Source organism: Romboutsia hominis (assembly GCF_900002575.1).
Classification (GTDB): domain Bacteria; phylum Bacillota; class Clostridia; order Peptostreptococcales; family Peptostreptococcaceae; genus Romboutsia_C; species Romboutsia_C hominis.
Genome location: NZ_LN650648.1, coordinates 1,787,816 through 1,845,486 on the forward strand (window position 1 = coordinate 1,787,816; position 57,671 = coordinate 1,845,486).

At 26.5% G+C, this 57,671-nt stretch carries 51 protein-coding genes, 5 tRNA genes and 2 riboswitches (1 of these 58 cut by a window edge); of the genes, 6 read left to right on the forward strand and 50 right to left on the reverse strand.

The window, feature by feature from the left end; all coding sequences use genetic code 11:
* The 11 genes from FRIFI_RS08630 to FRIFI_RS08680 all read right to left on the reverse strand — a co-directional run.
* Nucleotides 1–149, reverse strand: the 5' portion of a protein-coding gene (locus FRIFI_RS08630; RefSeq protein WP_092925220.1) for a hypothetical protein. Its footprint begins 55 nt before the window's first position; the window shows 149 of its 204 coding nt (coding positions 1–149); its start codon is at nt 147–149; its stop codon lies off the left edge, out of view.
* 264 nt (nt 150–413) lie between these two features.
* Nucleotides 414–489: transfer RNA gene (locus tag FRIFI_RS08635), tRNA-Phe, on the reverse strand.
* A gap of 3 nt (nt 490–492) precedes the next feature.
* A tRNA-Ser gene (locus FRIFI_RS08640) sits at nt 493–581 on the reverse strand.
* 159 nt (nt 582–740) lie between these two features.
* Entirely contained in the window at nt 741–1,355 is a 615-nt protein-coding gene (locus FRIFI_RS08645; protein ID WP_092925218.1) for a methyltransferase, read from the reverse strand.
* Nucleotides 1,356–1,404: 49 nt separating this feature from the next.
* Complete coding sequence (locus FRIFI_RS08650) at nt 1,405–2,445, reverse strand: glycoside hydrolase family 113 (RefSeq protein WP_092925216.1); 1,041 nt, start codon at nt 2,443–2,445, stop codon at nt 1,405–1,407.
* Between the two features lie 71 nt (nt 2,446–2,516).
* Complete coding sequence (locus FRIFI_RS08655; protein ID WP_166505625.1) at nt 2,517–4,574, reverse strand: cellulose biosynthesis cyclic di-GMP-binding regulatory protein BcsB; 2,058 nt, start codon at nt 4,572–4,574, stop codon at nt 2,517–2,519.
* Between the two features lie 11 nt (nt 4,575–4,585).
* A complete protein-coding gene (locus FRIFI_RS08660; protein WP_166505626.1) occupies nt 4,586–5,836 on the reverse strand; it encodes a glycosyltransferase family 2 protein in 1,251 nt (416 codons plus the stop codon).
* Nucleotides 5,837–5,838: 2 nt separating this feature from the next.
* A complete protein-coding gene (locus FRIFI_RS08665; protein ID WP_166505627.1) occupies nt 5,839–7,455 on the reverse strand; it encodes a DUF2334 domain-containing protein in 1,617 nt (538 codons plus the stop codon).
* Nucleotides 7,445–8,293 (reverse strand): diguanylate cyclase domain-containing protein, encoded by an 849-nt coding sequence (locus tag FRIFI_RS08670; protein ID WP_092925208.1) that lies wholly within the window; start codon nt 8,291–8,293, stop codon nt 7,445–7,447. The genes FRIFI_RS08665 and FRIFI_RS08670 overlap by 11 nt, the downstream gene beginning before the upstream one ends.
* Nucleotides 8,294–8,332: 39 nt before the next feature.
* Complete coding sequence (wecB, locus tag FRIFI_RS08675) at nt 8,333–9,433, reverse strand: non-hydrolyzing UDP-N-acetylglucosamine 2-epimerase (protein ID WP_166505628.1); 1,101 nt, start codon at nt 9,431–9,433, stop codon at nt 8,333–8,335.
* Nucleotides 9,434–9,687: 254 nt separating this feature from the next.
* Complete coding sequence (locus tag FRIFI_RS08680; protein ID WP_166505629.1) at nt 9,688–10,308, reverse strand: DUF4397 domain-containing protein; 621 nt, start codon at nt 10,306–10,308, stop codon at nt 9,688–9,690.
* Between the two features lie 170 nt (nt 10,309–10,478).
* Between FRIFI_RS08680 and FRIFI_RS08685 the strand changes: the two genes are divergently transcribed.
* On the forward strand, nt 10,479–11,321 hold the full coding sequence (locus FRIFI_RS08685) for a carbon-nitrogen hydrolase family protein (protein WP_092925204.1): 843 nt from the start codon (nt 10,479–10,481) through the stop codon (nt 11,319–11,321).
* A gap of 40 nt (nt 11,322–11,361) precedes the next feature.
* On the opposite strand, the gene FRIFI_RS08690 is transcribed toward FRIFI_RS08685, so the two are convergent.
* The 7 genes from FRIFI_RS08690 to FRIFI_RS08720 form a co-directional block, all read right to left on the reverse strand.
* Nucleotides 11,362–11,868 carry a hypothetical protein gene (locus tag FRIFI_RS08690; RefSeq protein ID WP_166505630.1) on the reverse strand — a complete coding sequence of 169 codons (507 nt, stop codon included), beginning with the start codon at nt 11,866–11,868 and terminating at the stop codon, nt 11,362–11,364.
* A 218-nt stretch (nt 11,869–12,086) separates the two neighbouring features.
* On the reverse strand, nt 12,087–12,323 hold the full coding sequence (locus FRIFI_RS08695; RefSeq protein WP_166505631.1) for a YgjV family protein: 237 nt from the start codon (nt 12,321–12,323) through the stop codon (nt 12,087–12,089).
* A gap of 58 nt (nt 12,324–12,381) precedes the next feature.
* The gene (locus FRIFI_RS08700) at nt 12,382–12,840 is read right to left on the reverse strand and encodes a L,D-transpeptidase family protein (protein WP_092925198.1); all 459 of its coding nucleotides are present in this window, start codon (nt 12,838–12,840) and stop codon (nt 12,382–12,384) included.
* Between the two features lie 232 nt (nt 12,841–13,072).
* On the reverse strand, nt 13,073–13,216 hold the full coding sequence (locus tag FRIFI_RS08705; RefSeq protein WP_166505632.1) for a hypothetical protein: 144 nt from the start codon (nt 13,214–13,216) through the stop codon (nt 13,073–13,075).
* A gap of 57 nt (nt 13,217–13,273) precedes the next feature.
* Nucleotides 13,274–14,593 (reverse strand): Na+/H+ antiporter NhaC family protein, encoded by a 1,320-nt coding sequence (locus FRIFI_RS08710; RefSeq protein WP_166505633.1) that lies wholly within the window; start codon nt 14,591–14,593, stop codon nt 13,274–13,276.
* 120 nt (nt 14,594–14,713) lie between these two features.
* Nucleotides 14,714–14,812: riboswitch (SAM riboswitch) on the reverse strand.
* Nucleotides 14,813–14,992: 180 nt separating this feature from the next.
* Nucleotides 14,993–15,328, reverse strand: coding sequence for a hypothetical protein (locus FRIFI_RS08715; protein WP_092925194.1), 336 nt, complete (start codon nt 15,326–15,328; stop codon nt 14,993–14,995).
* Nucleotides 15,329–15,348: 20 nt separating this feature from the next.
* Nucleotides 15,349–15,717, reverse strand: coding sequence for a YtxH domain-containing protein (locus tag FRIFI_RS08720; RefSeq protein WP_240275736.1), 369 nt, complete (start codon nt 15,715–15,717; stop codon nt 15,349–15,351).
* 221 nt (nt 15,718–15,938) lie between these two features.
* Between FRIFI_RS08720 and FRIFI_RS08725 the strand changes: the two genes are divergently transcribed.
* Nucleotides 15,939–16,487: a DUF2238 domain-containing protein gene (locus FRIFI_RS08725; protein ID WP_166505634.1), complete on the forward strand. Its 549-nt coding sequence runs from the start codon at nt 15,939–15,941 to the stop codon at nt 16,485–16,487.
* Nucleotides 16,488–16,657: 170 nt separating this feature from the next.
* Here FRIFI_RS08725 and FRIFI_RS08730 read toward each other — a convergent pair whose 3' ends face one another.
* From FRIFI_RS08730 to nrdE, 5 genes are all read right to left on the reverse strand, one after another.
* The gene (locus FRIFI_RS08730) at nt 16,658–17,194 is read right to left on the reverse strand and encodes a deoxycytidylate deaminase (protein WP_092925188.1); all 537 of its coding nucleotides are present in this window, start codon (nt 17,192–17,194) and stop codon (nt 16,658–16,660) included.
* 372 nt (nt 17,195–17,566) lie between these two features.
* Nucleotides 17,567–17,938 carry a hypothetical protein gene (locus FRIFI_RS08735; RefSeq protein WP_092925186.1) on the reverse strand — a complete coding sequence of 124 codons (372 nt, stop codon included), beginning with the start codon at nt 17,936–17,938 and terminating at the stop codon, nt 17,567–17,569.
* A 161-nt stretch (nt 17,939–18,099) separates the two neighbouring features.
* Nucleotides 18,100–18,324 carry an alpha/beta-type small acid-soluble spore protein gene (locus FRIFI_RS08740; protein ID WP_092925184.1) on the reverse strand — a complete coding sequence of 75 codons (225 nt, stop codon included), beginning with the start codon at nt 18,322–18,324 and terminating at the stop codon, nt 18,100–18,102.
* 148 nt (nt 18,325–18,472) lie between these two features.
* The gene (nrdF, locus tag FRIFI_RS08745; protein ID WP_166505635.1) at nt 18,473–19,444 is read right to left on the reverse strand and encodes a class 1b ribonucleoside-diphosphate reductase subunit beta; all 972 of its coding nucleotides are present in this window, start codon (nt 19,442–19,444) and stop codon (nt 18,473–18,475) included.
* A gap of 11 nt (nt 19,445–19,455) precedes the next feature.
* Nucleotides 19,456–21,555 (reverse strand): class 1b ribonucleoside-diphosphate reductase subunit alpha, encoded by a 2,100-nt coding sequence (nrdE, locus tag FRIFI_RS08750; RefSeq protein WP_166505636.1) that lies wholly within the window; start codon nt 21,553–21,555, stop codon nt 19,456–19,458.
* Between the two features lie 377 nt (nt 21,556–21,932).
* Nucleotides 21,933–22,035: riboswitch (TPP riboswitch) on the forward strand.
* 110 nt (nt 22,036–22,145) lie between these two features.
* On the opposite strand from nrdE, the gene thiC reads away from it, so the two are divergent.
* Nucleotides 22,146–23,459, forward strand: coding sequence for a phosphomethylpyrimidine synthase ThiC (thiC, locus tag FRIFI_RS08755; RefSeq protein WP_092925177.1), 1,314 nt, complete (start codon nt 22,146–22,148; stop codon nt 23,457–23,459).
* Nucleotides 23,460–23,597: 138 nt separating this feature from the next.
* Nucleotides 23,598–24,554 (forward strand): calcium/sodium antiporter, encoded by a 957-nt coding sequence (locus FRIFI_RS08760; protein ID WP_092925175.1) that lies wholly within the window; start codon nt 23,598–23,600, stop codon nt 24,552–24,554.
* A 36-nt stretch (nt 24,555–24,590) separates the two neighbouring features.
* Here the strand turns inward: FRIFI_RS08760 and FRIFI_RS08765 are convergent, their stop codons facing one another.
* On the reverse strand, nt 24,591–25,760 hold the full coding sequence (locus FRIFI_RS08765; RefSeq protein ID WP_166505637.1) for an MFS transporter: 1,170 nt from the start codon (nt 25,758–25,760) through the stop codon (nt 24,591–24,593).
* A gap of 216 nt (nt 25,761–25,976) precedes the next feature.
* Here FRIFI_RS08765 and FRIFI_RS08770 point away from each other — a divergent pair, with 216 nt between their 5' ends.
* On the forward strand, nt 25,977–26,177 hold the full coding sequence (locus tag FRIFI_RS08770) for a cold-shock protein (protein WP_092925171.1): 201 nt from the start codon (nt 25,977–25,979) through the stop codon (nt 26,175–26,177).
* A 175-nt stretch (nt 26,178–26,352) separates the two neighbouring features.
* On the opposite strand, the gene FRIFI_RS08775 is transcribed toward FRIFI_RS08770, so the two are convergent.
* From FRIFI_RS08775 to FRIFI_RS08790, 4 genes are all read right to left on the reverse strand, one after another.
* Entirely contained in the window at nt 26,353–27,711 is a 1,359-nt protein-coding gene (locus tag FRIFI_RS08775; protein WP_240276257.1) for an MATE family efflux transporter, read from the reverse strand.
* Between the two features lie 181 nt (nt 27,712–27,892).
* Nucleotides 27,893–29,965: a DEAD/DEAH box helicase gene (locus FRIFI_RS08780; RefSeq protein ID WP_166505639.1), complete on the reverse strand. Its 2,073-nt coding sequence runs from the start codon at nt 29,963–29,965 to the stop codon at nt 27,893–27,895.
* Nucleotides 29,966–30,076: 111 nt separating this feature from the next.
* The gene (locus FRIFI_RS08785; RefSeq protein ID WP_166505640.1) at nt 30,077–30,862 is read right to left on the reverse strand and encodes a PIG-L family deacetylase; all 786 of its coding nucleotides are present in this window, start codon (nt 30,860–30,862) and stop codon (nt 30,077–30,079) included.
* Between the two features lie 282 nt (nt 30,863–31,144).
* A complete protein-coding gene (locus FRIFI_RS08790; protein ID WP_092925163.1) occupies nt 31,145–31,405 on the reverse strand; it encodes a hypothetical protein in 261 nt (86 codons plus the stop codon).
* 193 nt (nt 31,406–31,598) lie between these two features.
* Between FRIFI_RS08790 and FRIFI_RS08795 the strand changes: the two genes are divergently transcribed.
* Complete coding sequence (locus FRIFI_RS08795; RefSeq protein ID WP_166505641.1) at nt 31,599–32,465, forward strand: aldose 1-epimerase family protein; 867 nt, start codon at nt 31,599–31,601, stop codon at nt 32,463–32,465.
* Between the two features lie 26 nt (nt 32,466–32,491).
* On the opposite strand, the gene FRIFI_RS08800 is transcribed toward FRIFI_RS08795, so the two are convergent.
* The 22 genes from FRIFI_RS08800 to FRIFI_RS08905 form a co-directional block, all read right to left on the reverse strand.
* On the reverse strand, nt 32,492–32,854 hold the full coding sequence (locus tag FRIFI_RS08800; protein ID WP_092925159.1) for a hypothetical protein: 363 nt from the start codon (nt 32,852–32,854) through the stop codon (nt 32,492–32,494).
* Nucleotides 32,855–32,965: 111 nt separating this feature from the next.
* The gene (locus FRIFI_RS08805) at nt 32,966–34,336 is read right to left on the reverse strand and encodes a GTP pyrophosphokinase (protein ID WP_166505642.1); all 1,371 of its coding nucleotides are present in this window, start codon (nt 34,334–34,336) and stop codon (nt 32,966–32,968) included.
* Between the two features lie 142 nt (nt 34,337–34,478).
* Nucleotides 34,479–37,673, reverse strand: a complete 3,195-nt coding sequence (locus FRIFI_RS08810; RefSeq protein ID WP_330405510.1) for an AAA family ATPase — start codon at nt 37,671–37,673, stop codon at nt 34,479–34,481.
* 245 nt (nt 37,674–37,918) lie between these two features.
* Nucleotides 37,919–38,044, reverse strand: coding sequence for a hypothetical protein (locus FRIFI_RS15410; protein ID WP_330405511.1), 126 nt, complete (start codon nt 38,042–38,044; stop codon nt 37,919–37,921).
* Between the two features lie 131 nt (nt 38,045–38,175).
* Nucleotides 38,176–38,251, reverse strand: a tRNA-Lys gene (locus FRIFI_RS08815).
* Between the two features lie 81 nt (nt 38,252–38,332).
* Nucleotides 38,333–38,408, reverse strand: a tRNA-Val gene (locus tag FRIFI_RS08820).
* Between the two features lie 4 nt (nt 38,409–38,412).
* Nucleotides 38,413–38,488 (reverse strand) — tRNA-Lys (locus FRIFI_RS08825).
* 195 nt (nt 38,489–38,683) lie between these two features.
* Complete coding sequence (locus FRIFI_RS08830; RefSeq protein WP_166505643.1) at nt 38,684–39,496, reverse strand: metal ABC transporter permease; 813 nt, start codon at nt 39,494–39,496, stop codon at nt 38,684–38,686.
* An 82-nt stretch (nt 39,497–39,578) separates the two neighbouring features.
* A complete protein-coding gene (locus tag FRIFI_RS08835; protein ID WP_166505644.1) occupies nt 39,579–40,235 on the reverse strand; it encodes a metal ABC transporter ATP-binding protein in 657 nt (218 codons plus the stop codon).
* Nucleotides 40,236–40,243: 8 nt separating this feature from the next.
* Nucleotides 40,244–41,173, reverse strand: a complete 930-nt coding sequence (locus FRIFI_RS08840) for a metal ABC transporter solute-binding protein, Zn/Mn family (RefSeq protein ID WP_166505645.1) — start codon at nt 41,171–41,173, stop codon at nt 40,244–40,246.
* A gap of 398 nt (nt 41,174–41,571) precedes the next feature.
* On the reverse strand, nt 41,572–43,299 hold the full coding sequence (locus tag FRIFI_RS08845) for a glycoside hydrolase family 3 protein (RefSeq protein ID WP_092925146.1): 1,728 nt from the start codon (nt 43,297–43,299) through the stop codon (nt 41,572–41,574).
* Nucleotides 43,300–43,377: 78 nt separating this feature from the next.
* On the reverse strand, nt 43,378–45,681 hold the full coding sequence (locus FRIFI_RS08850; protein WP_166505646.1) for a glycoside hydrolase family 2 protein: 2,304 nt from the start codon (nt 45,679–45,681) through the stop codon (nt 43,378–43,380).
* A 259-nt stretch (nt 45,682–45,940) separates the two neighbouring features.
* Nucleotides 45,941–47,392, reverse strand: a complete 1,452-nt coding sequence (locus tag FRIFI_RS08855; RefSeq protein ID WP_092925142.1) for an MFS transporter — start codon at nt 47,390–47,392, stop codon at nt 45,941–45,943.
* 67 nt (nt 47,393–47,459) lie between these two features.
* A complete protein-coding gene (locus tag FRIFI_RS08860; protein ID WP_092925140.1) occupies nt 47,460–48,317 on the reverse strand; it encodes a sugar phosphate isomerase/epimerase family protein in 858 nt (285 codons plus the stop codon).
* A gap of 5 nt (nt 48,318–48,322) precedes the next feature.
* Nucleotides 48,323–49,321, reverse strand: a complete 999-nt coding sequence (locus FRIFI_RS08865; RefSeq protein ID WP_092925138.1) for a Gfo/Idh/MocA family protein — start codon at nt 49,319–49,321, stop codon at nt 48,323–48,325.
* Nucleotides 49,322–49,350: 29 nt separating this feature from the next.
* Nucleotides 49,351–51,408, reverse strand: coding sequence for a Gfo/Idh/MocA family protein (locus FRIFI_RS15415; protein ID WP_330405512.1), 2,058 nt, complete (start codon nt 51,406–51,408; stop codon nt 49,351–49,353).
* 22 nt (nt 51,409–51,430) lie between these two features.
* A complete protein-coding gene (gene uxaC / locus FRIFI_RS08880) occupies nt 51,431–52,831 on the reverse strand; it encodes a glucuronate isomerase (protein WP_166505647.1) in 1,401 nt (466 codons plus the stop codon).
* A 122-nt stretch (nt 52,832–52,953) separates the two neighbouring features.
* Nucleotides 52,954–54,000 (reverse strand): mannonate dehydratase, encoded by a 1,047-nt coding sequence (gene uxuA, locus FRIFI_RS08885; protein ID WP_166505648.1) that lies wholly within the window; start codon nt 53,998–54,000, stop codon nt 52,954–52,956.
* Nucleotides 54,001–54,015: 15 nt separating this feature from the next.
* Entirely contained in the window at nt 54,016–55,035 is a 1,020-nt protein-coding gene (locus tag FRIFI_RS08890) for a sugar kinase (protein ID WP_166505649.1), read from the reverse strand.
* Complete coding sequence (locus FRIFI_RS08895) at nt 55,019–55,630, reverse strand: bifunctional 4-hydroxy-2-oxoglutarate aldolase/2-dehydro-3-deoxy-phosphogluconate aldolase (RefSeq protein WP_242977241.1); 612 nt, start codon at nt 55,628–55,630, stop codon at nt 55,019–55,021. The genes FRIFI_RS08890 and FRIFI_RS08895 overlap by 17 nt, the downstream gene beginning before the upstream one ends.
* Nucleotides 55,631–55,639: 9 nt before the next feature.
* Nucleotides 55,640–56,491 carry an SDR family oxidoreductase gene (locus tag FRIFI_RS08900; RefSeq protein WP_166505650.1) on the reverse strand — a complete coding sequence of 284 codons (852 nt, stop codon included), beginning with the start codon at nt 56,489–56,491 and terminating at the stop codon, nt 55,640–55,642.
* 418 nt (nt 56,492–56,909) lie between these two features.
* A complete protein-coding gene (locus tag FRIFI_RS08905) occupies nt 56,910–57,596 on the reverse strand; it encodes a GntR family transcriptional regulator (protein ID WP_092925126.1) in 687 nt (228 codons plus the stop codon).
* Nucleotides 57,597–57,671 lie beyond the last annotated feature (75 nt).

Below are 57,671 nucleotides of genomic sequence, written 5' to 3' on the forward strand. Positions count from 1 at the left end.
TTTTGTTTATAATGTATTTTCTTACTAACTGATTCATTTTCATTTTCTATAGCATTTCTTATATCTGTATATGTTTGTGCATGATTAACTAAATCAGTTAACTGTGGATTTTCATCTAATATTCTTTTACTGTTATTTACTTTTCTCATATAAACATCCCTTTCTTTTCTTTTTATTAGATTTCCACCTATGTTTTTTTTAATGCATACTTTAAACCAATTGTGGCTTAGTAATAAATGTATTAAAAAACGCATAAATCCAAATTAATGGATTTATGCGTTTTAATTTCCAATAAAAATTTCATATATAATATCTAAAGTACATAGTCATTATTTTTAATTTAAGTATCTATCAGTAGATTTATAATTAATTTAAAATTTATAAAAAAAGCATCTATATTCTAGATGCCTTACTGGTGCCCAGAGGCGGAATCGAACCACCGACACGGGGATTTTCAGTCCCCTGCTCTACCGACTGAGCTATCTGGGCATATGGCGGAGAGGGTGGGATTCGAACCCACGGTGCCGTTAAGCATCACTGGTTTTCAAGACCAGCTCCTTAAACCACTCGGACACCTCTCCAATGATTTTTATCTCTTATATTTATTAATATATCATAAATTTTTACATTTTTCAATAATTTTTATATTTTTTCCTTTTATTTCAAAAACTATATAAAATAGAAATGAGCATTTCAAATACTTATTTCTATTTTATATAGTATCTTTTAATCTCATTATATTATGCATAATATGGTATATTATAAACTAAGAATCTTTCATTAACATCTTTCTTATATAACTTTTCTAACTGTATTTCTTCTTTTAGCATAAATGGTGTCTCATTTTCTATATAATATATATAATCATCACTAGGATAATACAATATTAACTCAATATACCTTTCACTTTTATATACTGAATCTAATATATTTTCTACTATCTTCCTAAATATCTGTACTGAAAATGGATTAAAAAAATAAAATCTATTATCTTTACTTTTTATTTCATAATCTTGTGCATAGCAACATTTAAATTCTATTTTTTCTTTACCTTTCTTATGTTCACTTACATACGCTTCTTTATTTTTAATACATTCTTTATAATACTTTTCCTCCATTTCTATTCCAACTACATTAGAATTAAATCTATAATTTATATAAAAGTTTAGCCTACCTTTCCCACATCCAAAATCAACTATAAAATCATCTTCATTTAAGCTGTATATTTTAAATAATTCGTCTAAACATTCATATGATGTAGCTTGATATGGATGATAATGCCTTACTTTTTCACTCCATAATTCTTCTCCTAAAGTATCTATATTTAATAATTTTTCATATTCTTTTTCTGTCATTTATTTCATTTCCTATCTAAATATATTTTTTATTGAAACTCTATTCAGATTAGTAATACCATTTAGATATAATTTCTATACTTTCCTTTGATGGATAAAAATTTTTATCTTTTCCCTTTTTTCCTACTGCAAATATAGAAAATCCTTTTATGTAGTCTTTATCTTCAAATACAATTTTATAAGCGTTAAAACATCTAGCTTGTTCTTTTCCATTTTCTACATTGGACACTTCACTATTCCATGGATGTGTTGCTGCATTATCTTTTTTAGGAAATCCTAATTCAGCAAAGTAGATAGGCTTATTATATTTTTCATAGAATCTATATATTTCTTCGACCACATTTTGATTTCTATTATATATAGTAGTAGAGTTTAAAGCATTTACTAATTCTTTTACTGTATTTTCTTTTTTATCACTAAGTTCAAAATAAGCTGCTATAGATATAAAATCTACTTTAGAAAATATTTTATTATTTAATTTTTTGTAATAATCCTCATTACTCTTTCTATCCCAACTAGCTGTATACCACCATGTAGTCTTATATGTTACTTCTCCCTTAAATCGCCCTTTAACAAAATTAACTATATCACACCAGTTATCTTCATACATCTCTAACTTTGAGAAATTTGATGCTATAATCATTATATCTACATCGTACTTATTTGCTATATCCTTAATTAAAATATTTAATATATTTTTCCAATCTTCAAAGAATTTTTCCTTATTTACGGGGTTATAATCAGTTTCATATTTACTTCCATTAGCTATCCACGGATATGCTTCTAATATAATATTTATACCTTTTGATTTCAGTATTTTTATTAATCTTATGGCTTTTTCTTTACTATAAGAATTTATTTTCATATTATTTGAGTCTAAATCTGGTATTTCTATAACTATAGGTACATTAACAGTATTCACTTTCAAATCATCTATATCCTTTAAAGCTTGTTCTATTTCATAATCAGTTGATAAGTTAACAGATTTTATCTTTTCTGTTATAGTATTATTTTTGTTAGTACTTTTAATAGCAAAAATAACGCTTAGTATTACTAATGAAGTAATTATTATTAATATTTTTTTTCTCATAGCTCTCCTATCTTTTTTAAATATAAAATACTAAGCATTAGTTATAAAGCTTAGTATTTTATATTTATATATTATTTTTTATATTTTAAAGCTAATAAAACTGTTGCTGATATAACCATTAAAAGTAATACTGATGCAACTATTATAAACTGTTTACTTTTATTATCTAGTTTATTTACTTCTTTAGTCTCTTTATTTTCATCTACATCATCTAACTTATAATTTAAATCTTTTATATTTCCTTCTCTATCAATTACTATAGTATCGCCTTTTAATGACTTTGTGAGATCTAAATCATTTAAATATCTAGTACTTAATGCTAAATCCTTCATTTCTGTTGATGCAATAACCATCATACCCTTATCTTTATTATATGGCGATTTTGTAAGTTGTATAGATGATAGTTGTTTTGAATAATCTCCTATGAATTTTATCTTTTCGTTGCTTTCAAATCCTAAATAATCTTTATTAAATTTTAAATTTAGATATTTATTAACATCTTTTATAGTTAAATTATTAGTTGGAGTTCCTATTATTATTAAATTACTTTTTTTATCATCTGATTTTAAATCACTTGATTTTATAAATCTTATATCTCCATTGTTATATTTAATACTATGACCTATATAGGATATTATACTACCTATTTGCGTTAATGCTGTTGAGTCTAATTTATCAGGTACTACAACTACTGTATCATTAACTTTATCATCCTTAACAAATGGATACGGATAATTTTTCATAGTTAAATTATTGGTATCATTGTAATCAAATTCTATATATGATTCATTTGATATATATGCAAATGGGTTATCAGTATCTCTAGTTACACAAGCTAAATCTAATAGTTCTAAATTAAATACAATTTTGATTTGATAATAATTTTGATTTAAAGTTTCTTTTGGAAGGTTAAGCTCTACGGTATCATTATTGGCATTTTCCTTTGTTAGTTTCTTGCTTCCTATAGGTATATTATTTACATATATAGTTACTAAAGATCTTTCAAAATCTAAATTCTCACCATATCTAATATTTAAATTTATTTTACTACCTTCTTTAACTTCTTTACTTTTAGGTATACTTATATCTATTATTGATTCTTGTGTAAATGGTCCTTTCAATGTAATATTATCATAACCTAAATCTTTAAAATTCAATCTATTTTTATTTTTATAATTATATATGTCATCTACATCCGTACCTTCATTTATAATTATGCTATCTTTGTTTAATTCATTTATTAAATCTTTACTATTTATAAGTTTGCTAGCTTTTTTAAGTAGTTCTTCATTATTGGATATTATGATAAGCATTTTTTTATTTTTATCAAATATTGAATTTGTATTTTTTATAATACAATTTTTATCCAAATCTTCTTTTTCTTTTGCAGTTAATAAATTAAGTATTTCACTTGAAGTATTACTTTTATTGCCTATATATATAACATTTTTATCCTTGTTTTTAAATTGAGAGTATAGATTTATATCAAAATTAACATTATCATTTATTATTTTTTCTCCAAAACCACTACTAAGTATCATAGCCGAAGTTAATTCTTCACTTGAATAATTATCTGGTATTAATATACTAGTTTCTAATTCATTTCTTCCATTTTCATTTATATAAGTATCTTTGTACTCGCTTATCAAATTAGATGTTGGCTTATAATTATAGGATACACTTATATTTGATTCCTTATGTACTACTAACCAGTTAGCTGTATTTGAGTCATCTCTACAAACCTTATCAGAAATAGTTTTATAAGCTTTTATCTCTACTTTATTATAACCTGTCTTTATTAAATCTTTTGGTATATCTATATTTATTTCTTTTTTATATTCCTTATTTCCATCTAATCGTTCTGAATGGATTGGCACATCATTTACAATTATTGTTATTGTAGAATAATTCACATCTAATAGTTCACTTTTTGTAAATACTAAGTTAATCTTAGTTTTTTCAACTAAAGCATTTTTAGGAACTTCAAAATATTTATTAGTACTACTTATAACCCCATTCATAGTTATTTCATTTTTAAATTTGTAATTTTTTACATTTTGCTGTGCAAAAACTATATCACAGCTTGTAAAACTAATAATTAATGATATCATTATTGCTATTAATCTCATTTTATTTTCTCCTAAAATCGTTCGGTTTTATACCACTTAACTTCTCTTTTGTGTATAGCGTCAGAAAAATACCCAACCATTCCTTTTATAGCAACAAATAGCCACATTTGAGAATATGTAAAATACATAAGCCCAACTAAAAATATATTGCTTAAATTACTCTCTCCCTTTTCCATACTAAGTGTTATAGATACCTGTATTACAAATAGTATATATGATAGTATCCATATAGTAAAAAAATCAAATGGGATATTTATAGTTACTATTTTAAATATTCCTAAAATAAATATTATATCTGATAATACAACAGATGTTAAAAATAGAAAATATACTGAAAAGAAGTATAGTATATCAAACAGCACTCTATTTTGTTTGCCCTTAAATAAATTAGTAATATACTTAACTAATACATATATATTTCCCTTTACCCATCTTGTTCGTTGCTTTATCCATACATTTACAGTTTCTGGTTCTTGCTCCCAGGTTACTGATTGAGGGACATATGTTATTCTTTGTCCCATTTTATAAATCCTAAAACTTATTTCTGTATCCTCTGCTATTGCCTTTGTGTCCCATCCTCCTAATTTTTCTATAGTACTTCTTCTAAGTACAAAATTAGTGCCTGGTATAGTACAAAGACCTAATAATTGTTTTCTACCTGCTTGAGCTATCCATTGAAAACTTAGAGTTTCTATATTTATAAACTTAGTTAATATGTTTTTATGCTTGTTTCTAGTTCTAAATTTTCCTATAACAGCCCCTAGTTTTTCATCTTTAACTATGGTCTGTATCAAATATCTTAGTGCAGTTTTTTCTGGTGTATTGTCAGCATCATATATTGCAATATATTCTCCCTTAGATATTTGATATCCTATATTTAGTGCATTTGATTTTCCTTTACCACCTGTTATATTATCCGTATTTATGATGGTAAAATTATAATTTCTATATCTATTTTTTATATTTTCTAATATTTCCTTGGAATTATCACTAGAATTATCATTTATAACGATAAGTTCCATTTTATCTATAGGATAATCTAGTAGTAATAAAGATTCTACAGTTTTACCAATTACCTTGCCTTCATTATGTGCTGGTACTAGTATTGATACAAAAGGGAACTCTTTTAATTTTTCATCTTTAAATTTAAGACTCTTTAAATAATATATATATCCACTTATAGCTAGTATTATATTTGTTAAGAGTATAGCCCATATAGATGATAAGGAAATTAAAAATATATAATCTACTAAACCTATCATAATTATCTCCTTGTAAACTTTCGTCTATTTATAATCTTAAATACTATAAAGATTAATATAAATATTAGCAATACTACAACAACAAACTTTACAACTATATCATTTAACTTATTTATAGACTTATTAAACACTAAATCATTGTGTTTTCTTATAGATTTATACTTATCATAACTTGTTATTATATTCTTGTTATTTGATTCTATTTTTATATCATCTATATTTATATAGTTGTTTTCTTTTTTTAAATCTAAAAAGCTTACATTTTTAGATTTAAGATATTCTATACACTCTTTTAAATAGTTTGTGTCTACATCAGTATGGAAAAAAAATCCTCCAGTATGACCTCTTACCATAGATAGTTTATAATAATTATATTTTATTTTATCTACCGCTAATTTGTCATCTTTAGCTATATATCCTAAATTTTCCGGTATTAGTGTATTAAAATTTTTACTATCTTTTATTATATATGGAAATGTACTCATATTAAAAATTTCACTATTATTTTGGTATCTCCCCATATATGTAGATATGTATTTTTTGATTTCTTTATACCCATCTTGAATCATAGCATATTTTTGTGCTTCAAATCCCAATGGGTATATATCATTTTCTATACATAATCTTAGTCCACTTAATAACCTATTTTTAATATATATATTTATATCTTCACTTTTACTATTTAATATCTCTTTATTAAAAAATTCATACTCATCTTCATCTGATTTTTCTTTTCTATTATGATAGTATCCATTTAATATAACACTACCACCTTTATCTTGCATATATTTTATAGTATTTATAAAATTTTCATCTAGAGTGATTAATTCTTTAATACTCTTATCTCGATAAGTAGGTGTTAAAGATATTATGAATGGTATATTTTCTTCATATAAATAATTAGCTAAATCCTCTAATTTTTTTGTGTCACTAAGAGGATTTACATCTTCTATTTTTACAAATATTTTACTTTCTTCAAAAGAAGTTCGTTCAAAGAAATCATTTAACGTATCTTCAAATATATAAGATTCATACATGTTCCAATCAGATATATAATACAAATTTTTATCTTGCAATATATATGGGTATGTGTTATATCCATCACTCATAGTAGCAATAATATTACTTTTACTACTTGCTTGTATTATGTTGTAATCACTTTCATTTTCTAATACTATATCGTCTCCTTTATAGTTTAATCTTGTTATATTATTATTTTTATATATGTACTTTATTGAATATTTATTATTATACTCTAGTAAATTTGCAATTTTATCCCCTATCCAGTATATACGTTTATTGTAATTATTAATATCTTCTAAAAATATTTTATTCTCTATATTATTGTTTATATTTATAACAAAGACATAGTCATAATTGTTTAAACATCCTTTTTTATAATCATTTATATTAATATTGTCCACTTTATTATTAAATACGTATAGTAGCTCATTAAGGTGATTTACTGTATTAACATTAGACTTAAATTTAGTTTTAGTTTCATAAACTATAAGAGATTTTTTATTGCTATTATTTTCACTATAAATTCCACTTGAACTTGCTAAAATTATACTAATTATAATAGTTATTTCTATTATAAATTTTTTTTTAAACATCATATTGTAATTCCTCTTGTACATATGTTTTATATTCAATAGGAGACTTTATATTTTTTTTATACTCTACTGCTGCTATTTTTGTGTCTATATTTATGTAATTTTTATTATTTTTCAAGCTTAGACTAAGTTCATCTATACCTGTTTTTATTCTTTCTTTTACTATATTAGCACCAAATTCATCTGTATTTGGCATTATTATAGCTATAGTATCATTTTCTATTGTGTATCTTTCATCTTCTATTCTTGTAGACTTTACAACTATATTGCTTATATCCTTCATTAGTTTGTTAGTTTTAACTTCCCCAAGTATGTTCTTTATTTCTTTATAGTATGGTAAGTTTATAAGCATTAAAGATAATTGAGTTTCATGCCTTTTAGCCTTACTCATCTCTCTTTCTAGATTCATATAAAATGCTTTTATATTAAATAATCCTGTATCCTCATGTATAGTAACCAAATTTTTATATTCATTTTCTAGCTTAAGATTTGATTGTTGAAGATTATTTATACTATTTGTAAACTTTCCTGTTGTATAAGATATTATTGGCATAAATATCATCCATATATAAGACATATATGTTATTTCTACATTTTTCGTTAGATTTATATAAAATATATATGCTGCATATATAAATATAGAAACTGATGTTGCTATAAGCCCTATAATTATTCCCCCTGTGTAAGTCATAATTATAGTAAAAAATGTTATACAAAACATTATAAAACTTAAATTTTGTGTTTGAAATTTAATATCAAATACAAATAACATGGTGATTATAAATAACTCTAATATTAGTCCTAAAAAATATCCATCTATCTTTTTGGAAATTCTATTCATATTTTCACTACTTTCTTTTATTCATTCTTCTGATTAAATTTAATTTTGATATATTTTTTCAATAATATCGACAATGTATTTGCTTGCAAGCCCATCTCCATAAGGATTTGAAGCCTTTGACATCTCATTATATAATTTTTTGTTAGTTAGTAATTCCTTTGTGTATTTATATATGTTCTCTTCATTTGTACCTACTAATTTTAAAATTTTAGCCTTAATCCCTTCTGGTCTTTCGGTAGTTTCTCTCAATACAAGAACTGGCTTCCCAAGAAATGGAGCTTCTTCTTGTATGCCTCCACTATCTGTTAGTATTAGATATGACTTATTTAATAAATTATGAAATTCAACTACACTTAAAGGTTCTATTACATGTACCTTTTTATTACCTTTGAATTCTTCTTTAACTAAATCTCTTATTTGAGGATTAAAATGTATTGGATACACTATTTCTACATCATCAAATTCCATAGATATTTTATTTACTGCTTTAAATATATTCTTCATATTGCTACCTAGATTTTCTCTTCTGTGGCATGTTAAAAGTATCATTCTGTTTTTTCCTATTTTGTCAGTTATTTCACTTTTGTATTCCTTATCTATAGTGGTTTTTAATGCATCTATTGCAGTATTTCCAGTTATATATATTTTTTCAGGATTTTTTCCTTCTTTTATCAAATTATCCTTTGATTTTTCTGTTGGTGCAAAGTGTATATCAGCTATAACAGATGTTAACTGTCTATTTAACTCTTCTGGAAAAGGAGAATATTTATTATAGGTTCTTAAACCTGCCTCTACATGACCTACTTTAACTTGATTATAAAAAGCAACTAAGGATGATATAAACGTTGTAGTTGTATCTCCATGTACAAGTATTATATCTGGCTTTACTTCTTTTATAACTTTATCTAACCCATTCATTATATTCGTGCTTATTTGAGACAAAGATTGATTTGACTTCATAATATTTAAATCATAATTAACCTTTATGTTAAATACGTCTAGTACTTGATCTAACATTTCTCTATGTTGTGCTGTTACACAAACTATAGACTCTATATTATCTCTAGACTCCAACTCTTTAACTAAAGGTGCCATTTTTATGGCTTCAGGCCTAGTCCCAAATACTGTCATTATTTTCATTTACTTCACCCCTGTATATTATTCCATAATAATTTTTATCTATATTATTATCTCTCAATATATTACATTAACTACAATATGATGTCAAAATTTATTGTTATTTATTATTTTTTGTAGATTATATTTTTATTTTGATATTATTTATTATATTTTTTATTACTAAATTTATTCTATCAATTATAAATTAAGCATACCATTAAACTGTTAATATGTTCAAAGGTATGCTTCTCTTATATTTTAGTATTTAATATAAATTAAGCTTCTTTACATAAATAAGTATTCCCATCAACTGATTGTATAACACCTAAACTACCTAATTGACCAATTGCATATATAGTATATATTCTATCTGGATTTAATTTAACCCTTAACGGAAAAACTACATCTTTACTTTCACTTACTACTAATTTTACATTATACGTTCCTGGGTTTACATCTACATAACTAGTTCCCTCTCTAAATCCGATATCTTCAAAGAATGTCTCTCCATTTACTAGTATATCTACTGCTGGTGCATTTGGTGATAAATGTATAACTCTAAATGTAGAATATTCGCTTGATGGTTGTTTTTCTGAATAGTCTTTTATAACTAATAAAGATAAATCCCCTATATTCCCTGTCACTGCTACGGTATACATTTGCCCTTCATCTACTTCAAGCATTTGATTTATAACTGGATTTTCAGTAGTTCCAGATAAGTATATACCTACTGTATGTTCTCCTTCTTCTAACTCTACATACTCTGTAAATTCCATAAAATCTAATCCGCTAAATACAAGTGCCCCATCAATATAAATGTCTACTTTACCGATTTGTGGAGCGGCCTGAAATACTCTAACTAAAGATTTTCCTTCTTTTATTTGTAAACAATCCATTTTAAATCCCCCTTGATGACAATGTTCATTCTTTATATAATATGTGTCCATTATTTTATTTGTTACTTTATAAGTTGATTTCATATATTTTCATTTTTTTAATGCAATGTTTGTATAGATAAACTACTATTAAAATATAAATATCTTATACTAGATTTAATTAAATTGAGGTGATTTTTATAAAAACTTTAGTTATACAAATAGATGTTAATTCTAATAAATTAAAGAATATATCCACTATAGAGAGATATATAAATTTAGCCATTAATAAATCTAAAATAGATTTAGTTATACTTCCAGAAATGTTTTGCTGTCCTTATGATAATAAGAATTTTCCTGTTTATTGTGAGGTAGAAGGAGGAAATCTTTATAATATTTTATCTGATATAGCTAAAAAATATAATATATATTTGGTAGCTGGATCCATTCCTGAAAAAGATAATAGTAAAATATATAATACTTCTTATGTTTTTGATCGATGTGGAAATAAGATAGCAAAACATAGAAAAATACATCTATTTGATATTTCTATAGATACTGGCCAAAAATTTTTAGAATCTGATACATTATCATCTGGAAATGATGTTACAGTATTTGATACTGAATTTGGAAAAATTGGTCTTTGTATTTGCTATGATTTTAGATTTTTTGAGATATGCAAAATAATGGTTGATAAAGGCGCTAAGGCTATAATAGTTCCTGCATCATTCAACATGACTACAGGACCTATTCATTGGGAGCTACTATTTAAATCTAGAGCTGTTGATAATCAAGTTTATACAATAGGATGTTCTTCTTCCCGAAACAATAATTCTTCTTATATATCTTATGGAAACTCTATTTTAGTTTCTCCATTTGGGGAAGTATTAAATAGATTAGATGAAAAAGAGGGCTACTTTATAGCAGATATCGACTTTTCATATGTTGAAAAAATAAGAAATCAACTACCTTTATTAAAGCATCGTAGAAATGATTTGTATAATGTATCATATACAGATAATTCTAAAGTATAAATTTATTTTAATATATTATCTTAGTTTAATTTATTTGTAATTATTGAACTAAGTTTTTAGCTTTGTCAAAATCTAATACATAGTTAATAATAGATATCAACTTACTCCCTACTTCTATATCTTCATCACTTGCTAACCTTATATATATTCTTAACTCTTCCCAAAGCTTTTCTTTACCTAGATCTTCATTGCTTATATTATGAAGATCTCTTATTACTTCTATAATATTTATTTTTTTACTTTTATTTAGTGTATCATGATTTTTAATATAATCTATTGAAGAATCTACTAATTTAGTTAATTCCTTTTTATATTCTCTTATACTTAATTCTTTTTTGTATCCTACTAATTCTTTCATTAATTTTTCTAAATCAGATTTTGAGTAATTCCATACTCTACCATCATATTTTTTTATATTTTCTATACATGAATTATATTTATCTATTAGTTCTTCTAATCCTATAACTATTTCTAAATAGTTATTTTCTTCAATTAAGTTTTTGCATCTATTTATATCCTTATCAATCTCTCTTATTGTTTTATTCACATTTAGTCCTCTTTTCTATTTTAATTATAATTTTTATTATTATATATAATATATCAATTTACTTAGTTAATAAACATATTTTATCTCACTATTGTTATTTAAAATATTATACCTTTTTAATATTTTAGTTTATCTAATCTATTAATATAGAAAATATTTACTTTTAACAAAAAATAGCATAGATAAAATATCTACGCTATTAAATAATATTTTGTAATTTAATTTTTTTCTTTATATTTATAAATATTATATAAATTATATATATTTATAATAATTATAAGCGCATTAGATATGGCAACAGGATATGCTTTTACATATAATCCGTAAACTACAAATAAAAAACATCCTATAGAATTTATAATTCTAAGCTTTACTATAGATGTCATCGTTAATGATATAACTATAAATAAGGATGCTGAATATCCAATCCATTCAATAGGGTCAAAGCTAATCATAAAATTATCTCCTTTTTATTTCTTATAACTATTATTTGATATTTATATTTTTATATAACTATTTTATTATTATAGTAGTATTAATAGGTATATTATCATACATCCATCTAGCATTTTCTGTAGCTAATCTTATACATCCCATACTTATAGCTACTCCAAGTCTATCATCTATTACATAAAGTCCCTTAGGATCATATAGTATTGAGTGGTAATAGTAATCATCTACTATATTCATTGCATATTTTGCTGAACTTTTTTCTCCCCCTATAGCAGGATACTTTATACCTGACTTAAATATACCCTTTATTGTAGGAGTTGAGCTTTTTCCTACAGTGCTACTCCAAACGTGCAGTACCTTAAATCTATAATCTACTTTTTTTAATATATAGGTAAGTTTATCTTTAGTAGATGTAATTATAATATAGCCTGTATCACTTTTTATATGATTCTCATTTACAAACTCTTCCATATTTTTATCAAATTTGCTGTAATCTATCTGTCTATAGTATCTATTCATAAATAATATTTCACCTTCTCATAATAATATTTATTATAATTATGCTAATTATAAACTTTATGTGATATTTCAGTTAATTTAACTATTATTGTACGAATGTAAAAATATTAAGTTTATTTTTTACACTCGCTAAACTGATTGGTATTACTTAACTGTAATAATTATCTACTAATTTTTGAAATATCATAATTTCCTTAAGCGTAAAAAAAGTGAAGTTTTAAAACTTCACTTTTTAAGTATTATTATGTTTCATATACTTATATGATTTAACTATACATCGAGCTTGATTTATAGTATATATTGATATTTCATAGGATGATGTTATTATAAAAGTCGATACTACTCCTACTAAGAAATCATAGTCACCTAATGCCATAATCTCCTCCAGTATTGCTTTTATTATATTATATGAAACTAAAATTTTATAGTTACATTAAGCTACTTCTTTTTTCCTTTTATTAACTTTATTTAAGTTTGGAATACCAAATGTTATAGCTATTATTCCACAAGCTAACATTAACCAAGGATAATGTAGATATTTAATTAATTCAACAGGAGATATTCCTACCATCCCTGCAGCTGTTAATACTTGTGCACCATATGGAACTATGCCTTGCCAACAAGATGAGAATATATCTAATATACTTGCAGTTTTTCTATTATCTATATCAAATTTTGTAGCTATATCTTTTGCAAGTGGCCCTGCTGTTACTATTGCTATAGTGTTGTTTGCTGTACATAAATCTACTATACTTACTAATGCTGCTATACCAAACTCTGCACCTTTTTTAGTTTTTATTTTACTACTTATAAAATTAAGTATAAAGTCTATTCCACCATTTAATTTTATAAGTTCTACAAGTCCTCCGATTATTATAACAAGTAGACATAATTCATACATTCCTGATATACCACCTGATATAGCTTCTATAAATCCAAATAACCCAAATGAATTTGTAAATAATCCTATTGCACCTGCAAATACTACTCCAAAACTAAGTAAAACAAATACATTTACTCCACATAAAGCCCCTACTAAAACGCCTAAATATGGTAAAACTTTTATAAAATCATATCTATAGCTTGTGCTACCACCTAAACTATACCCTGATGTTATAGTAGCTAATAATATAGCAGTTATAATAGCTGCTGGTAAAACTATTAAGAAATTTACTCTAAATTTATCTTTTAATTCACATCCTTGAGTTTTGGTTGCTGCTATTGTAGTGTCTGATATCATAGATAAATTATCTCCAAACATAGCTCCACCTACAACAGCTCCTATTACTAATGGTGCTGGTATTCCTGTTTTAGCTGCAATTCCTATGCCTATTGGCCCAAGTGCTGCTATTGTTCCCATTGATGTTCCCATAGATATAGATATAAAACATCCTATTACAAATAACCCTGATACTAAAAGATTAGGAGGAAGAATTGATAAACTTAAATTAACAGTTGAGTCAACACCTCCCATTGCCTTAGCTACACTTGAAAAAGAACCTGCAAGTATAAATATCATAATCATAGATATTATATCTATATTACCTGCTCCTTTACAAAATACTTCTATCTTTTCTCCTAAACTAACTTTTCTATTAAGAGAAAATCCTACTATAGTTGCGATTATAAATGCTACTATTGCTGGCATTTTATAAAAATCCCCAGTTATTACCCCGCTACCTAAAAATACTATTAAAAATACACCCAGTGGTAATAATCCTAATATACTACCTTTTTTTGCTTCTTCTTTCATAATATACCTCCCTTTATATTAAAACTTCTAAAGAGTATAATTTTAATTTATTTAAATATACCTGATATTTTTTAATAAAAAAAACCTGAGATAACTCAGGCTTTGACAGCAAAAATTATACTCTCATCTTTCAGCTTATGCTGCAGGATTTAGCACCCGTATAATAATACTGGTTGCTGGGCTTCGTCGGGCCAGTCCCTCCGCCACTCTTGATAAGAATTATTTAATTATTTATATAATAGTTAATTTTCACAATTTTGTCAATATTATTTTTTAATTATTCTAATAAATCTACTTATAAATTATATATATTAATTTTTTATACATCTTAATTTATTATGATATATTAGCAAATAAAAAAGTCATAATTAAATTATGATTTAATTATGACTTTTATGACTATTTATTAATAAATACAGATTTTAATATATTTAATATTTCAGTAAATATCTCAACATTAGATTTTACATTTTCTTTAGCCACTACTATATCTGCTGTTACATCTGTTGCAACTTCCGCAACGTCTTTTACATTTTCACTAATATCGCTGATATTATCAACTAAATTAGGTAATTTACCTACTACTGTATGTATGTCATCAGAATTTGTTGATACCACTGTATTGATATTTTTAATAAATTCATTAATATTTTTTAAAGTTATTATTAAAAATATTAATGCACCTATACCTAATAATGCTAGTATTATATATATTACATTTAAATCTATGTACATAATGTTATTCTCCATAGCAATTATTCTTTATCCTTAGCTTCTTGTGGAGCTTGTAATAATTCTACAACATTAGTATCTACTACGTCTTCATTTTCTTTCTTTTTACTATCTAAATACTCTTTTATTCTTCTCTTAGATTCATTTACATTTGTAGTTAATTTTTCTTTTGTTTTGGCAGCCTTTTCACTTACATTTGTGTTTATATCTTTAGCTGTATTTTTTATATCTTCTCTAGTTTCTTTTCCTGACTTAGGAGCTAATAAAACCCCACCTAGTATTCCTGTTATAGCACCTGTTGCAACACCTAGTGTAGCTATTTTTATCTTTTTATTTCTTTCTTTTGCTTTTTTAGCTTTTTTCTTTTGTTCTATTTTTTTTGCTAAACTCATGCTCATCACTCCTATTGTTAATTTGTATTATACCATTTTTTACTATTTTTCTAATATTTCTAATACATATATACCCAAATTAGTAAGTTTTAAAACAAAATAATTTATTTTTCTATTTATTTTTTTATATTTCAGCTAAATTAAATTATATAAATTAAACTTACATTTTATTTATACGTATGCACATAATAATATAATAATTATGGAAGGTAGGAATTGCTATGAAACATAAAGATATTAAGAAATTTAGTATATTACTTTACATTATTTATATTTTATCTATAATATTTTTTCTATTTAACAAAGAATTTGGAAAAAGCGTAATTAGCTTAATTTCGCTTATAATTACTTTTGTGCTTACTAAAGCTTATTTAAAAAACTTAGCTATACTTGACTGCCCATTGTACATAATTGGAAACATTTTTATATTATCTTCTTTTTTACTAGGTTCATGTTATAGACTTTACGATATAATCCCATTTTATGATGATTTTCTTCATTTTTGGTCTGGATTTATATCTGTTAAAATTGGATTTAATATACTAAAAAATATTAGTAGTAAAAATAATAAACTTTTAATATGTATGATTCTTTTCTTCTTTGCAATGGGCATATCAGCAATTTGTGAAATATGTGAATATTTACTAGATGTCTTATTTAAGATGAATACGCAATCTGGCGGTTTAAAAGATACCATGATGGATTTAATAGATGCTTCATGTGGTGCTTTTTTTATGATTGTATATTACTATAGAAAGTATTTAAGGTAAAATATTATATTAAACTCAACACTATTAAATATAAACAAAGCTACTTAACATATGTTAAGTAGCTTTGTTTATATTTAATATATCTTTTTACAGTAATCATTGTTGAATATAAATAAACAATGAATTATTATATATTTTTCTATAAAAGCTAAATTGTTTAGCCTAGCCTTTTAATAGCTCCTTGGCTTACTTAAGAATTCTTGAACACGTTTCTTCTCTTTCTCACGTTTAGCTTCTTGTTCTTCTTGCTCTTGTTTTAATGCATCTTCATATTTAATGTATTCTATTCCAGCTTCTTCAAATAGCTGCTGGCCTAAGCCTGTAGGATACTCTCCTTTAAATATTACTTTTTTTATTCCTGCTTGAATAATAGATATTGAGCAAAATACACAAGGTTGAGTAGTAGCATACAATGTAGCTCCTTCACAGCTTATTCCATGTTTAGCACATTGTATTATAGCATTTGCTTCAGCATGCCCAGCTCGACATAGTTCTAAGCCTTGTCCTGAAGGTATACCTCTTTTTTTTCTCTCGCAATAGCCAATATCTGAACAATGAATAGTTCCAGCAGGACTTCCATTATAACCTGTAGCTATAATTTGCTTTCCTTTTATAATTACAGCTCCTACTTGTCTTGAAACACACGTACTTCTAACTTTACTATCTTCGGCTATATCCATCGCCCACTCTGTAAATAATTTTCTCATATGATATGCTCCTTCTGTTCATTTATTATTTATAAATATCTTTATATGTCAAAATCCCTATAACCTTAGTTAAATCTAATCATTATACCCGCATCTATAATCTTATTTTTTATTTTCTTAAAATCATCTTAACTCACACGTCATTATTTTTTCAAGAGTTATTATAAATTTGTAATATTTAACTACTTATTTAACATAAATGTATATAATATATTTTTTTAGTAATAATATTACTATCCCTTTAATCATGCTCCTTAGTCATTAATTTTATATAGCTTTATTTTTCAGTTTATTATTAAAAAAAGACAGAAATAAATTCTGTCTTTTTTTAATAATAGCCCTTAAGCATCTACTTAAAGGCATAATATATATTTATATAACATAAAGTTTTGAAATTATCTTATCATATTTACCTCTAGCCAAGCAAATACCACCTGCATACTTTATATATTCTTCTTCACTAAGTTTTCCTTCTTCAACTTCACTAAATCTATCAATAATATTAGAATTATCTAAAAAATCTTCTACACTTTCTAATATACAAATTAAATTTATCTTAAACCCATCTGAATTTAACTTTCTTTCTTGTTTTTCTTCTTTTAAATACACTACTTCATGTTCTTTGTCTAACGTAACCTTTACGAAATCTGAAAGCCTCTTTTCTGTTGGTAATAATACTGAATATTTTTCCATATCTAAAAATATTTCATACAATTCTTTTAGTCTTGCTAACTCTGAACTCATCCTTAATCTCCTTTATATAGCCTACCTATTAATCGTGGTTATACTTTGTACTTTCATTATAATTTCATCTACTTAATTCGTCAACTTTTTACACTAAAATGGTTTTAATTACTAAAAAAAGCATTGAGTTGTTTACTGACTTTCAACTCAATGCCTGTTAATTATTTATTTTTTTTATTATATTCTCTTAGTAGCTGTTCTTCACCCATTTCTACTAATCTTCTACTCATCACACCACCTAAGTTTCCACCTATATGTCCATTTTTATATGATGTATCATTAGATCCATCTATATGACTATTTGATATTCCTAGTTCATTTGCTATTTCTAGTTTCATTTGATTTAGAGCTTGTTTAGCATTACTTATTGCTGGTTTTTTAGACATTTTAATACCTCCTTAAACTTTCTTATATATTTTTATCAAATTTAAATGATATTATTATGTATTTTTGATTTATAAGATTATTAAAATGCTTTTACCTAATATAAAACATTAAACTAAAAAATCACTTGGTTTTATCCAAGTGATTTTTTTATATTAAGAAATCTTCATCTTTTAATTCTTCATATACACCTTTTTGATATCCATTACCTTTAGTCGAGAAAAAGTCGTGATTTTTGGTTTCTGTACTTAGCCCATTTAGTACTATTGGGTTTATTTCACTTACTTTATAGTATTCATTAAACCCTAAATTCTCTAATGCCCTATTAGCATTGTATTTTAAGAAATTTATAACTTCACTTTCAAGACCGCTATCTTTGTATATAGTGTTTGTATAGTTTATTTCATTTTCCATTAAATCTTCAAGTATTTTGTACATTCTATCTTTTAATTCTTCTTTTTTAGCTTCTTCAAACTTTTCATATATTTCTTGAGAAAGAAGTCCTATATACTTTCCATGTAGTGATTCATCTCTAAGTATAAGAGATATTATTTCTCCACTTGCAACCATTTTACCTTGGCCTGCTAGATATAGTGGATAGAAAAAACCTGAGTAGAATAAAAAGCTTTCTAAGAATACACTTGTTACCATAGATAAATATAAACTTTCTTCATCTTTTGTATTTTTATATTGGGCTAGTACTAAGTCCGCCTTTTTCTGAAGTGTTTCTTCACTTTCTATCCATTTAAATAATTCTTCAATTTCATCATTAGAAAGCAGTGTCATAAATATAGATGAGTAACTTTTAGCATGTATTTCTTCCATAGTTCCCATAAATGATAATACTGCTTTTCTTTGAAGGTTATCTGTAAGGCTCATCATAGATGGTACCCCATCATTTCCTTGCTTAGTGTCTAGTAATGTAAGTCCACCTAATACTTTTTTATATAATTCTTTTTCTTTTTCATTTAATTCATTAAATACTTTTAAATCTTTTGAAACTGATATTTCCTCTGGTAACCAAAATTGTTTTACATTTTGTTCCCAAAAGGCTTGAGTAAATCCATCATCTTCTTTATTCCAGTTTACTGCTTTGTGTATTTTTTCTAATTTAAATGTCATAGTACTCCCCCTTATACTGAACACATAAGACACTCATTGTTGTCTCTAGTCATTTTAGTTCTTGTGTAGTAAAGACTTTTTAGTCCTTTTTTGTAAGCATATATATATAATCTAGCTATATCTCTAGTTGTTTTATCATCTGTTACAAATAATGTTGTTGATATACCTTGGTCAACATGATTTTGGACTGTTGAAACTATATCTATAACTTTTCTCATATCCATTCTATATGCAGATTGGTAATAAAGCATGTTTTCATTAGTTAAAAATGGCATAGGATATATAGTTGTAGAATCACCATATGTTCTAACTTCAACCGGCTCTGTAATTGGCATTATACTTGATGTTGCATTTTGAACATAACTAATACTTTGAGTTGGTGCTATTGCTGTTAAGTATGCATTATATAATCCATGTACTTTTACTTCATCTAATAAAGCTTCCCATTCTTTAGTTGTAGGTATATGTATACCTTCAAACAATTTTTTTACTTTATCTGTCTTAGGTAAGTATGAATTTTTATAATATTTTTTTAATACATTACTATCTTTTCCTTTTGCATATTCTGATTTTTCAAACCCAACAAATGTTTTATTTCTCTCTTTAGCTATATTCATAGATGACTTTATAGCAAAATGTCTAACTATTGCAAAAAATACATTACAAAAGTCTATTGCTTCTTCTGATGTATAAAGTATATTTTCTCTTACTAAGTATCCATGTAAATTCATAGCTCCAAGACCTACTGCATGTGACGAATCATTTCCATTTTTTATTGTTGGCACTTCATTTATACTAGTGTTATCAGAAACAAAAGTTAATGCTCTTATTGCAGTATCAATCGTATTTTCTATATCTTTATTATCCATTACATTAGCAATGTTTAAAGAACCTAAATTGCAACTTATATCTTGTCCCCATATATTTTCTCCAGCATATCCTTTTATATTTGATGGTGTTTGGTATTGAAATATTTCACAACATAAATTAGACATTTTGATTTTACCAACGTCTTTTAGTATATGTTCTCTATTTGCAGTATCTAAAAATACAACATATGGGTATCCACTTTCTTGTTGCATCTGTGCTATCTTTGTTAGCATTTTTCTAGGATTTATTTCTTTTTTTCGTATATCTTCATCATTTTTTAAAATATCATACCATTTTTCCATATCCATCTCATCAAGATTTATATTATATTTTTTATAAACAGAATGAGGATAAAATGCATAAGCCACCTCATTTTTCTCTGCCAATTCCATAAATTTATCTGGTATTAATGCCCCTAAAGATAATGATGCTAATCTTATTTTTTCATCTGCATTTATCTTTTTGGTATCCATAAGTAATTCAAAATCTGGATGAAATACACTTAAATATACAGCCCCGGCACCTTGTCTTGCACCCATTTGGTTAAAGTAGGTAAATGACTGTTCTAGCATTTTGGCAACTCCTACCACACCGCCTGCTGCTCCTTCTATGTCTTTAATAGGGTCTCCTGAAGCTCTTAACCTTGATAGATTAAGTGCTACCCCACCACCTATTTTAGACAAATGATTTGCTGATGAAATTGCATATGATATACCTTCTGTACTATCTTCTATAGATATCAAAAAGCACGATACCATTTCTCCTGCTCTAGCTCTACCTGCATTTAAAAATGTAGGTGTTGCTGGTTGAAATTCTTGTTTTACTAGTTTCTCTGCTAATTTTCTTACTAAATTTTTATCACCATTTCCAAGTGCTAAAGATACTATGAGAACTTTATCATTATAGCTTTCTAATATTTCTTTATTGTCATTAGTCTTAAGTGCATAGTTTTGATAAAACTTATTTGCACTCATATATGAATTAAATTTAAATCCATAATTTTTTATGATTCTTTCTATTTCTTTTATAAAATTTATATCATATCTTTCTATTACTTCTTTAGAATAGTAATTATTATCTATTAAATATGATAGCCTTTCTTCAAGACTATTAAATACCTTTGTTCTAGGTTTTATATATTCATTTATATAACTGTATAATGCTTCTTTATCTTTTTCTAATTGATATTTTCCTTCTTTATTTTTTATTATGACTTGATTATTTAGTTCTATCCAGTTCATTTTTCCCACCTTTTATTTAATGTTTTACTAATCATTATCTACCACTTATAGATATAATATTTAAACCAAATACTATATATTGTATATACACCAATAAAAGTATTCTTAATCTATTATTATATTTTATTTTTTTTATTCTTTTTAATATATAGTTTTTTCAACACATAAGGCATTGATAATTTTTTATAATTGCTTTTTTTATTTACAAATAATATTCATTATGATATTCTTAAGTTAAGTGGGAACTTATATTTTATATAAGTATTACGCTAGCCCAAATAAAGGCACTTATCTTTTGATAGGTGCCTTTCCGTTTTTATAAGTACAAAAAATTTCTTTACAATACATAAATAAAGAACTACAATGTTTTTGAAAAGATATCTAACTAGGGGTGCCTTTTAGGCTGAGAAATGATAAATTCATTAACCCTTCGAACCTGATGTAGTTTATACTACCGTAGGAAAGTTACTTTTGTGTTTATTAATAGCTATAAAACAAATATAGTCTATTTATTAATACATATTTTGAGAAGCTTTGCCTTATGGTAAGGCTTTTTTTATTTATTAAAATATAATAAGGGGGATTTTAATATGATGTATACTACTCAAATGGATGCTGCTAAAAAGGGGATAATTACTAAAGAAATGGAAATAGTAGCAAAAAAAGAAAATATGGATGTTAATATTTTGAGAGAGCTAATATCTAAAGGTAAAGTAGCAATACCTGCTAATAAAAATCATAAATCTTTAAATCCTGAAGGTGTAGGCGAAAATCTAAGAACCAAAATAAATGTAAATTTAGGTATATCAAAAGATTGTTGTGATATTGATGAAGAGATGAAAAAGGTTAATTTGGCATTAGATATGAAAGCCGAAGCTATAATGGATTTAAGTTCTTTTGGTAAAACCAAAGAATTTAGAAAAAAACTTATATCATCTTCTAATGCTATGATAGGAACTGTTCCTATATACGATGCTGTTGGTTTTTACGATAAAGAATTAAAAGATATAACTGCTAAAGAATTTTTAGATGTAGTAAGAAATCATGCAAATGATGGTGTAGACTTCGTTACTGTACATGCTGGTATAAACAAAGAAACTGCATCTGTTTTTAAAAGAAACAAAAGACTTACTAATATAGTATCTAGAGGCGGTTCTTTAATGTATGCTTGGATGGAGCTTAACCAACGTGAGAACCCTTTTTATGAATACTTTGATGAATTACTTGATATATGCGAAGAATATGACTTAACATTAAGCCTTGGAGATGCTCTAAGACCTGGGTCTATAAATGACTCTTCAGATGCTTGTCAAATAAAAGAATTAATGATATTAGGTGAACTTACTCTAAGAGCGTGGAAACGAAATGTTCAAGTAATAATAGAAGGTCCTGGACATATGTCATTAGATGAAATTGAGTCTAATATGTTACTTGAAAAGAAACTTTGTCATGGTGCACCATTTTATGTGCTAGGTCCTATAGTTACAGATATAGCCCCTGGATATGATCATATAACAAGTGCTATTGGAGGTGCCTTAGCTGCTAGTTATGGAGCTGACTTTTTATGTTATGTAACCCCAGCAGAACATTTAAGACTACCTAACTTAGATGATGTTAAAGAAGGTATTATAGCTACTAAAATAGCTGCTCATGCTGCAGATATCGCAAAGAAAATTCCTAAATCTAGAGATATAGATAATCAAATGAGTAAAGCTAGACAAGAACTTGATTGGGAAAAAATGTTTGAACTTGCTATTGACCCACAAAAAGCTAGAAGATATAGAAAAGAGTCAACTCCTAAACATGATGATAGCTGTACAATGTGCGGTAAGATGTGTTCTATGAGAAATATGAATAAAATAATGAGTGGTAAAGACTTAAATTTATTAAGAGCAGATAATTAGTTACATACTTAATTTAATATTATAAATATCTATTATATTCTTTGCATAACTAAGTTTCATCATATTTTAATGATTTACAAAAGAATACATAAAGTGGTATACTGTCCTTTATAAATATATATTTTTGGAGGAATATTAATGGCATTTATAATATTAATATTAGGTTTTATTTTCCTTATAAAGGGTGCTGACATATTTGTCGATGGTGCTGCTTCAATTGCTAGAAAATTTAATGTTCCAGCTATGGTTATAGGTCTTACTATAGTAGCTATGGGTACATCTGCACCTGAAGCCGCAGTAAGTATTACATCTTCATTAGCAGGACAAAATGATATGAGTGTTGCTAACATCGTAGGCTCTAACTTTTTTAACATACTTGTAGTGTTAGGTGTATCTGCAATAATTGCAAAGTTACCAGTTCAAAAAGATACTATAAAAAAAGATACTCCATTTTTAATAGGTATAAGCTTTATGTTGTTACTATTTTCACTTGATTTACATATAAATAGATTTGAAGGTATTTTTTTCTTATTAGTATTTGCCTACTTCTTAATAAATACTGTAAAAAGTGCTAAAAACTCTAATAATGAAGAAGACTTATCTGGTGGTGAAAGTGCTATAGCTATAGAAGCTGAAGTAAGTGAAGATGTTCCTATGTTTAAAACAATTATATTAAGTTTAATTGGTATAGCAGGAATTATTGTTGGTGGAGATATGGTTGTTGATTCTGCCACGACTATTGCAACATCATTTGGTATGAGTGCAAACTTAGTTGGACTTACAATAGTTGCAGTTGGTACTTCACTTCCTGAATTTGTTACTTCTATTATGGCTATAAAAAAGGGTGAAACTGAAATAGCTATAGGTAATGTAATAGGCTCAAACGTATTTAATATACTTTTAGTTTTAGGTTTAGCTACAACTATAAGTCCGATATCTATAAGTACATTTGCTCTTATAGATATAATATTTATGACATTTATAACAGTTTTACTTTATATCTTTATGAAAAAAGATAATTGTCTTGTAAAAAAACAAGGTTTTATATTAATAGCTTTATATATAGTATATATGATATATACTATAGTTAGGTAATCTAAAAAAGGAAGAACATAATTATGTTCTTCCTTTTTATTCGCTTATTATATTTGTATTATTTATATTCTTATATTCTAATTTATTTATTGCAAATATAATTCCAAAACTTATGATAGAAATTATTATTGAGCATATAAATATGGCTTTCATTCCATATAAGTCTATTATATTTCCATATATAAGTTTTATAACTGATGACCCAATTCCTATACAAAAAGTGTATATAGTCATGGCTGTAGTGTATAATTTTTTTTCTACTACGTTTCCTATAAAGTCAAAAACAGTTATAGTCATTATAGCTATTGCTACACCATGAGAAGCTGATGCTAATATAAATAATGCTATATTATTTGTAAATGTATATATTATCCATCTAATAAAAAGTGCAATTGCACTTACAGTAATCATTTTTGTATTTCCATATTTTTTTAAAAGATCTTTGGTCTTAACCATAAAATAAAGTTCTGGAGCTACCATAAACACAGTCAACATTCCTACAAGTTCCTTGCCTGCTCCTAAGTTTAATAAATGTATACCTTGGTAGGCGCTTACCCCATCACTTAAGGCAACAATACTTATACTTGCTAAAAGTATTAACACATATTGTTTATTAGTAAATAATTTTTTTATATCTACTTTTAAATTTAACTTTTCTTTAGACTCCATTTCTTTAGGTGTATTTAAATATGGAGTTATAAATAAACATAGTAGCATACTAAACATAAACATGTAGAAAAATGCCAAATCATTTCCTGTTAAATTCATTATATGACCACAAATAAAAGCAGATAGTGCATATCCTATAGAACCTAATACCCTTACTTTTCCATAATTTTTGTTTTGTTCTTTACAATATGAAGTTGTTATAGTATCTGCAAGTGGCAATAATGAATTTCTAAACATTTCAAAAAATATCGCTACTATAAATATCGGTATAAAAGACGTTGTTTTTGAATATAAATATCCCAGTAAAAATGCTACTAATACATTTATCCATAATATAAGCTTTTGTTTTTTTATAATATCACTTATAATCCCCCATATAGGTACAAGTGCTATACCAATTATAGATGGTATTGATACTATAATCCCTATTTGCGATGGACTAAAGTTTAATGTTTTTTCTAAGTATACAGGTAAATAAGTCATAAATGACCCCAATCCTATAAACATACATAAGTATTTTATATAAAATTTAGACATAATATTCCTCCTCTTATAAGAATATACCATAATATTGTTAGTTTTTGTACAATCATTTTTTTTATATTTTTTAGAAAATTTAGGTATATTTATTAGTATTTAAGGTAATTATTTAAATAAATAAAAAAAGTGTGTACATTTGCTTAAATAAGTGTTACACTTAAATTACAGTAAATCAAGAAATAATCTTGATGTAGGTTTATAGGAGAATTGAAAATGATTCAAGGAATAGTAAAATGGTTCAATAGTGAAAAAGGATTTGGATTTATATCTGTAGAAGGTGGAGATGATGTATTCGCTCATTTCTCAGCTATACAAGTTGATGGATTCAAAACTTTAGAAGAAGGTCAAAAAGTAAGCTTTAATATAGTTGAAGGTGCTAGAGGTCCTCAAGCTGAAAACATAACTATATTATAATCATATAGATACGTTTTAAAGACTCAAATTTATTTGAGTCTTTTTTATTTATTAATTTTAATAATCATAAATTTTCTGAATATAGCAACAATTAAAAATGTCTATGTTATTTTTTACATAGACATTTTTAGAAATACAAAAGTATTTATAGATACAATGTTTTATAGTATATAATTTACATATCTTTTTTATCTCGAGTTACATCATTTATCCAATTGCCACTTTTAACTCTTATAAATCCAACTATACCTTTTAATATTTCATCACTTTTTAATAGAAAAAATACAATAGGTATTGGTAAATTAAATATAAATGCACCTATAAATCCAAGTGGTATAGATAATCCCCACATAAATATCATTTCATATTTAAATACATACTTATTATCTCCTCCTCCTCTTAAAACACCCATCATAAGATTTGAAGATAAAGACCTAAACAATGCTACTATAGCTGTTGCTGTCATTATTTCTTTTGATATTAATTTCGTTTCTTGTGATATATTATAAAATCCTAATATCACATCTTTACATAAATAAATCATTAAAGCTGATATAACTCCAACTATTATGCTTAGTATGATTATAGTGTTTGCATATTCTTTTACTTTTTCATAGTTTCCTTTACCTATAGCATTACCTATTATAACTGATGAAGCACTAGATAATCCTTGTATAAATAAAGTTGCAAATTGATTTACTACATTATTTATGCTATTTGCTGCAACTACACTAGTCCCCATCCTACCAACTATTATAGATATCATAGACGATCCTACTGACCAACATAGTTCATTAAAAAATATGGGATATGTTACTTTTACATAATCATTAAATATTATTTTATCTATTTTCAAAATATAATTTAACCTATATTTTATTTTACTTTCTTTAAAAATTATATATGCAAATATTATAAAAAATTCTATTATCCTAGATATAACAGTTGCAATAGCTGCTCCTTTAATTCCTAATGGACTTATCCCAAACCTTCCAAATATTAATATATAATTTAAAAATATATTTATAAATAAAGATATACTATGTATGATCATAGGTATTTTAACAGTTTTAATGGACCTAAGTACACCGACAGTAGAAACTGTTAATGAATAGAATACATAACTTATACTAACTATCCTTATATACTTCTCCCCCATTGATATAACTGATATATCATCTGTAAATAGCTTCATAAATGCACCTGGCATAACCATAGCCACTAATACAAATAATATTGATAGTGCTATACTTAGCCAGTATGTAATAGTAATTACCTTGTGTATTGATTTTATATCTTTTTTCCCATAGTATTGAGAGCACATAACGTTAGAGCCTCCAGAAATCCCAAACATTAATATCATCAATATAAAAAAAAGATGATTAGCTATAGCTGCTGATGATAACTCTACTTCGCCTAGTCTACCTAACATAACAGTGTCTGCCATATTAACAGATACTGTTATTAAATTTTGTATAGCTATTGGTATTGATATATCTATTATACTTTTATAAAACGATTTATCTTTTGTCATATACACTTATATTCATTCCTTTCACAAGTACATATATATCTTTTGTATTATTTAAAAGTTAATACATGTACTTATTTACTATTTATGTATATAAAAAAGACTAAGATTTAATCCTAGCCTTTTTATGATTAATCACATCTATATGTAGTTTTTCGTATTTTTGATTTTATATTCTAATTTTTTAGTCAAACATTATATCTATTATATCATCTACTGACATTTTACTAAGAAAATTTCCACTATCTGTATTACTATCTATAAGCTCTTTTACTAATTCTTTTTTCATTTCTTGTAATCTTATAATTTTTTCTTCTACTGTATCTTTAGATATTAGTTTTATAACATTAACAACATTTTTTTGCCCTATTCTATGAGCTCTATCACTTGCTTGATTCTCTACTGCAGGATTAAACCATGGGTCAAAGTGTATAACTATAGATGCACTAGTTAAATTTAAACCTGTACCTCCTGCTTTTAACGATATTAAAAACACATTATCATTATTTTTATTGAAATCTTTAACTAAATTAACTCTATCTTTTGGGTTAGTTTTTCCATCTAAATAGCTATAGCTTATATTTTCATAGTCTAATCTATCTTTTATTTTCTCTAATACTTTTGTAAACTGTGAAAATACTAATATTTTTTTGTCTTTATTTTCTTTTAACAATTTTACAAGCACCTCTAATTTAGAGTTTTTTATCTCATAGTTTTTAACCATTAATTCAGGGGCTATCGCTAACTGTCTAAGCTTAGTTAAATAAGATAATACAGACATATTATCATTTATTTGAATTTTATTTTTAGCTAAACTAAGTAAACCTAAGTATGCCTTTTTATGTTCTTTGTTAAGCTCTACATAATACTTTTGCTCAATTTTTTCTGGTAATTCATTTATAACTTCTTTTTTTGTTCTTCTTAATAAAAATGGTTTTATAAGCTTTTTTAAATCGTCTATATTACCTTTGTCTAAAAATATTTTTTTAAACTTTGATTTATCATATAAATATCCTGGCATTACAAAGTCAAATATAGACCATAACTCTATTAAGTTATTTTCTATTGGAGTTCCAGTTAGCGCAAACTTAACTTTTGCATTAATTTTTTTTACAGACTTAGCTATTATAGAATCTGGATTTTTTATATTCTGGGCTTCATCTATTATACAGTAATCAAATTTTATATTTTTATATTTTTCTGTATCGTTTTTGTAGGTTGTATAAGTTGTAAGTATTACATCATAATTATCTATATGATTTATAACATCCTCTCTTTTAGACTTATAAGCTAGACCTATTTTTAGATTAGGAGAAAATCTTTTAAATTCTTCAAGCCAATTATAAATAAGTGATGTTGGTGTTAATACAATAGCTTTTTTATTTTCATTAGATTGTAAAAAAGCTATTGTTTGTATTGTTTTACCTAACCCCATCTCATCTGCTAAAATTCCTCCAAACTCATATCTAGACAAAGTTTTTAAAAATTCATATCCTTTAATCTGATACTCTCTAAGTTTTGCATTTATATTAGGCTGATCAATTTTTAAATTTTCTACTTTTTTAAAGTTCTCGACTATATTGTCTATATGATGACTTCCTTTTATAATAGAACTATCATTATCTTCTATATATTTTTTTAGATATAGTGATTTATTATTGTCTATTTTCATAGAAGTAAGATTTTCATACATCCCCAAAGTATCTATTAGTTCTAATGATTCTTTTAAATTCTTCTCACTTAAATCCAAGTAATTTCCACTTTTAAATCTATATAATTTATTGTTTTCTTTATATGCATTATATATATTTTTATATTCACCTTCACTTATTCCATCTATTTCTAGTCTTGCATTCATATAACCATCTTTTGATGATAATATATTAAATGTTATATTTGGATTTAACTTTGTGCCTTCTTTACTTTCATATTCTTTATCATTATTTAAATCTTCTATACCCTTTAGTACTATCGCTACTATGTGAGAGCATAAATTATTAGATTTTATACTTTGTGACTCTGAAAAACAATCACAACTTACATTTGATATTTCTCTAGTTTTAGTATTTATACTTATCATTGATGTATAATCTCTTCTTCTTTGTTCATCTAACACAGTTCCATAAAATATACATTTACTGCCATTTTGTTTAGCATAATTATTTAAAATTACTCCATTTTTGTATATGTAATGTCCAGAATTGTATTTACTTCTATCTGTATATGTTTTTAATATTTCTTCTATATTTATATTCATTTTATCCACCTTGTTTAATTTTTTGTAAATCTAATTTATCACTATAAAAAATTAAAAGCTACCCTTTTTGTAAAAAATAAGTGTAGGACGTGTCCTACACTTATTTTTTACTTAATATATACTTAAAATTGATGTTAAACTAGGATCATTTAATAAATAATCAAAGTAACTATGGGCTGAAGTATATCCAATTCCATACTTTTCATTTTTATTATCTACATTTTTATATTCTTCTAAAGCACTCTTTACTGTATTATAGTCCTTCATATTATTAACTTTGTATATATCTCTTTTATCGTTAGGTATATTTGATACATAGTTAGGCTTCATAAAATATCTTGCATCATCTACTTTATGTTCATCACTAAGCTTTTTTAATACTTGACCATTTTTTCTGTGCATTATATGATCATCATATTTATAGTGATGTGCTATATGTGTAACGCTTCCTAACTTTTTTTCAAAGTTTAGTATAGTCTTTTCCATTAGATCATAATGAGTTCCTGGTTTTTTAGCTTCATCTGCTAGTATTATTACATTATCTTTTTTTACTCCTAGTTTATTTAGACATGCTTTAAACTCATTGTTTCTTAGTCTTTCTTTTTCTTTTCTATCTATACCCTTAAATTTTGGGTTATTTTTAAACACATTAACTCCCGACCCATCTGATACTAAAGTTACATATACATTGTCCGTTCCACATTCTTTAATAGCATCTACTATAGCAGTTCCTCCCCATAAAACCTCATCATCTTGATGTTGTGGGTAAAATACCACATGATCTTTAAATCTTTTAATATTGCCATTATTATACTGAGAGTATGCTGTATGTACACCAAATATTACTAACACAACTATTATTATCCCCATTATTTTTTTATCTTTTTTGTCTTTCATTTTCACACCACCTACTATTTTTATTTATATGTCGAAAATAGTCGTCTTTAAGCTTATTTTATATTAGCATACTTTACATCTAAATTATATGAAATTTAATATATTGAAATTTTTTTGTTACCGTTTTGAAATTTTTTTGTTACTTTTTAAATGTTTTTTATATAAATTAAGCTTTATACCCTTAATAATTTTAATAATTGAAAAGAAATAGGGGATAATTAGCCATATCACTATTTATCCCCTATTTCTTTTACTCTATTTAATAAAAACTTACATTTTTTATTACTCTGCATCAAAATCTATATGAAACTTTCCTTCTGGTGAATTTATATCTAAATAAGATAAATTAAAATTTTCATCCATTACGTCTATTTTATATTCAAATAAAACATCATCTTCTTTCTTAGACATAAATATGTAGCTACCATTATCTTTATCTTCTATTTCATCACATATTTCTTCATATATTTCTTCACCACTTACACTTCTTTGGTATCCAGAATTTTTTATTTTCTCTTCTATTAATCTGTATATTTCTTCCATGTTAAACTTCCTTTCTAGTTAAACTACTATATATTATATACTTACATAGTATTTGTTAATTCATAATTATATCATTTAAATATACAGCATAACAATATTTATAAAGTTATTTTCTCTAATATAAGTTTATTTAACATTTACATATATTGCGAAATTATATTATATATAATATGCTTATCTAAGAGGTGATAATATGAATATATTAGAAAATGATAAACTTATAATAGAATCTAAAAATAGTGGTGCTGAACTAACTAGAATATACTCTAAAGATCTAAAAAAGGAAATACTATGGAATGGAGATAGCACTCATTGGTCAAGACACTCTCCTATATTATTTCCTATAGTCGGTAGATTAAAAGACAACAAAACTTATATAGAAGATAAGTTCTATAATATGAGTCAACATGGATTTGCTAGAGATATGGATTTTGAAATTATTTATAATGATAATACCTCAATAACTTATAGATTAATATCTAGTGATGAAACTAAAAAACTATATCCTTATTCTTTTGAACTTTTAATAAAATATACTATTATTAATAATAGCATAAATACTAATTGGATTGTTTTAAACAAAGATACAAAAGATATGTATTTTTCAATAGGAGCACACCCGGCATTTAATATATATGATGATTTGTGCAATTACTACCTAGAGTTTAAATCTAGAGATATAGTAAAAAGAATAAGCTTAGAGGGTCCTTATTTTAATAGTGTAAAAGAAGTTTATAATTTAAACAATTTAAGATTAGAACCTAAGATTTTTGAAAAGGATGCATTAATATATACTAATATAGATAGTATTAACTTAAAATCTAATAAATCTAAAGATTACATAAACATTAATTTTAAAGATTTTCCACTAGTTGGAATATGGACTCCTTACTACAAAGATACAAACTCTACTGCTCCATTTGTATGTATTGAACCATGGTTTGGACTAGCTGACAGTGTAAATTCGGATAAAATATATACTAACAAAGCTTATATAAATAAACTTAAACCTTTAGAGTCATTTAATAGTTTATATACTATAACTATAGAAAAAGAGTAAGGATTAACTTACTCTTTTTCTATATGTTAATTATCTTTATTAATTAATTTTTTATATGGTTTTTGTATAATTATATCTACAACTTCGCCTATTGCTATGTAAATTAATATTTTTGGTTCTGTAAAAGTTATATAAATAAATATACCTATTATAATGACTATTAATCCTATAATTTTTATTAAAATCTTTTTATTGTCTTCATCATAGTCTAAATCGTCTAAGCATCTGTCAAAATCTTCTTTAGCTCCTAAGCTATAAAGTCTTTCACATACAAAAGCTACCCAAAATAGTGGCATATTTACATCATAAAACAATTTATATGCAACTAGAGCTAATATAGAAAATAATAAAGATGAAATAACTACATTATCCTTACTCTTAGCTTTCACTTAAATCATCCTTTCCATATATAAAATATCATACAATATTACTTTTTTCTACATAATTTCTAATTTATATTATAAAAATAAAGAGCTGCCTTATAAAGCAACTCTTTATTTTTATCCAATTATAGCATCTTTAATTTTTCTATTTATGTTATCCATATACTTATCTCGTTTTATTTTGTATTCATTATAAGAGTCTATATTTCTACATATGCTATTTATTTCATTTCTAACTACATTATTTATACTATCTAAACTTTGTTCATATAATATCTCTATAGAATCTATTTGTATTAATGTACTTGCTACCTCCATATATATATCATGTAATATATATTTACTATCTGATTTAAAATTAAGCTCTAGTTTACCTTGATGTTTTATAGGGACTATTTTTTCTTTTATAAATAATATAAAGTTTTCGAAATCCTTTTTATTATTAAGAGGCTCTACTTCAAATAGTATCCTAAAGAATAAGTTCCATATAAATTCACAGTTTAGCTTGCTCATTATAAAGCTACCTAGTTTTTCACAAAATTCATCTTCAAATTCAGGGCTTTTACCAAATTTTATTTTCGAGTTAAAGTCTATATCTTTCTTAGCTATCTCATTTAGCCTCATAAGACCTTGTATTGTTGTATCTTCACTTATATCTAAGCCATCTTTATTCTTATTAAATGAATAGTTTATAATAGTTTCACAAGGCTTTTTAAAATCTACTATAAATCCTATATCTTTTTCCATTTTTTCAGCAAAAGTATCATATGCAATTTTAGCTAAAAACTTTTCCATAGACTTTTGCTTTAATGTTTTATCTTTTGAAGTGTTTTCATTAAAAGATTTATAAACAGATAAAAGCTGGTTGTCTATCATTGCTAGATTATTTTTTATTGATGCCATAACATCACTTAAAAATTTATCTACCATTACATAAGTATTATTTTTATATATAACTTGATGTTCTATATCACTCCAAAATATATTTACCATGGATTTTATCTGTATTTCAAAATTTATTTTGTTTTTTCCATATGTAAATAAACCATTTATTCTATATATTTCAAATCCATTTTTTTGTTTTCGTGGCTGCTCTTTATCTAGCCTTATCTTAACCTTGTCATTACTTTTATTATAAAAATATATATTATCATCTGTAGTATCAAAATAAGACTTTAATACTTTATATATTAATTTCTCTTCTTCTATAAATCTACACTCTAGTCTTACACCTATTAAGTCTGATAGATTATGTATAAGCTCTTGTGGTGTCTCATATCTTTTTAAATATCTATTTCTTATTATTTTTTCTCTTAAACTATATTCTGTTTTTACTCTTGAATTAACATTTAAATATTCTTGGTCACTAGATTCAAGTATATTTTCAAAATAGTTCTCTAGTTCTTTTGATAGCATATTTAATGTAGGTGTTAAGGAGTTTAATAAATCAATTGACTCGTCTATAAATTCAAATTCTTTAAGGCTCATAATATTCTCCTATTTCTTTTTAGTACTTAAATTTTACACAAAAAAGGGACATTTATCAAATGTCCTTTTTAAATTTTACTGTATACTTATACCAAAATGAGTATTTTAAATAAATTTAGTAAATACTCATTTTTAGCATACATTATATATTATTTATTATTTTTCCCTTAAGTATTTTAAATTCTACTTCATCTATTACACCTAAGTCGTATAAATTTTTTATCTTTAATAATTCATTTTCTACATCATAGGATAAATTTTCATTAGAGTTATTAATTTTATAATTCTCTTTTAAATTATTATCAGCAATTGGCTCTACATTATTACTTATAAATGTATTTTCATTTACAAATATTTCTTTGCTACTTATTATGTCTTCTACTTCTATATTATTTATATCTCTTTGTAATATATTGTTGTCATATACCCTTACACTTTGAACTCTTACTAATTTTTCTATATAATTTTTTATCATAAGACTATTTCTAAGCTTTAAATTATCATTTTCGTAAAGACTATAGATCACTTCTTTTAAGCTGTCTTTTGATTCTTTACTTAATATAAATCCTTTATTAGTTAATATGTCTAGGCATATTTCATATAATTCAATATTTGTATAGTCCTCAAAGTCTAACCATATAGGGAATCTATAATTTAAAGACTCATTTAATAAAACTAATTCTTTCATTTTATCTTTTTGGCCAGATAAAACTATTTTTATTTTATTTTTATTGTTATCTATAAATTTTAAAAGTATAGAAATTATTTCTTTGTAATTATTAATATCTAATAATAAGTGAGCCTTATCTATTAATACTATTTTACCTAAAGATTTATTTAGTATATCTTCTAATTTTAAGCCACTATTTATTTCACCTATTATTTCTCTTATATCAATTTCTACTATATTCTTAGACTTTATCATATCCCTTGAGTAATACATTTCTGCTAATATGTTTAAAATAGATTTTTTACCTGTTCCTACATTTCCTGTAAATACTATGTTACTATACTTATTTCTATTATTTTTTTTGCCTAGTTTTACTCTCTTTTCTTGTATTTTAATAAGTTTGTATTCATTTCTTAAAAATTCTTTTGCTTTTTCATTTCCTTTAAGAGATTTAAGTTTTTCTTCTAAATCAAACTCATACTCTGATACTTTAATTTTTTCTATATCTTTAGTTGTAATTAGATTCATTTCATAGGTGCTTATGTTTTCTTCTGCTATTCTTATGCTTTGATTTCTTATTAGATTTTCTACATAATTTCTAACCATTCTACCATTTCCTGATGTAGAATCTGATTCTTCATATATATCTTCAAAGCTTTTTTTAAGAGATACATATGCATTTTTAGATAATTTGAATCCTGTTGAATCTATTAAATTAATAGCCATTTCTAATAGTTCATTTGGGTTGTAATCTTCAAAAGTTGTCCAAATTGGGAATCTTGATTTTAATCCTATATTAACATCAAAGAAATCTTCCATCTCTTCTTCATATCCTGCAAGTATTACTACAACCTCTTTAGAATAGTCTTCTATAAGCTTAAGAAGTGTTTCTGTAGCCTCTCTACCTAATGAATCATTAGCTAATGTATAGGCCTCATCTATAAATAAAACTCCTCCTATAGCCTCTTTAAACTTTTCTTCAGTCTTTTTACTAGTTTCACCTGGTACCTCTGATATAAAACTTGATCTATCCGTTTCTATCATCTGACCTACCTTTAAAAGACCCATGCTATTTAGCATTTCTGATACTAATCTTGCTATACTAGTTTTACCTGTTCCTGGATTACCTACAAACACCATATTTAAGTTTTGCTCTATTTTAGTATCTATTCCCGCTGCTTTTCTCTTCTCTTGTGCAACTATAAGCTTATATTGGTTTCTAAGTAAGCTTTTAACTTCATTTAAACCTACTATTTGGCTTAGTCTTTCTTCTAAATTAAATTTTGCTTTTGCTTTAAAGTTGAAATTGTCTCTTTCTAGCAAATCTATTTCCTTACTTTTATCATTTATATACTTTTTAGATGCATCTAATATAGCATTTTCAACTATATTTCTTACAAATCTAGCATTACCTAAATCATTTTTACCACTTATTTGATTTTTCGCAAATAAGTCTATTAATTCATTTTTAACGTTTTTTGCTATTCTATATCCTTTTGATTTTGCAATATTTAAAGCTATCTCATACATTTCATACGGAGTATAATCTTCAAAATGTATAGTGTTTAAAAATCTTGATTTAAGACCTGGATTAAATGCTAAAAATTCATCCATATCTTTTTCATATCCTGCAAGTATTACAACTAAATCATCTCTATTATCTTCTATACCTTTTAATAATGCATCTATTATTTCTTTTCCTACTTTATCATCATCACTTTCACATAGTGAGTATGCTTCATCTATAAATAATACTCCTCCCATAGCAGAATTTATTATATCTATAGTTCTTTTAGCTGTTTCTGCTGGGTTTTCTGTTACAAAATCAGCTTTACTAACTTCCCTATATATACCTTTAGATAATATATTTAGTGCATTTAAATATTCAAAAGTTACTCTAGCTGCATTAGTTTTACCTGTTCCTGCATTACCTGCAAATATCATATTTAATGATATATTAGATGTTTTTAGTCCAAGTCTTTCCCTAATTTTTTGTACTTTGTAGTTGTTTTTAACGCTTGTTAAAAATTCTTTTAAATCTTTCATTCCTATAATAGAATTTAATTTGTATTCAACTTCTTCTAATGTAGGTGTTGAATAATCACTAAGTGAGAATATTTCATTTTTTATGTTGCAATATATTTCGTCATTATCTACATATATTAATATTGTACTATTTTCTTTAATATTTTCTTTTAAAATCAAGTTTGTTAAGGGTTTACATAGCTTGTAAGATACATATTCACTAATTCCAAAATTTGAATCTTTTTTATATGTTTCTTGTAAGTATTTGCAAATTCCAAAGTATTCATCGCTTTGATCATCTTCTTTAATATCTAATACTATTTTTACGTTGTGATTTTCTTCTTTTATTTTTATAGTTTCTAGAACTTCTCTTTTTACTATTTTATTTCTTTCCTCCTTATTAAGAGGCTTAGTATATAATACTTTATCTATGTTATTGCTAAATGACTTAGTAAAGTGTTCTTCTATATTAAACTTCTCATCATTAGTTGTATATACTAAGAACTTATTATGACAAACTATATTGTTTATAGTATCCTCATCTTCATCATTTGCTTGTATTAAAAATTTATTTTTTATTATGTAATTATTGTCTAAGTTTAAGCAAGTATTTGGATATACATTTGATAATACATTTAGCATATCTTCACTAGCTTTTTCACTATTTTTAAATAGTATACAAGAAGAATCACTACTTAGTTTTTCATATAAATCTGTTAAAAATGCGCTATATCCTAAATTAAAATTATATGATGCTAAATCTATTTCTTGTATATGTGTATTATCTATAAAATCTGAATTATTTAGGTATTCAAATATCCTTCTTACACTAGTTTTTTTAGCAGTTTCTTTATCCCCTATTAAAAATAATATTCCTTTTTCTTTGTTTATAAATTTTTCTTCAAAATACTCACATATTTCCTTGATAAATTTTTTTGCCCTATAAGCTCTCTATTTAATTTTCTTTCTATATAACTAAATTTTTGTTTTATAAAGTCTTGTTCATTCTCCATATGATTCACCCTTCAATGTTTTATTATTTTTTATAGCCTTAAGATATTCTTACCCCAAAAATTATATTTTATATATATAATATAATTTTTTTTACAAAAAAACCTCATAGATATCTATGAGGTTTCAAAACTGGTGACCCATCCGCGACTCGAACGCGGGACACCCTGATTAAAAGTCAGGTGCTCTACCGACTGAGCTAATGGGTCTTATATAATTTAATAACATAAGCTTACAGCAACTTACTCATTGCAAGTTATCTGCTCTACTATCTAAATAACTATAAGTTTTGGTGGGATTAACAGGGCTCGAACCTGTGACCCCCTGCTTGTAAGGCAGGTGCTCTCCCAGCTGAGCTATAATCCCAAAGTGGTGACCCATCCGCGACTCGAACGCGGGACACCCTGATTAAAAGTCAGGTGCTCTACCGACTGAGCTAATGGGTCATTTGTTTTGTTTACTTCTCTCAACCACAAATATTATTATATTCGTTTTTTTTGTTTCGTCAACACTTTTTGTATATTTTTTCAAATTATATTTTATTTTTTTCTATATCTGTTGATTTTTCTACTTTTTTAGAATTATTTTAAATTTAAAAATTAAAAAGAGTAGTAACCTACTCTTTTATTATTTGTTTAATACTATTTTTTATGTTTAGAATTTATTAACTTTGAAAATACAGTTACTCCTAAAAGCTCTAATACACTTATTATAACAATAGTTCCTCCTGGTGCTATGTCTAAATAAAAAGATATTAATACCCCACTTATTATAGCTATCTCACCAAATAATACTGAATAAAATATTGATTGTTTAAAACTTTTTGCTACTTTTAAGCTTGTAGCTACTGGTATTGAAATAAGGGATGATACTAATAATACCCCAACTATTCTAAGTGTTATTGTTATGCTTGCTGCAACTAATATCATAAATATTGTGTTAATAAGTTTTACAGGTATTTTAGAAAATTTTGCATTTTCCTCATCAAATGTTATATATAATAATTCTTTAAATAATAAACTTACAAATAAAATAATTATAATTGCTACCATAATGATTATTTTTATATCTTCACTACTTACTGTAGCTATACTTCCATACATAAATGAGAATAAATCAAAGTTTGTATTTGATATACTTATAAGTATACCTGATATTCCAACTCCTAAAGCCATTATTATAGCTATTGACAAATCAGCATATTCCTTTAAATAAGTTCTTAATCTATCTATTATTATAGCTGCTATACTTGATGCTACTAAAGATCCTATTAAAGGATTTACACCTACTATAGTAGCTGATGCTATACCTGATAGTGCTATATGTGACAGACTATCTCCTATTAACGATAATTTTTTAAATACTATAAACATTCCCATTAATGGACATATAAGCCCAACTATTAAGGAAGCTGTAAGTGCCCTTACCATAAAATCATATTGAAAAATTTCCAAAATATTGCCTCCCCACTTTAACTACTAAATAAATTAAGCATTATAGATTCATCTATATCTTTTTTGCTATTTTCTATTAATTCTATTTTTTATTTTTTATTAATGCTAATTTTTTAACTTCTTCTTTTACTATAAATAAATCATGAGATACTATTATTATAGTTAAATTTAATTTTTCATTTAACTCTTTTAGTATTTTATAAAATTCTTTTTGTCCGTTTACATCTATTCCAACTGTTGGTTCATCTAAAAATAGTATTTCAGGTGATTTTACAAGTTCTCTAGCTATAAATACTTTTTGTTGTTGACCTCCGGATAAACTTCCTATTAGTCTATCTTTATACTCATACATTCCTACTAATTTTAAAACTTCATCAACTTCTTTTTTGTATTTTTTACTTACTCTTTTAAACAAACCTACCTTAGATACTAAACTTAATGATACTACTTCTTCTACTGTTATAGGAAATGAACTAGAAAATGAATTTGATTTTTGGTCTACATAACCAATTTTATTCCATTCATCAAAGTTATTTATATTTTTATTAAGTAAGTCAATACTTCCTTTAACTGGTTTTAATTTATTTATCATAAGCTTAAGCAAAGTACTTTTACCAACACCATTTTGCCCTATAATACCTATGTAATCACCTTTATTTATATTTAAGTTTATATTATCTAATATAACTTTATCTTCATATCCAAAGCTTACATCGTTAAATTTAATTACTTTATCCATATTTATCCCTACTTTAAAACTAAATTTAGTGTTTCTAAGTTTTTATTCATTAAAGATATGTAATCTTTATTATTGTCAAAATCCTTTTTACTTATATTGTCTATTGAATATAGCACTGTTGTTTTTATATTAGCCTCATCTGCTATAGTTTTTGCTACATTTGGATTTACAAGACCATCAAATAGTATGTATTTTATATTATTCTTTTTTGCATAGTTAGCTATTTCACTTATTTTGCTAAGAGATGGTTCTTGATTTGGACTAATTCCTGTTATAGATATTTGATTTATTTTATATTCATCACATAAATATCCATAAGCGCCATGAGATACTATTATACTCTTATTTTTTTTGTCTTTTAAATTTTCATCATAATTACTTTTTAGCTTTTTTAACTTTTCTATATATTCATTATAATTTTTTTCATAATAGTCTTTGTTTTTTTCGTCTGCTTTGATTAAAGCATTTTTTATGTTTTCACATTCTTTCATAGCTAAATCTACATTTAACCATACATGAGGATCATACTGCCCGTGATTATGAGATTCATGATTCTCTTTTTCGTGATTTTGTTCTTCATCATAAGTAAGTGGTTTTATACCTTCACTTGCATCTACTATCTGTAGTTTATTTTCACTTTTTATTTTATCTGCAAAGCTATCTAATCCTAATCCATTTTTTATAAGTAAATCAGCATTTTGAATATCTTTCATAAGCTTTGGCGTTATTTCATAGTCATGAGGTTCTACTCCTGGTGGAACTACATAATTTATATTTATCTTATCTTTTCCTATATTTCTTGTAAAATCGTATATAGGAAATACTGTTGTGTAAACATTTATTTTCCCATTGTCTTTAGCTGTATTATTACCACTAGAACAAGCTACAGCACTTATCATTGTTATTACTGATAATAATGCTAGTAATATTTTTTTCATATATTTCTCCTTCCATATGTAAATCTTTATAATTATATCCAAAATATTATTTATTTAATCTATACCATTTTTAATTGATAATAAATATCATTATCGAATATTTTATAACTTTTTACTCATTTAGTCAATATATTACATTTTATGTTATTTATAATAACAATAATAGATGTTTATATCAACTGATTTTATATATATATTTAAAATTTTAAAATCTTCCTATATATACTTTATTCATGTATTTTATAATCTATTATAATTTATATTAATTTAATTTATATATAAGAAATACATACATAAAAAAGCTATAAACTCTGGTTTTTAATTCCTATAGTTTATAGCTTTTTTATATTTTATGCTAATTAAATAGCTTATTTCTTATTTTAGTATTTATATTAAAATTATAAACGAGTATCCCAAGAATCACAGAATGCATCAACTGAGCTTACGCCTTTAAATTCAGATTTTCCCATTATCTTTTGTATTACTTGATGTATAGTATTTTCATTATCTGTATATGCATTTATATATGTTGGTACCATTGGTACATCTATTAAGTGGAATGGATTATTTACAGATACACATACTGTAGGTAGTTCTGTAACATACCAAGGAATATCTGGACCCATTGGCATAGCCCATGTTATACGACGTACATTACTTTGAGAGAATCCTTGTACATTTACAAACAGCATTACTGCATCAAACTTATCAACAAAATCTTTTATTGGAGTCATAGCTAATAATTGCTTTCCATTTAAAGATGTATTTGGATCGAATACTTCTACCTCAAATCCTTGTGCTTCTAACTCATTTTTCACTTTATCTTGTAAGCTACCTGTTCCTGCCATTGATACTTTAGATGCAAACCCTGTTGAGTCTACAGTATATAGCATTATTCTTTTGTGAGTTTCTGGCGTTATTGGTAGTTGATTTTTAGTGTTTTTAACTAAAGTTATAGCTTTATCTGCTACATCTTTTGCTACTTCTAAGTGTTTTTCACATCCTATAACAGATAAATTTTCTTTTGGTGGCATTAATGTATTTGATTCTTTTTTCTTATGTAATTTTAACATAGCTTTAAATGCAAGTACACGAGTAACAGCTTCATCTAAACGCTCATGAGTTAATATTCCATTTTCAAGTCCTTTTTTCATAGCTTCAACATCTTCATCTTTATCTCTATAATAAAGTATCATATCGCATCCTGATGCTATTGTTGTAGGTATCATATCTTCTCTTCTTATCATAGAAGTAAGTCCTACCATATGAGTTGCATCAGTAAGTATTAATCCGTTAAATCCTAATTGTTCACGAAGTAATCCTTGTAATAATTCAGGTGCTATAGTAGCTGGCATTATCTCATTATCTTTTATGCCTGGCTTTAACTTTCTTGAGTATTCTGGAAGTCTTATATGTCCTATCATTACAGATTCAACACCTGCATCTATCATTCCCTTATATACTTTACCAAATTCATTATCCCACTCTTCACAACTCATCATATTATTAGTTGTAACTATGTGTTGATCACGCTCATCTAATCCATCTCCTGGGAAATGTTTCATACAACAAGCAAGACCTGCATCATTTGCACCTCTTAAATATTCTTTTGACATTTCAAGTACAACATCTGCATCACTTGAGAAACAACGGCTAGATACAACACAGTTTCTCCAGTTTTTATTTATATCAACTATAGGTGCATAAGTCCAGTTGCATCCTATAGCAGCTGCTTCCTTACATCCATAATATCCTAATTTGTATGCATTTTCTTTATCTTGTGTAGCCCCTATTGTTACATGGTATCCTATATGTGTTCCACCACCAATACCACCATCTCCTCCAGCTTCTATATTAGCTGCTATTAGTGCTGGTATTTTACTAGTATTTTGTATAGTCATATTTTGTTCATATAACTTATCAGCTGACATATTAGAATATCTAAATCCTCCCATGCCATATTTATTAATACGCTCTTTTATCTCTTCTTCATTGTTATTCCAAAGCATATCTACAAATACTTGTCCTATCTTTTCATCTAAAGATAATCCCGCTAATGTATCTTCTACCCACTTGATATCCTCATCTTCTAAGTAAAATGGTTTTGCTTTTAAATCTATTTTCATTTTAATCCCCCTTTTGATAAATGTCTTTTTAGATTTATAATCATAAGGTATATAAAATTTATATACCTTATTTGATTACTATTTTTTAATATTAACTAATTCTGAATTTAATACGTATATAAATTTATCACTTACCTGACCACCTGCTAATTCTGCTAATTGATCAATTGTCATACCTTCTAACATACCTGCAGTTGGGCCCTCTAGCATTTGTCCAAAATATTTTTCAATTATAGATTTAGTTTCTTCATTGGCCATTAATTCTTTAAATTTACATTTTGTTGAATATACATCATCTGTAATATTAAGTTCTTTAATTTCAACATCATCAAACTTGTTTTTATCATCATTAAACCAATTTGTAACTACTCCACCTTTATCTTCTGGACAGTCATAAATAGAATTTCTTTCATCTACTTTATTAAATATAGCAAAATCCGTGTAAACTTTGCCTTCACTCTTTGCCACTACTTTTACTTCATTTTGTCCATCTACTAACTCTATATTTTCAAAGTTAAATATATGATTTGAATTTAATGTAGCTACTTCTTCGTTATTTACAAATAAAGTTAATTCATTTAAGTTAGAGTATACTTTGACATTTATAAATTTATTTTCTCTATCAATATATCTTTTACTATTTATATGAATAAATTTTTCATCTGACCAAAGTGATTTGTACATATAAAATGCGTCTTTTTTAACTTTTCTATCAAATGTTATTAAACCTTTATTATTTCTTCCTTTAACTCCACCTTCATCTCTAAAATCAGAACCAAAGTCAAAGAAATTCCATACGTATGTACCCCATACAAATTTTCTTTCATTAAATATCTTCATTACTTTTTCATGATATAGTGCATGGTACTCTTCTGTATAATCCTTTACTTGTGGATTATCTGTATGATACTTAATTATTCCTTCTGCACCATATTCTGATATACCTATACAAGTATCTGGATTTACCTTATTAAAATCATCTAACCATTGAGCAAATTCTTCAACTTCACCTTGATACCATCCATAATATTTGTTATAAGCCATTATGTCTGTATAATTATGAAACTCATCTTCATTTTCAACCATCATAACTTGTGCTTGAGTAGTTAAACGAGTACTATCTTCTTTTTTAGCTAGTTGGTGAAGTTCTTTAACTAGAGTTCTAAGCTCGTCAGTTATACCACCTATTTGTATTTCATTTTGTACTCCCCACATAACTATACTTGAATGGTTATAGTTTTGACGTATTAATTCAACTAATTGGCTCTTAGCATTTTCACCTTTTAAATCAGTCTTTGACATAACTGATATAAATGGTATTTCCGCCCATATTATCATACCTTCTCTATCACATAAATCATAGAAGTATTGATCGTGTTGATAATGAGCCAAACGTATTGAGTTAGCACCTACTTCTTTTATAAGTTTCATGTCTTCTTCATGATCCTTTTTGCTTAGTGCCCAACCTTTATCTTTTCTATCTTGATGTCTAGAAACACCATTTAACTTCATATGTTCTCCATTTAAGAAGAATCCTTCTTTAGCATCAAATCTATAGTATCTAAACCCTGTTGGTATTATTAATTCATCTAATACATCATTATCTTTCATTATGTATGCTTTTACATTATATAAATATGGATTTTTTACCCCATGCCATAGTATAGGGTTTTCTATATTTATTGGTAGTGATATTTCCCTAGATTCATTTGGGTTTAATAATATATCTTTTGCATTGTATTTTACAATATTTCCTTCTTTATCTAATACATCTATCCATAATTTTATAGCTTCTTCTTTTTCACAATCATTTTTTATTATTGATTTTACAGTTATGCTTGCACTTTCTTTAGTTATATTATCTTGTGACACATATACTCCTAAAGAACCTTCATTCATTAATTCAAAATGAGTTTTATCTGTAACAACTAGATTAACATCTCTGTATATACCACCATAGAATGTAAAATCTGCCCATATAGGATATACATCATCAACTATAGAGTTATCTACTTTAATTGCTATTGTATTGACTTTTCCATATTCTACTACATCACTTATATCAAATCTAAAAGTAGAATATCCTCCTTTATGCTCTCCTAAATGTTTTTCATTTAAGTATACATTTGTTATACTGTTTGATCCATTTAATTCTATATATATTTTCTTATTTTCATATTCTTTATTTATAAATATCTCTTTTCTATACCAGCAAGCTCCCTTATAAAAATCATTGCCTCCATCTATTCCATCTATAGCATTCCAAGTATGGGGGATGCTTATATTTTCCCAAGTGCTTAAATTAATGTCTTTTATATAAGCTTCTTTAATATCTTCTTTTACAAATTTCCAGTTGTCATTGATGTTAATAATATTTCTCATAATATCTCCCCTTTGTAAAACATTTTCCTAAGATTAATACTAGTATATCATATATTTTGGTTTATTGGTATACTAGTATTAATTTTATTTTACAGGTTAACTTAACGACTTTTCAAATTCTATTACTAAACCTTCTTTTTTATTATAAATAAAATCACAAAGAATCTCATATATCACTACATGAGATTCTTTATGATTAAAATACGTTACTTTAAACTTAAATTAATATGTTTACAAAACACTCAAATAAAATTTAACCTTAAGCACCTTGTTTCTCTTTTATACTGTTTAATCCACTTTGAACTTCAGCCATTTTAGCTGCATCTAATGGATAGAATTTCATAGCTATTATAGATGCTATATGTCCAAATATTGGTACTATGTACATACACGTCATTATTAACCAGAAAAACTTAGTATCTGCTGGAGTATTTGGAACTATTACTGCATTTGCCATACCTATTATAGCAAGCCCTACTCCAAGTAATGTTGAACTAAATGATGATATTAACTTATCTATAAATGAGAATAATGTCCCCATCATACCTGGAACAAACTTTCCAGTTCTATATGTTTCATAGTCTGCACAGTCTGCTATCATTGGTATAACTATATTTCCTGATATCCCTGCAAATGCACCTTGAAGTATTGTTATAGATAAGAATAGTATAGTATTTAAATTTATATTAGTCATAGATACATTATCAAATGGTTGTATTATAATCATTGCAAATAACATTGCCATACTTAACCAAGTACCTGCAACAAAAGCTTTCTTTTGCCCAAGTTTTGATGCATATCTAACTCCAATTATTGTTATAATTATTGTTACTGGAGTTGTTATAACACTCATCTCACCTTGTAAACTAATATTCATCAATACGTTACCAAATAAATACATCTTAGTTGCATTAGCAAGAGTGCTTGCTAACTTATCAGTTGAAGCTGCTATAACTAGCATTTGTATAGCTCTATTTGACTTTATTATTGGCCAGTAATCTTTAAACTTAACTTGATTTGCTGCACTTCCGACACCGTAAAATTCTTTTTTATCTCTCCCTGATATACCTATAATTGCAAGTATTGTCATTACAAATGAAGTTCCACCAAATATTATTGCTGCCATCTTCCACATTTCAGGATTTAATAAACCATTTTCATATCCATCAGCAAACATTGGAGGTAATATAGAAGTTATTACTAATGCTGATACTGAAAATAATATACTATTATATATTGAATCAAATATTGTAAATAATGGTCTTTGCTTAGGGTCATTAGTTAATGACGCTTGTGCTGCTTTTGTACAAGCTGTTTGGAATGTGTATCCTATTATGTATATTACATATATTCCTAAAAGTACCGGAAATCTCATTGATTTACTAAGGTTTGGTACTACTCCGAATATTAAATACACAGTTATTAATAATATAATATTTCCAACTAGCATAAATGGTCTATATTTACCAAACTTAGTTTCAGTCTTGTCTATCATATATCCTATTATTGGATCTGTTATACCGTCAAATATTCTCATAGATGTTATAACTACCCCTATAGTTACCGCAGCTATACCTAGTATATTTTGACTAAATATTGCCAAGTAAGTCATTATAGACATTATTACATTTGTGGCAGTATTATTTAAAGCGAAAAGTCCTATTTGCCATAATTTAGCACTATTATATTGTTGTTTTGATACGTTAGACACTTTTTATTCCCCTTTCGATTATTAAATCTTTGAAATTGTTTTCCCAATCTTTAAAAAAAATTACTAATTAAAATCTATCTTCGTATCCTAATGCTTTTAAATTTCTTGCACTTATTTCTAAGCTTTCAAATGGATCTTTTCCATATGTATCATCTTGCTCTATAAATATATGTTCAACCCCTGTTTCTCCAGCTAAATCTATTATAGCTTTTATGTCTAAGTTTCCTTCTCCTATTTCAGCAAATTGAACCATTAATGCCATATTTGTCATTATTTGTTCCATTCCACCTGATAAGTCTATAGTTTGAGCTATTCTATAATCTTTTATATGTATTATCTTTATTCTTCCTTCTAGTTTCTTTATCCACTCTAATGGATTTACTCCTCCCCTTTGTAACCAATGAACATCAAGCTCAAATCCTAAATACTCTGGGTCACTTTCTTTAGCCATTATATCCATTATATACTCACCATCATATTTAGCAAATTCAACATGGTGATTATGATAATAAAGTTCTAGACCTTCTTCTTTTAATCTTTTACCAAATTCATTTAATTCTTTAGTATACTCAATTATCTTTTCTTTTGATCCTAAACAATCAAATGATATCATTCCTACTCTTATATATTTGCAATTTAATGCTTTAGTATCTGATACTATTTTGTCAAAGTCATCTCTTAAGTTTTCCATTTTAATAGAAGGCATTAAAGACTTTATAGCTGCACTAGTTGCGCATACTTTCATATCTAGCTCATCTAAACATTTTTTTATTTCAGATACATTTTCTTCAGTCATAGGTATTTGAGATAATTCTACTGTTGAAAATCCTATTTCTTTAACTCTTTTGAAAGTTTCAGTTATACCCATTTCTTGTACTTTTTCTCTAAGCATCATCATTTGAACGCCTATTGTTGGTTTTGTCATATTATTTACCCCCATAATATTTGTTTATTATCCTTAGATGAAGTTCTTATACTATCTATAATTTTTATAGAAGGTATGGCGTCATTTATAGTTATATAATCTTTAGTGTTATTTATTAAGCAATTATAATAATCATTTATAATTTCTTTATGGCTAGCTCCATAATAATGCTTACTTCCACTAAGTTTATCATCTTCTACTATTAAAACTTTTTCTCCACCTACTGATTTATATAATTTACTATCTTTTATAGTAAATTTACCCTTTTCAAGTATTACCTGTATCTCAACACTAGAGCTGTCACAATATGCTATTGTTGAAAAGAATAACCCTTTAGCCCCATTTGAGAAATTTATACTAGCACTAGCTGTATCTTCAACTTCTATATCATAATCTAATAAGTTACTAACCTGACCTTTTATAGAATCTATTTTTCCACCTAATAATTGCATTAAATCTAATGTATGTATAGACTGATTTATCATAACTCCACCACCAGCTAACTTCATACTACCTCTCCATGGCTTTATGTCATAATACTCTTTTGGTCTACTCCAAGTAACTATCCCCTTTATACCAATTACTTTTCCATATTCTTTAGAATTTACTATATTTAATAAGTGCTTTGTTGTTTTGTTGTATCTATTTTGTAGACATATACAAATATTAGAATCTGTATTGTCATGTAATTTTTTAAATTTATTAGCTTCTTTCGCGTTTAAACAAAGTGGTTTTTCTAGGAGTATGTTAACTCCTAGATTAGCCACTTCTTTAGTTACAGGATAGTGAAGGTAGTGTGGTAAACATATATGAACACAATCTAAGTTTTCATTTTTAATCATCTCATTATAGTCTGTATAAAATTTAGCATCTTTTACTAAATCTTTTTTATTTTCATCTATATCACATACTGCAACTAGCTTTGCATTTTTATTTGATTTAATTGCATGAAGATGAACCATAGAAACATCTCCTAGACCTATAATCCCTATTCTTAGTGCCATATATTTTCCCTTCTTTCTCCTATTTTTATTTATGCGTTAGCTTTTTCAGCTTCTCTTCTCTTGTTTAATTCTTCTAGGTATAAATCTTCATCAAATGGTAATTCTATATCTTTTCCTGTCCAGCTTGATAAGTGCATTGCATTTGATAATATAACTCCATTTATACCATCTGTTCCTGGTGCTAATAATTTTTTACCTTCTAATATAGCTTCAGTGAAGTTTATCATAACATTTATATGTTGAACTCCCCATTGATCTGGTATTTCAAATTCTTCAACTTCGAATAAATCTCCCATACCTTCTCCTCTGAAAAGATTTGCAACATCAGCAAAAGTTAATCTCTTGTTTAATTCATTTTCGCTTTCTTTCATTCTCTTAACTGTTACTTTCTTACTTCCTTCAACTACTATCTTACCTTTATCCCCGTGTATTTCAAATCTATCAGTTCCTAATATGTCATGTGTACAAGTTATAAATGTTCCAGTAGCTCCGTTTTCGTATTCAACAAAAGCAGTTACATCATCTTCAACAGCTATATTTCTGTGAGAACCAAATTGTAAGTTAGCTCTTACTTTAGTTGGCATTCCACATATCCATTGCCATAAATCTAATTGGTGAGGCGCTTGGTTAGCTAATACTCCTCCGCCTTCTCCTGACCAAGTTGCTCTCCAGTCACTCATATCATAGTATGCTTGTGGTCTCCACCAAGTAGTTATTATCCAGTTAGTTCTTCTTATTTCCCCTATTTCACCGTTATCTACTATTTCTTTTATTCTTTGATATAATGGGTTTGTTCTTTGATTAAACATCATACCAAATACTAAGTGTGGCTTAGACTCTGCTAATTCATTCATTTCTCTTATTTTCTTAGTATAAACGCCTGCTGGCTTTTCAACTAATGTATGTAAATCTCTGTTTAATGCTTCTATAGCTATTACTGGATGATCGTAGTGTGGTGTAGCTATTAATACAGCATCTATTTCTTTACTATCTAACATGTCTATGTAGTTATCAAAGAATTTTACATCTTTAGGTAACTTTTCATTAGCCCATTCCTTTTTAGCTGGGTTTATATCACAAACTGCTGTTAACTTAGCTCCTGCTACTTTTCCTTCTGCTAACCAACTAGCATGAGATCCACCCATTTGACCTATTCCAACTATCCCAAATCTTACTTGTTTCATATCGTCCCCTCCAAATTTGTTTAATCTAAACTCAATTTTTCCTAATATGTTTACTAAAGATTTATATTGAAGTGCATAAGCACTCTTTCCGTCTAGACCTTTGTCTTCTTTTATTATTTCATTAACATCTTCTAATTCTAAATCTTTTAATGAATCAAATATAACTAAGTGTGGCTCCATAGTTACAAAGCCTTTATATCCATTTTTTATAGCATCTGTTAGTATTTCTTCTATCTTACCTTCACCAGTTGCGCATACTACATTTTGATTATCACGTTTATTTGCATCTTTTATGTGGTAATATACTATATATTCTTTTAATAGTTCATAGCATTCTTTAGTGTTTTCCATACACTGAACAAAGTTTGCAAAGTCAAATATAGCTTTAAAGTTATCTGAATTTACACTTTTTAATATATCTAAGCATCTAGAAGATATATCTCCGTATATGTCTTTTTCATTTTCATGAAGTAGTATTATGTTGTGCTTTTTAGCTATTTCTGTAAATATATTTAATTTTTTTATAACTTCATCTCTATAGTCATCAGGATTTTTACCTTTTGGCATATAGAAACTAAACATTCTTATATACTTACACTCTAGTATACTTGCCATTTCACATAATTTTTCTAATAAATCTACTTGCTTATTAAAACCTTCTTCATCATCTATAAATACTTTACCTATAGGTGATCCTATAGAAGATACTTTTACTTTATATTCTTCTAATTTTGGCTTTATATAAGTTTTTAGTTCATCTATACTATATTCACTAAAATTTTTTTCATTTACCCCTCTTATTGATATATACTCCATACCAAGTTCTGTTACTGTTTGAAGTTGTGTATCAAAATCACTGCTTATTTCATCTGAAAATCCCGATATCTTTATATTTTCTAACATACGCGCCCCCATATAAAATGTTTTATCCTAAGAAGTATTTGTTTGAGTTGTTAAAACATATATCTTCAATTATTTGACCTAGTATGTCTAAGTCGTTTGGATATTCTCCATTCTCAACTAAGTTACCTATGTAGTTGCAAAGTATTCTTCTAAAATATTCATGTCTTGTAAAAGATAAGAAACTTCTAGAGTCTGTAAGCATTCCTACAAATTTACTAACTAATCCAAGTTGTGAAAGTGCCATTAACTGTCTTTCCATTCCGTCTTTTTGGTCATTAAACCACCATCCAGAACCAAATTGTATTTTCCCAGCTATGCCTCCACCTTGGAAGTTACCTATCATAGTACCTAGTACTTCGTTATCCTTTGGATTTAAACAGTATAGTATAGTTTTAGGTAGTTTATCTTCTACATCTAGACTATCTAATATTCTTGATAATGAATAAGCGATTTCCCCATCATCAATACTATCAAATCCTGCATCTACCCCTACTTTGTTAAACATTCTTGTATTATTATTTCTAAGAGCACCTATATGAAGTTGCATAACTAGATTTTTCTCGCTATACATCTTTCCTAAACTTATTAATGTAAAAGTTATATACTTATAAGCTTCTTTATCACTTATAGCTTCTCCAGATAAAACTTTAACAAAAATTTCTTCAACTTCCTCTATTGTTGAATTTTCAAAATAAACTCTTTCTAAACTATGATCTGTTATATTACATCCATTTTCTACAAAGAAGTCTAATCTATTTTTAAGTACTTTTAAAAGTTCACTGTATGTTTTTATTTCTACATTTTCTAATTTTCCTAAAGCTTTTATATAATCTATAAAACCTTCGTTTTTTATCTTAAGTGCTTTATCTGGTCTAAATGTAGGTCTTACTTTACACTCAAAACTTTCATCTTCTCTTATTTTTTTATGATATATTAAATCATCAGCTGGATCATCTGTAGTTCCTATGTATACTACATCTGACATTTCTATTAATTTTCTTGCACTTAGGTTATTTTCTTTGATACTAAGATTTGCTTTTTCCCATATAATCTCGGCTGTTTTTTCACTTAGAGTTTCTTCTATGTTAAAGTATCTTCTAAGCTCTAAATGAGACCAGTGATATATAGGGTTTCCTATTAAATAAGGCATCATCTTAGCAAATTCATTAAATTTTTCAAAATCAGTAGCATCTCCTGTGATATACTTTTCATCTATACCAAAGCTTCTCATAGCTCTCCACTTATAGTGATCGTGGTATAACCACATTTGAGTTATATTTTCATATGTCTTATCTTCTGCTATTTCTACTGCTGGTAAATGACAGTGATAGTCAAATATAGGCATTTTTGCTGCGTGGTTATGATATAATGTTTTTGCCGTGTCGCTATTTAATAGGAAGTCTTTATCCATAAACGTTTTCATATTTACCCCCATATATTTCACTTAATTAAATTTTAACTCTACTATAATATTACTCTATATTTTATTATATATTTTTGGATTATTTTTGAATTTATTTTCCTTTTTTAGACTATTTTTTCAAATTACTTATTCTTATTTATAGCCTCTATTAATCCATTTATATAAACTGCTCCTAAAGCTCTATCATATAGTCCATATCCTGGTCTTCCTGTTTCTCCCCATATCATTCTACCGTGATCTGGTCTATATGGTCCTTTAAAGTCATAGTCACAGTATGCTTTTACTATTTCATAAAAATCAAGCGATCCACACTCAGATAAATGAGCTACTTCATTGAAACTACTTTCTCCTGTTATTAATACGTTTCTTAAGTGTGCAAAGTTTATTCTATTTTTTTCTTTTCCAAAGTATTCAACCATTTTTACTACATCATTAGTACTTGTACATCCAAGTGATCCTGTACATAAAGTTATACCATTGTATTCACTATCATAAAGGTTTATAAATCTTTCTAGATTTTCAAAGTTAGTTATTATTCTTGGAAGTCCAAATATACCCCATGGTGGATCATCTGGATGTATAGCCATTTTTACGTTACTTTCCTCAGCTACAGGTAATATTTCTTTTATAAAGTATTCAAGATTTTCCCATAACTTTTCTTCATCTATATCTTTATATTGATCTAGTAATGCTCCTAGTCCACCTTCTCCATAAGAAGTGTCCCACCCTGGAAGTTCTAATTCACCTAGTGCTGGATCCATTTTCTTAACTGTTTCTTCATCATATATAAGACAAGTTGATCCATCTTCAAGTTCATAGTTTAGATCTGAACGAGTCCAGTCAAACACTGGCATAAAGTTGTAACAAACTGTTTCTATTCCTGCTTTACCAAGATTTCTTAATGTTTCTTTGTAGTTTTCTATATACTTATCTCTAGTAGGAAGTCCTAACTTTATATCTTCATGAACTGGTACACTTTCTATTACTGAAAGTTTTAGTCCATTGTCTTCTACAGTCTTTTTAAGTTCTAATATTTTGTCAATTGGCCAAGCTTCTCCAACTGGTATATCATATATTGCTGTAACTATTCCTTTCATTCCTGGTATTTGTCTGATGTACTCTATTTTTACAGGGTCATCTTGTCCATACCATCTAAACGTCATTTCCATTTACTGTTCCCCCAATTATCTTTTTATATTTTGTAGACCTTTATCTATCAAACTAATAACAGATTCTTCGTCTACTAAATTTATATCTCCTCTTATAGAATGCTTTAGTGCACTTGCACAAACTCCAAATTCAACAGTCTTTTTTGAATCCATATTATTTATTACTCCGTGAAGTATTCCTGCTGTAAATGCATCTCCTCCACCAACTCTATCTAATATATCAAATGTATATTCACTTGATATTTGCATGTCATTTCCATCAAATATATAACCTTTTAATGAGTTATTATTTATTGAATGAACACTTCTTTTAGTGCATGCTGCATATTTTATATTTGGATAATTCTTAAATAACTCTTTGTACAACTCTTTAAGAGAATCTTCAAAGTCTAAGTCATTATCCTCATATTTTAATATGTTTGTCATATCTAACTTTCCTAAAAATGCTATATCTACATAAGGAAGTACTTTTTCTAAAAATCCTTTAGCTTCTTCTAAGCTCCAAAGCTTAGCTCTATAATTAGAATCCAAGGACACTAGTATACTATTTTCTTTACAGTATTTTGCAATATCTATAACTAAGTTATATAACTCTTTGCTAAGTGCTGGAGTTATACCAGACATATGAACTAAACTTACATCTTTTAGCATACATTTGATATCAAATTCTTCTTTATTTGCCATAGATATAGCTGAGTATTTTCTATCATATATAACTTCTGTACTTCTATATCCATGACCTATTTCAGAAAAATATATTCCTAGTCTTCCTTCTCCTCTAACGACTGAACTAGTATCTATATCAAATCCTTTTAAATCTCTTATTACTTTATCACCTAGTGAGTTGTCTGGTAATTTAGTTGCAAACTTCGTCTTATGACCAAAACAAGATAAACTTGCTATAACGTTTGCTTCTCCACCACCATAAATTGCTTCAAAAGAGTTTGACTGTATAATTTTTTTATTGTTGGGAGGTATTAGCCTTAACATTACCTCCCCAAAACCTAAAACCTTTTTATTATTTGCTTCTGACATTTTGTATTTTCTCCACAAATTCCTTAGCTAAGTTTTCTATATCTTCTAAGCTTCCTGCATTAAATAGTGAACTTCCTACTCCTACACAAGAAACTCCCATTTCAAACCACTTATCTACATTATCTATACTAACTCCACCAGTTGGCATTATTTCAACATTTGGTATTGGAGCTTTTATAGCTTTTACATACTTTGGTCCAAATACATCACCTGGGAATAACTTAACCATTTTATTTCCTTTATCTTGTGCATTCATTATTTCACTTACCGTCATACATCCTGGTAAATAAAGTGTATTTAATTCTTTACATACATCGTTTACCTCTTCACTATACCCCGGGCTTACAACATATTTTGCTCCCGCTAATATTGCATCTTTAGCCATTTTAGCATTTAGTACACTTCCAACACCTAATATAAGATTTTTGTCATCTCTTAGTTCATTTATAAGTTCTACAACCTTAGGTATTGAGTATGTTAATTCTACAGCTCTTATTCCACCATTTGCACAAGCATTTATATATCCTTTAGCTTCCTTATGGTCTTTTGCTCTAATTACTGCTACTATTCCTTCTTTTTTTATACTTTCTAGCATAATATCCCCCTATACTCCTGAGTATGCTGAAAATGCTCCATCTACTGGTATAACAACACCATTTACAAATCCTGATGCATCTTCACTTACTAGATATAATAATGTACCTATTAATTCTTGGGCTTCTCCAAATCTTCCCATTGGTGTGCTATTTAATATCTTGTTGCTTCTTTCTGTTGGTGTTCCATCTTCATTGAATAATAACTTTTCATTTTGTGCTGTTACAAAGAAACCTGGTGCTATAGCATTTACTCTTACTCCTACTTTAGACATGTGTACAGCTAACCATTGAGTAAAGTTACTTACTGCAGCCTTTGCCCCTGAGTATGCTGGTATTTTTGTAAGCGGTGTATATGCATTCATTGAAGATATGTTTATTATTGTACACCCTTTTCTATTTATCATGTCTTTACTAAACTCTTGAGATGGAAGTAATGTTCCTAAGAAGTTTAAGTTAAATACAAATTCTACTCCTTTTGGATCTAAGTCAAAGAATGTTGTTAATTCTTCATTATTTAAATCTTCTTCAAATAAGTATTCTTTAGTTGTTGTTCCCTTTGGATGATTTCCTCCAGCTCCATTTATTAATATATCGCATGGTCCTAATTTTTCTAAAATTATATCATGAGCTCTTTTTAAACTCTCTTTATCTAATACGTTAGCTTCTATTCCTATGGCACATCCACCATTATCTATTATTTCCTTAGCTTTAGCTTCACAAGCTTCTTTTCCAAGTGCAAGTATAGCTACTTTAGCTCCACATTTAGCTAAAGCTTCAACCATAGCTCCGCAAAGTACTCCTGTTCCACCTGTTACTACAACTACTTTATCTTTTAGATCAACATTAAATGGTAATTTCATGTTATTGCCTCCCCTTTAGTCTTCTATACTTGTATACTAGCATATCCTCCCCAGGAAAACAATATCTTTTTCATTTTTTTATAAAATATTTTATATTCCGTTTATTTTCTACATAAAATAATTATTTTTTACTAAATTTATTTAGTTTACATTACAATTAATATAATTTAACATTTACTTAGTAGGTTTTAGTTCATAAAAAAATTCTCTTCACGTAAGCGACGTGTCGGCGAAATGCTTCATGTCCCCAACGACTTCGTCCGTTGCTCAAAATGTCATTTTTTAAGCCACTGTGTGGGCGAATCCATTTACATTTTCAAGCCTATTGAAATATCTTATTTTTATAAGTTATGAACAGTTTTATACTTGATATAATTTCCTTATATGTAAAAAAATAAGCATCTGTAATTACAGATACTTATTTAAAATAAATACTTACATCATCATTGTCTTTTATCAATGTTCTCCATTCTTTAGCTGGTAATACTATATGTTTTTGTATATAATCATCTATCTTATCTACTTCTTTGTTTTTTATTATGTTTAGCATTTCTTCATGTTGACTTATTATTTTATTTCTATTAGTTTTCATTTCAGATAATAATCTCATTCTATTATAATGAGTACTTATATTCATTATACTATCCCATATGTTTATTTTATTACATCCTAAAAATATTAACCTATGAAATTTTTTATCTAAATTATGAAACTCTATTTCTTTTCCTTCTATATCACATAATAACTTTTGTGCAAATAGATTTTTTTCTAATTCTATAAATAAATCCTCTGGAAAATATTCGCAAGCTTCTTTTAAAACTTCTTTTTCTATAGTAGATCTCATAAATATAGCTTCGTCTATTATTTTACTATCCATTAAAGAAACATAAGTACCTGATTGCGGCTTAACCTCTATCAAGTGCTCATTTTTTAATTTCATTAAAACTTCTCTAATAGGTGTTCTTGATATATTTAGTTTTTCTGATAAGTCAGACTCGCTAAGTAGTTCTCCTGGCTTTAGTTCTAAAGACATTATATTGTCTTTTAAAATTCTATATGCATATTCTTTACCTGTTTCTTTGTATTTCTTTTCGTAAAGTATCATTATTTCCTCCAATTGGTTACTTTTTATTAGTGTTGTATATTAGTATATTAGTAAATTCACAATATAAATCAAAAA

Bases quoted from the DNA above. Each gene is read 5' to 3' on its own strand.
- FRIFI_RS08805 (WP_166505642.1), bottom strand. From the start codon at position 34,336: ATGAGCCTTAAAGAATTTGAATTTATAGACGAGTCAATTGATTTATTA.
- FRIFI_RS08725 (WP_166505634.1), top strand. From the start codon at position 15,939: ATGAAACATAAAGATATTAAGAAATTTAGTATATTACTTTACATTATT.
- FRIFI_RS08835 (WP_166505644.1), bottom strand. From the start codon at position 40,235: ATGGATAAAGTAATTAAATTTAACGATGTAAGCTTTGGATATGAAGAT.
- uxaC (WP_166505647.1), bottom strand. From the start codon at position 52,831: ATGAAAACGTTTATGGATAAAGACTTCCTATTAAATAGCGACACGGCA.
- uxuA (WP_166505648.1), bottom strand. From the start codon at position 54,000: ATGGAAATGACGTTTAGATGGTATGGACAAGATGACCCTGTAAAAATA.
- FRIFI_RS08900 (WP_166505650.1), bottom strand. From the start codon at position 56,491: ATGAAATTACCATTTAATGTTGATCTAAAAGATAAAGTAGTTGTAGTA.
- nrdE (WP_166505636.1), bottom strand. From the start codon at position 21,555: ATGAACTGGATAGAACTAAATAATCAAGTCATAATAAAAAATAAAGAA.
- FRIFI_RS08785 (WP_166505640.1), bottom strand. From the start codon at position 30,862: ATGAAAGACAAAAAAGATAAAAAAATAATGGGGATAATAATAGTTGTG.
- FRIFI_RS08780 (WP_166505639.1), bottom strand. From the start codon at position 29,965: ATGAATATAAATATAGAAGAAATATTAAAAACATATACAGATAGAAGT.
- nrdF (WP_166505635.1), bottom strand. From the start codon at position 19,444: ATGACATTTAAATTAGAAAAAATACACAAAGCAGTAAACTGGAATAAA.
- FRIFI_RS08670 (WP_092925208.1), bottom strand. From the start codon at position 8,293: ATGAATAGAATTTCCAAAAAGATAGATGGATATTTTTTAGGACTAATA.
- FRIFI_RS08795 (WP_166505641.1), top strand. From the start codon at position 31,599: ATGAATATATTAGAAAATGATAAACTTATAATAGAATCTAAAAATAGT.
- FRIFI_RS08655 (WP_166505625.1), bottom strand. From the start codon at position 4,574: ATGAGATTAATAGCAATAATGATATCATTAATTATTAGTTTTACAAGC.
- FRIFI_RS08650 (WP_092925216.1), bottom strand. From the start codon at position 2,445: ATGAGAAAAAAAATATTAATAATAATTACTTCATTAGTAATACTAAGC.
- FRIFI_RS08845 (WP_092925146.1), bottom strand. From the start codon at position 43,299: ATGAAAATAGATTTAAAAGCAAAACCATTTTACTTAGAAGATGAGGAT.
- FRIFI_RS08770 (WP_092925171.1), top strand. From the start codon at position 25,977: ATGATTCAAGGAATAGTAAAATGGTTCAATAGTGAAAAAGGATTTGGA.
- FRIFI_RS08890 (WP_166505649.1), bottom strand. From the start codon at position 55,035: ATGTCAGAAGCAAATAATAAAAAGGTTTTAGGTTTTGGGGAGGTAATG.
- FRIFI_RS08765 (WP_166505637.1), bottom strand. From the start codon at position 25,760: ATGTCTAAATTTTATATAAAATACTTATGTATGTTTATAGGATTGGGG.
- FRIFI_RS08860 (WP_092925140.1), bottom strand. From the start codon at position 48,317: ATGACAAAACCAACAATAGGCGTTCAAATGATGATGCTTAGAGAAAAA.
- FRIFI_RS08905 (WP_092925126.1), bottom strand. From the start codon at position 57,596: ATGATACTTTACGAAAAGAAATACAAAGAAACAGGTAAAGAATATGCA.
- FRIFI_RS08840 (WP_166505645.1), bottom strand. From the start codon at position 41,173: ATGAAAAAAATATTACTAGCATTATTATCAGTAATAACAATGATAAGT.
- FRIFI_RS08710 (WP_166505633.1), bottom strand. From the start codon at position 14,593: ATGAAAGAAGAAGCAAAAAAAGGTAGTATATTAGGATTATTACCACTG.
- FRIFI_RS08790 (WP_092925163.1), bottom strand. From the start codon at position 31,405: ATGGAAGAAATATACAGATTAATAGAAGAGAAAATAAAAAATTCTGGA.
- FRIFI_RS08680 (WP_166505629.1), bottom strand. From the start codon at position 10,308: ATGGATTGTTTACAAATAAAAGAAGGAAAATCTTTAGTTAGAGTATTT.
- FRIFI_RS08895 (WP_242977241.1), bottom strand. From the start codon at position 55,630: ATGCTAGAAAGTATAAAAAAAGAAGGAATAGTAGCAGTAATTAGAGCA.
- FRIFI_RS08735 (WP_092925186.1), bottom strand. From the start codon at position 17,938: ATGAGTTCAGAGTTAGCAAGACTAAAAGAATTGTATGAAATATTTTTA.
- FRIFI_RS08695 (WP_166505631.1), bottom strand. From the start codon at position 12,323: ATGATTAGCTTTGACCCTATTGAATGGATTGGATATTCAGCATCCTTA.
- FRIFI_RS08645 (WP_092925218.1), bottom strand. From the start codon at position 1,355: ATGACAGAAAAAGAATATGAAAAATTATTAAATATAGATACTTTAGGA.
- FRIFI_RS08665 (WP_166505627.1), bottom strand. From the start codon at position 7,455: ATGATGTTTAAAAAAAAATTTATAATAGAAATAACTATTATAATTAGT.
- thiC (WP_092925177.1), top strand. From the start codon at position 22,146: ATGATGTATACTACTCAAATGGATGCTGCTAAAAAGGGGATAATTACT.
- FRIFI_RS08730 (WP_092925188.1), bottom strand. From the start codon at position 17,194: ATGAGAAAATTATTTACAGAGTGGGCGATGGATATAGCCGAAGATAGT.
- wecB (WP_166505628.1), bottom strand. From the start codon at position 9,433: ATGAAAATAATGACAGTATTTGGGACTAGGCCTGAAGCCATAAAAATG.
- FRIFI_RS08850 (WP_166505646.1), bottom strand. From the start codon at position 45,681: ATGAGAAATATTATTAACATCAATGACAACTGGAAATTTGTAAAAGAA.
- FRIFI_RS08660 (WP_166505626.1), bottom strand. From the start codon at position 5,836: ATGATAGGTTTAGTAGATTATATATTTTTAATTTCCTTATCATCTATA.
- FRIFI_RS08760 (WP_092925175.1), top strand. From the start codon at position 23,598: ATGGCATTTATAATATTAATATTAGGTTTTATTTTCCTTATAAAGGGT.
- FRIFI_RS08715 (WP_092925194.1), bottom strand. From the start codon at position 15,328: ATGTACATAGATTTAAATGTAATATATATAATACTAGCATTATTAGGT.
- FRIFI_RS15410 (WP_330405511.1), bottom strand. From the start codon at position 38,044: ATGGAGAATGAACAAGACTTTATAAAACAAAAATTTAGTTATATAGAA.
- FRIFI_RS15415 (WP_330405512.1), bottom strand. From the start codon at position 51,408: ATGTTAGAAAATATAAAGATATCGGGATTTTCAGATGAAATAAGCAGT.
- FRIFI_RS08865 (WP_092925138.1), bottom strand. From the start codon at position 49,321: ATGGCACTAAGAATAGGGATTATAGGTCTAGGAGATGTTTCTATGGTT.
- FRIFI_RS08740 (WP_092925184.1), bottom strand. From the start codon at position 18,324: ATGTCTAAAAAACCAGCAATAAGTAATGCTAAACAAGCTCTAAATCAA.
- FRIFI_RS08705 (WP_166505632.1), bottom strand. From the start codon at position 13,216: ATGGCATTAGGTGACTATGATTTCTTAGTAGGAGTAGTATCGACTTTT.
- FRIFI_RS08720 (WP_240275736.1), bottom strand. From the start codon at position 15,717: ATGAGTTTAGCAAAAAAAATAGAACAAAAGAAAAAAGCTAAAAAAGCA.
- FRIFI_RS08775 (WP_240276257.1), bottom strand. From the start codon at position 27,711: ATGACAAAAGATAAATCGTTTTATAAAAGTATAATAGATATATCAATA.
- FRIFI_RS08810 (WP_330405510.1), bottom strand. From the start codon at position 37,673: ATGCTAAATGTATTATCAAATGTATATCCAAATACTTGCTTAAACTTA.
- FRIFI_RS08700 (WP_092925198.1), bottom strand. From the start codon at position 12,840: ATGAATAGATACTATAGACAGATAGATTACAGCAAATTTGATAAAAAT.